This window comes from Burkholderia sp. 572 (assembly GCF_040545135.1).
Taxonomy (GTDB): domain Bacteria; phylum Pseudomonadota; class Gammaproteobacteria; order Burkholderiales; family Burkholderiaceae; genus Burkholderia; species Burkholderia cepacia.
In genome coordinates this window covers 56,351-110,610 of record NZ_JBEPLH010000009.1, presented here as the reverse complement: position 1 = coordinate 110,610, position 54,260 = coordinate 56,351, and the positions used below count along the sequence as shown (strand labels likewise).

Annotated in this window: 58 protein-coding genes and 1 pseudogene (1 of these 59 cut by a window edge); 34 read left to right on the top strand and 25 right to left on the bottom strand. The window is 68.5% G+C overall.

Annotated features, from left to right (window positions below):
* From ABIC51_RS18555 to ABIC51_RS18525, 7 genes are all read right to left on the bottom strand, one after another.
* On the bottom strand, positions 1-495 hold the 5' portion of the coding sequence (locus tag ABIC51_RS18555) for a nucleotidyltransferase family protein (protein ID WP_021158154.1). It extends 90 nt beyond the left edge of the window; the window shows 495 of its 585 coding nt (coding positions 1-495); it begins with the start codon at positions 493-495; its stop codon lies beyond the left edge, outside the window.
* A gap of 103 nt (positions 496-598) precedes the next feature.
* The gene (locus tag ABIC51_RS18550; protein ID WP_354006580.1) at positions 599-1,318 is read right to left on the bottom strand and encodes a M15 family metallopeptidase; all 720 of its coding nucleotides are present in this window, start codon (positions 1,316-1,318) and stop codon (positions 599-601) included.
* A 109-nt stretch (positions 1,319-1,427) separates the two neighbouring features.
* On the bottom strand, positions 1,428-1,823 hold the full coding sequence (locus tag ABIC51_RS18545) for a type II toxin-antitoxin system VapC family toxin (RefSeq protein WP_027789497.1): 396 nt from the start codon (positions 1,821-1,823) through the stop codon (positions 1,428-1,430).
* On the bottom strand, positions 1,820-2,059 hold the full coding sequence (locus ABIC51_RS18540) for a type II toxin-antitoxin system Phd/YefM family antitoxin (RefSeq protein ID WP_011659184.1): 240 nt from the start codon (positions 2,057-2,059) through the stop codon (positions 1,820-1,822). Before ABIC51_RS18540 ends, ABIC51_RS18545 begins: the two co-directional genes overlap by 4 nt.
* Before the next feature lie 87 nt (positions 2,060-2,146).
* Positions 2,147-2,830: a Fe2+-dependent dioxygenase gene (locus tag ABIC51_RS18535; protein ID WP_124533251.1), complete on the bottom strand. Its 684-nt coding sequence runs from the start codon at positions 2,828-2,830 to the stop codon at positions 2,147-2,149.
* Positions 2,827-3,582, bottom strand: a complete 756-nt coding sequence (locus tag ABIC51_RS18530; RefSeq protein WP_060313192.1) for a tetratricopeptide repeat protein — start codon at positions 3,580-3,582, stop codon at positions 2,827-2,829. Before ABIC51_RS18530 ends, ABIC51_RS18535 begins: the two co-directional genes overlap by 4 nt.
* A 3-nt stretch (positions 3,583-3,585) precedes the next feature.
* On the bottom strand, positions 3,586-5,832 hold the full coding sequence (locus tag ABIC51_RS18525; protein ID WP_226128001.1) for a TonB-dependent receptor: 2,247 nt from the start codon (positions 5,830-5,832) through the stop codon (positions 3,586-3,588).
* A 310-nt stretch (positions 5,833-6,142) separates the two neighbouring features.
* On the opposite strand from ABIC51_RS18525, the gene ABIC51_RS18520 reads away from it, so the two are divergent.
* Positions 6,143-6,382 (top strand): FitA-like ribbon-helix-helix domain-containing protein, encoded by a 240-nt coding sequence (locus tag ABIC51_RS18520; protein ID WP_021158161.1) that lies wholly within the window; start codon positions 6,143-6,145, stop codon positions 6,380-6,382.
* Positions 6,379-6,798 carry a type II toxin-antitoxin system VapC family toxin gene (locus tag ABIC51_RS18515; protein WP_021158162.1) on the top strand — a complete coding sequence of 140 codons (420 nt, stop codon included), beginning with the start codon at positions 6,379-6,381 and terminating at the stop codon, positions 6,796-6,798. Before ABIC51_RS18520 ends, ABIC51_RS18515 begins: the two co-directional genes overlap by 4 nt.
* A 135-nt stretch (positions 6,799-6,933) precedes the next feature.
* Here the strand turns inward: ABIC51_RS18515 and ABIC51_RS18510 are convergent, their stop codons facing one another.
* Positions 6,934-8,229: an aspartate carbamoyltransferase gene (locus tag ABIC51_RS18510; RefSeq protein WP_059525726.1), complete on the bottom strand. Its 1,296-nt coding sequence runs from the start codon at positions 8,227-8,229 to the stop codon at positions 6,934-6,936.
* Between the two features lie 233 nt (positions 8,230-8,462).
* Here ABIC51_RS18510 and ABIC51_RS18505 point away from each other — a divergent pair, with 233 nt between their 5' ends.
* Positions 8,463-8,597, top strand: a complete 135-nt coding sequence (locus ABIC51_RS18505) for an entericidin A/B family lipoprotein (RefSeq protein WP_021158165.1) — start codon at positions 8,463-8,465, stop codon at positions 8,595-8,597.
* A 103-nt stretch (positions 8,598-8,700) separates the two neighbouring features.
* Here the strand turns inward: ABIC51_RS18505 and ABIC51_RS18500 are convergent, their stop codons facing one another.
* The 3 genes from ABIC51_RS18500 to ABIC51_RS18490 form a co-directional block, all read right to left on the bottom strand.
* Entirely contained in the window at positions 8,701-9,249 is a 549-nt protein-coding gene (locus tag ABIC51_RS18500; RefSeq protein ID WP_059698680.1) for a hypothetical protein, read from the bottom strand.
* Positions 9,250-9,433: 184 nt separating this feature from the next.
* The gene (locus ABIC51_RS18495; protein ID WP_146255076.1) at positions 9,434-10,387 is read right to left on the bottom strand and encodes a DMT family transporter; all 954 of its coding nucleotides are present in this window, start codon (positions 10,385-10,387) and stop codon (positions 9,434-9,436) included.
* A 301-nt stretch (positions 10,388-10,688) separates the two neighbouring features.
* Entirely contained in the window at positions 10,689-11,483 is a 795-nt protein-coding gene (locus tag ABIC51_RS18490; protein ID WP_175854395.1) for an AraC family transcriptional regulator, read from the bottom strand.
* A gap of 170 nt (positions 11,484-11,653) precedes the next feature.
* Between ABIC51_RS18490 and ABIC51_RS18485 the strand changes: the two genes are divergently transcribed.
* Complete coding sequence (locus tag ABIC51_RS18485) at positions 11,654-12,487, top strand: molybdenum cofactor biosynthesis F family protein (protein WP_226128103.1); 834 nt, start codon at positions 11,654-11,656, stop codon at positions 12,485-12,487.
* The gene (locus ABIC51_RS18480) at positions 12,484-13,293 is read left to right on the top strand and encodes an SDR family oxidoreductase (RefSeq protein ID WP_059698684.1); all 810 of its coding nucleotides are present in this window, start codon (positions 12,484-12,486) and stop codon (positions 13,291-13,293) included. The genes ABIC51_RS18485 and ABIC51_RS18480 overlap by 4 nt, the downstream gene beginning before the upstream one ends.
* Positions 13,294-13,396: 103 nt before the next feature.
* Here ABIC51_RS18480 and ABIC51_RS18475 read toward each other — a convergent pair whose 3' ends face one another.
* From ABIC51_RS18475 to ABIC51_RS18465, 3 genes are all read right to left on the bottom strand, one after another.
* Complete coding sequence (locus ABIC51_RS18475; protein ID WP_021158171.1) at positions 13,397-13,879, bottom strand: cupin domain-containing protein; 483 nt, start codon at positions 13,877-13,879, stop codon at positions 13,397-13,399.
* 277 nt (positions 13,880-14,156) lie between these two features.
* Entirely contained in the window at positions 14,157-14,864 is a 708-nt protein-coding gene (locus ABIC51_RS18470; protein WP_175861265.1) for a dihydrodipicolinate reductase, read from the bottom strand.
* Positions 14,865-15,036: 172 nt separating this feature from the next.
* The gene (locus ABIC51_RS18465) at positions 15,037-15,216 is read right to left on the bottom strand and encodes a hypothetical protein (RefSeq protein WP_124533262.1); all 180 of its coding nucleotides are present in this window, start codon (positions 15,214-15,216) and stop codon (positions 15,037-15,039) included.
* A 24-nt stretch (positions 15,217-15,240) separates the two neighbouring features.
* On the opposite strand from ABIC51_RS18465, the pseudogene ABIC51_RS18460 reads away from it, so the two are divergent.
* The 5 genes and pseudogenes from ABIC51_RS18460 to creD all read left to right on the top strand — a co-directional run.
* Positions 15,241-15,579: pseudogene (locus ABIC51_RS18460) on the top strand (sterol desaturase family protein); the annotation flags it as partial.
* A 105-nt stretch (positions 15,580-15,684) separates the two neighbouring features.
* Positions 15,685-16,398 (top strand): SDR family NAD(P)-dependent oxidoreductase, encoded by a 714-nt coding sequence (locus tag ABIC51_RS18455; protein ID WP_059698688.1) that lies wholly within the window; start codon positions 15,685-15,687, stop codon positions 16,396-16,398.
* 85 nt (positions 16,399-16,483) lie between these two features.
* Positions 16,484-17,194, top strand: a complete 711-nt coding sequence (creB, locus tag ABIC51_RS18450) for a two-component system response regulator CreB (protein WP_027789482.1) — start codon at positions 16,484-16,486, stop codon at positions 17,192-17,194.
* Positions 17,195-17,209: 15 nt separating this feature from the next.
* Positions 17,210-18,661 (top strand): two-component system sensor histidine kinase CreC, encoded by a 1,452-nt coding sequence (gene creC / locus ABIC51_RS18445; RefSeq protein WP_146255071.1) that lies wholly within the window; start codon positions 17,210-17,212, stop codon positions 18,659-18,661.
* Positions 18,662-18,775: 114 nt separating this feature from the next.
* A complete protein-coding gene (gene creD, locus ABIC51_RS18440; RefSeq protein WP_060086303.1) occupies positions 18,776-20,173 on the top strand; it encodes a cell envelope integrity protein CreD in 1,398 nt (465 codons plus the stop codon).
* Between the two features lie 72 nt (positions 20,174-20,245).
* Here the strand turns inward: creD and ABIC51_RS18435 are convergent, their stop codons facing one another.
* On the bottom strand, positions 20,246-20,668 hold the full coding sequence (locus ABIC51_RS18435) for a RidA family protein (RefSeq protein ID WP_027789479.1): 423 nt from the start codon (positions 20,666-20,668) through the stop codon (positions 20,246-20,248).
* 160 nt (positions 20,669-20,828) lie between these two features.
* On the opposite strand from ABIC51_RS18435, the gene ABIC51_RS18430 reads away from it, so the two are divergent.
* A complete protein-coding gene (locus tag ABIC51_RS18430) occupies positions 20,829-21,266 on the top strand; it encodes a hypothetical protein (RefSeq protein WP_226127996.1) in 438 nt (145 codons plus the stop codon).
* Positions 21,267-21,348: 82 nt separating this feature from the next.
* Positions 21,349-21,540 (top strand): oxidoreductase-like domain-containing protein, encoded by a 192-nt coding sequence (locus ABIC51_RS18425; RefSeq protein WP_091919022.1) that lies wholly within the window; start codon positions 21,349-21,351, stop codon positions 21,538-21,540.
* 78 nt (positions 21,541-21,618) lie between these two features.
* Here ABIC51_RS18425 and ABIC51_RS18420 read toward each other — a convergent pair whose 3' ends face one another.
* The gene (locus tag ABIC51_RS18420; protein WP_226127994.1) at positions 21,619-23,079 is read right to left on the bottom strand and encodes an MFS transporter; all 1,461 of its coding nucleotides are present in this window, start codon (positions 23,077-23,079) and stop codon (positions 21,619-21,621) included.
* Between the two features lie 170 nt (positions 23,080-23,249).
* Here ABIC51_RS18420 and ABIC51_RS18415 point away from each other — a divergent pair, with 170 nt between their 5' ends.
* Positions 23,250-24,122 (top strand): LysR family transcriptional regulator, encoded by an 873-nt coding sequence (locus ABIC51_RS18415; protein ID WP_027789476.1) that lies wholly within the window; start codon positions 23,250-23,252, stop codon positions 24,120-24,122.
* Between the two features lie 65 nt (positions 24,123-24,187).
* A complete protein-coding gene (locus ABIC51_RS18410) occupies positions 24,188-24,508 on the top strand; it encodes a DUF7660 family protein (RefSeq protein ID WP_034195962.1) in 321 nt (106 codons plus the stop codon).
* Positions 24,509-24,635: 127 nt separating this feature from the next.
* On the opposite strand, the gene ABIC51_RS18405 is transcribed toward ABIC51_RS18410, so the two are convergent.
* The gene (locus ABIC51_RS18405) at positions 24,636-25,538 is read right to left on the bottom strand and encodes a LysR family transcriptional regulator (protein ID WP_175897614.1); all 903 of its coding nucleotides are present in this window, start codon (positions 25,536-25,538) and stop codon (positions 24,636-24,638) included.
* Positions 25,539-25,636: 98 nt separating this feature from the next.
* Between ABIC51_RS18405 and ABIC51_RS18400 the strand changes: the two genes are divergently transcribed.
* Both ABIC51_RS18400 and ABIC51_RS18395 read left to right on the top strand, forming a co-directional pair.
* Positions 25,637-26,620: an NAD-dependent epimerase/dehydratase family protein gene (locus ABIC51_RS18400; RefSeq protein WP_175897613.1), complete on the top strand. Its 984-nt coding sequence runs from the start codon at positions 25,637-25,639 to the stop codon at positions 26,618-26,620.
* Between the two features lie 132 nt (positions 26,621-26,752).
* Positions 26,753-28,144, top strand: coding sequence for an RtcB family protein (locus tag ABIC51_RS18395; protein WP_027789472.1), 1,392 nt, complete (start codon positions 26,753-26,755; stop codon positions 28,142-28,144).
* Positions 28,145-28,536: 392 nt separating this feature from the next.
* On the opposite strand, the gene ABIC51_RS18390 is transcribed toward ABIC51_RS18395, so the two are convergent.
* The 5 genes from ABIC51_RS18390 to ABIC51_RS18370 form a co-directional block, all read right to left on the bottom strand.
* Complete coding sequence (locus ABIC51_RS18390; protein ID WP_175897612.1) at positions 28,537-29,238, bottom strand: DUF2848 domain-containing protein; 702 nt, start codon at positions 29,236-29,238, stop codon at positions 28,537-28,539.
* A gap of 49 nt (positions 29,239-29,287) precedes the next feature.
* Complete coding sequence (locus tag ABIC51_RS18385; protein WP_370672073.1) at positions 29,288-30,523, bottom strand: MFS transporter; 1,236 nt, start codon at positions 30,521-30,523, stop codon at positions 29,288-29,290.
* A gap of 162 nt (positions 30,524-30,685) precedes the next feature.
* Positions 30,686-31,375, bottom strand: coding sequence for a DUF4286 family protein (locus tag ABIC51_RS18380; RefSeq protein WP_027789469.1), 690 nt, complete (start codon positions 31,373-31,375; stop codon positions 30,686-30,688).
* A gap of 100 nt (positions 31,376-31,475) precedes the next feature.
* On the bottom strand, positions 31,476-32,534 hold the full coding sequence (locus ABIC51_RS18375) for a LysR family transcriptional regulator (RefSeq protein WP_175854414.1): 1,059 nt from the start codon (positions 32,532-32,534) through the stop codon (positions 31,476-31,478).
* Positions 32,535-32,724: 190 nt separating this feature from the next.
* Entirely contained in the window at positions 32,725-33,516 is a 792-nt protein-coding gene (locus tag ABIC51_RS18370) for an SDR family NAD(P)-dependent oxidoreductase (RefSeq protein ID WP_091919032.1), read from the bottom strand.
* 394 nt (positions 33,517-33,910) lie between these two features.
* Here ABIC51_RS18370 and ypfJ point away from each other — a divergent pair, with 394 nt between their 5' ends.
* The 12 genes from ypfJ (at position 33,911) to ABIC51_RS18310 (ending at position 47,032) form a co-directional block, all read left to right on the top strand.
* The gene (ypfJ, locus tag ABIC51_RS18365; protein ID WP_027789466.1) at positions 33,911-34,792 is read left to right on the top strand and encodes a KPN_02809 family neutral zinc metallopeptidase; all 882 of its coding nucleotides are present in this window, start codon (positions 33,911-33,913) and stop codon (positions 34,790-34,792) included.
* A gap of 174 nt (positions 34,793-34,966) precedes the next feature.
* Positions 34,967-35,707 (top strand): helix-turn-helix transcriptional regulator, encoded by a 741-nt coding sequence (locus tag ABIC51_RS18360; RefSeq protein ID WP_175897611.1) that lies wholly within the window; start codon positions 34,967-34,969, stop codon positions 35,705-35,707.
* Between the two features lie 121 nt (positions 35,708-35,828).
* Positions 35,829-36,026 (top strand): hypothetical protein, encoded by a 198-nt coding sequence (locus ABIC51_RS18355; RefSeq protein WP_027789464.1) that lies wholly within the window; start codon positions 35,829-35,831, stop codon positions 36,024-36,026.
* A gap of 196 nt (positions 36,027-36,222) precedes the next feature.
* Positions 36,223-37,725, top strand: a complete 1,503-nt coding sequence (locus tag ABIC51_RS18350; RefSeq protein WP_124817271.1) for an aldehyde dehydrogenase family protein — start codon at positions 36,223-36,225, stop codon at positions 37,723-37,725.
* A 70-nt stretch (positions 37,726-37,795) separates the two neighbouring features.
* Positions 37,796-39,136 carry an aspartate aminotransferase family protein gene (locus ABIC51_RS18345; RefSeq protein ID WP_059525778.1) on the top strand — a complete coding sequence of 447 codons (1,341 nt, stop codon included), beginning with the start codon at positions 37,796-37,798 and terminating at the stop codon, positions 39,134-39,136.
* Positions 39,137-39,372: 236 nt separating this feature from the next.
* Positions 39,373-40,875 (top strand): APC family permease, encoded by a 1,503-nt coding sequence (locus tag ABIC51_RS18340; RefSeq protein ID WP_027789461.1) that lies wholly within the window; start codon positions 39,373-39,375, stop codon positions 40,873-40,875.
* A complete protein-coding gene (locus ABIC51_RS18335; protein WP_124533280.1) occupies positions 40,872-41,459 on the top strand; it encodes a DUF3156 family protein in 588 nt (195 codons plus the stop codon). The genes ABIC51_RS18340 and ABIC51_RS18335 overlap by 4 nt, the downstream gene beginning before the upstream one ends.
* Positions 41,460-41,522: 63 nt before the next feature.
* Positions 41,523-42,461, top strand: a complete 939-nt coding sequence (locus ABIC51_RS18330; protein ID WP_175897609.1) for a helix-turn-helix domain-containing protein — start codon at positions 41,523-41,525, stop codon at positions 42,459-42,461.
* Between the two features lie 167 nt (positions 42,462-42,628).
* A complete protein-coding gene (locus ABIC51_RS18325; protein WP_027789458.1) occupies positions 42,629-43,837 on the top strand; it encodes a porin in 1,209 nt (402 codons plus the stop codon).
* A 195-nt stretch (positions 43,838-44,032) separates the two neighbouring features.
* Complete coding sequence (locus tag ABIC51_RS18320; RefSeq protein WP_048022011.1) at positions 44,033-45,271, top strand: ABC transporter substrate-binding protein; 1,239 nt, start codon at positions 44,033-44,035, stop codon at positions 45,269-45,271.
* Between the two features lie 34 nt (positions 45,272-45,305).
* Positions 45,306-46,175 (top strand): carbohydrate ABC transporter permease, encoded by an 870-nt coding sequence (locus tag ABIC51_RS18315; RefSeq protein ID WP_124545483.1) that lies wholly within the window; start codon positions 45,306-45,308, stop codon positions 46,173-46,175.
* Complete coding sequence (locus ABIC51_RS18310; protein ID WP_060173352.1) at positions 46,172-47,032, top strand: carbohydrate ABC transporter permease; 861 nt, start codon at positions 46,172-46,174, stop codon at positions 47,030-47,032. The genes ABIC51_RS18315 and ABIC51_RS18310 overlap by 4 nt, the downstream gene beginning before the upstream one ends.
* Before the next feature lie 97 nt (positions 47,033-47,129).
* Here the strand turns inward: ABIC51_RS18310 and ABIC51_RS18305 are convergent, their stop codons facing one another.
* Positions 47,130-48,167, bottom strand: a complete 1,038-nt coding sequence (locus tag ABIC51_RS18305; protein ID WP_175897608.1) for a LacI family DNA-binding transcriptional regulator — start codon at positions 48,165-48,167, stop codon at positions 47,130-47,132.
* A gap of 6 nt (positions 48,168-48,173) precedes the next feature.
* Between ABIC51_RS18305 and ABIC51_RS18300 the strand changes: the two genes are divergently transcribed.
* On the top strand, positions 48,174-49,094 hold the full coding sequence (locus tag ABIC51_RS18300) for a phosphatidylinositol-specific phospholipase C (RefSeq protein WP_152754305.1): 921 nt from the start codon (positions 48,174-48,176) through the stop codon (positions 49,092-49,094).
* Here the strand turns inward: ABIC51_RS18300 and ABIC51_RS18295 are convergent.
* Positions 49,091-50,047, bottom strand: coding sequence for an alpha/beta hydrolase family protein (locus ABIC51_RS18295; protein ID WP_146253839.1), 957 nt, complete (start codon positions 50,045-50,047; stop codon positions 49,091-49,093). The two genes, ABIC51_RS18300 and ABIC51_RS18295, sit on opposite strands and share 4 nt — an antisense overlap.
* Positions 50,048-50,379: 332 nt before the next feature.
* Here ABIC51_RS18295 and ABIC51_RS18290 point away from each other — a divergent pair, with 332 nt between their 5' ends.
* The 4 genes from ABIC51_RS18290 (at position 50,380) to ABIC51_RS18275 (ending at position 51,967) form a co-directional block, all read left to right on the top strand.
* Positions 50,380-50,841 (top strand): hypothetical protein, encoded by a 462-nt coding sequence (locus ABIC51_RS18290; protein ID WP_027789451.1) that lies wholly within the window; start codon positions 50,380-50,382, stop codon positions 50,839-50,841.
* Positions 50,838-51,038 (top strand): hypothetical protein, encoded by a 201-nt coding sequence (locus ABIC51_RS18285; RefSeq protein WP_175897607.1) that lies wholly within the window; start codon positions 50,838-50,840, stop codon positions 51,036-51,038. The genes ABIC51_RS18290 and ABIC51_RS18285 overlap by 4 nt, the downstream gene beginning before the upstream one ends.
* A gap of 99 nt (positions 51,039-51,137) precedes the next feature.
* A complete protein-coding gene (locus ABIC51_RS18280; protein WP_370448694.1) occupies positions 51,138-51,443 on the top strand; it encodes a hypothetical protein in 306 nt (101 codons plus the stop codon).
* Positions 51,440-51,967 carry a GNAT family N-acetyltransferase gene (locus tag ABIC51_RS18275; RefSeq protein ID WP_175861290.1) on the top strand — a complete coding sequence of 176 codons (528 nt, stop codon included), beginning with the start codon at positions 51,440-51,442 and terminating at the stop codon, positions 51,965-51,967. The genes ABIC51_RS18280 and ABIC51_RS18275 overlap by 4 nt, the downstream gene beginning before the upstream one ends.
* Before the next feature lie 42 nt (positions 51,968-52,009).
* On the opposite strand, the gene ABIC51_RS18270 is transcribed toward ABIC51_RS18275, so the two are convergent.
* Positions 52,010-52,927 (bottom strand): LysR family transcriptional regulator, encoded by a 918-nt coding sequence (locus ABIC51_RS18270; RefSeq protein WP_027789447.1) that lies wholly within the window; start codon positions 52,925-52,927, stop codon positions 52,010-52,012.
* Between the two features lie 118 nt (positions 52,928-53,045).
* Between ABIC51_RS18270 and ABIC51_RS18265 the strand changes: the two genes are divergently transcribed.
* Entirely contained in the window at positions 53,046-54,233 is a 1,188-nt protein-coding gene (locus tag ABIC51_RS18265; protein ID WP_175897605.1) for a M20 aminoacylase family protein, read from the top strand.
* The last annotated feature ends 27 nt before the right edge of the window (positions 54,234-54,260 follow it).

Here is a 54,260-nt window from a genome sequence, read left to right as displayed (position 1 = left end):
GCGGGCGCCGGTGTCGCCGTCGAGGGCGGCGAGCGCATCGAAGTGGTGCGCGGCGAACCCGACCGGATGGCCGCGCGCGCCGCGATGCGCGGGTGCGACGATCGACGCGTCGTCGGCGTCGAGTGCGCGTGTGACGCTTTCGTAGGTGGACGCCGCGATCCACGGCATGTCGCCGAGCGCGACGAGCCAGCCGTTCGCGTCGGGCGTCGCGCGTACGCCGGCCGCGAGGCTCGCGCCCATGCCGCGCACCGCGTCGGGTGCGTAGACGACATGGCAGCCGGCTTCGTTCAGCAGCATTGCGAGTTTTTCGGCACCGGGACGCACGACGGCGATCACGTCGGCCGTGGCCGCCGCGAGACGGCGGGCGGCCGCGACCGCAACCGGCGTGCCGTCGGGAAGCAGCGCGAGCAGCTTGCTGTGCAGGCCGCTCGGGTCGAAGCGTTGACCGAGGCCGCCGGCGAGGAGGACGCCGGTGGCGAGTGACGCATAGGACATCGGCGCGGGGGAGAGTGATGCAGGTGCTGCGATTGTGCGGGAGCGGGCAGGGATCGACAAGTGAGGATGTTACCGGGGCGGGTTCGTTTCGTCGGAAAGAACGTCAGCGCGCGGCTTCGTCGAGCATGCTTTCCTCGACGGGACCGTAAATTGCGTGCGACTGGCTGTGCATGACGGCCCAATAGCGGTCGCCGAATGACCAATGCCACCATTCCGACGGGTAATTGGTGAAGCCGGCGCCCGTCAGCGCGGCGATCAGCACCTGGCGGTGGCGGGCGGCGGCCCGGCTGATGAACGGGTTGTGCGTATAACACGCGCCGGACGATTCCTGGTCGGTTGCGTCGAGCACGCAGCCCATGTCGAGCTCGACGCCATCCGTCGAGATCAGTGTCAGGTCGACGGCCGCGCCCGTCGGATGGGCGGCGACTTCCGGCGGCGCGACGTAGTGGCTCGTCAGCGCGACCAATGTGTCTTCGTCCGGCAGCGGGTTCAGCGTCCGGCGCAGGTGCGCGAGATGCCGGGTGAAATAGTGGCGCTGCAGCGCCAGCGGACGATAGCCTTCCTTGACGTACAGGCGCAGGCCGTCGGGCAGCGCATGCGCGGCGGCGATCAGCCGTTGCGCCACACCGTGGCGCACTTTCAGGAAATGCCGGCTCGGGTGTGCGGTGTCGTCGCGGCCGGGATCGACGGCGATGCGGTCATGAAAACCGGCGAGATCGACAAACCCTTCGTGCGACTCCAGCAGGGCGATCGACCGGACAGCGGGATCGGAGAGCGATATCACGATAGCGGACGGAATGGCGCGATGACGGTTGCGGGCCATGAGCCGGCGCCGAGGCTGGCCGGCCGAGGTCGTTTTTGTCAGACGATTCGCCAATATGCCGGAGTCCGGCGGAGGATGCGCGGCGGTTCGGCCCGCGGGCAGGCGACGCTCACCAGAGCGTCTTGACGTGCGCGTAAGCGCGGATTTTTTCGTCGCGCGTGACGAGCGGCGCGCCGAGCCGTCGAGCGGTCGCGACGATCATGCGATCGGCCGGATCCTTGTGGAACGTGCCGGGGAGGTTGGTGGATTTCGCGGCGATGTCGGCGTCGACGGGCACGAAGCGCATCCCGTCGATTTGCGCGACGGTGGCGAGCCATGCTTCGACATCCATCGTCAGTGCGAGGCGGTCGTTGCGCACCAGCATCGCAATCTCCCACGCGGAGATCGCGGACGCGGCGAGCGCGCCTTCGCTGCGGGCGCGATCGATCGCGCTTCTCGCCTTCTTGCTGAGCGACGGGTCGCCCGCCACCCACCATACCAATGCATGTGTATCCAGCACGATCACCGCGACGCCTCCCAATCATCTTCCGCAATCGGATCGAGAGGATTGTCATAGCGCATGACCGAGCCGCGCAATATGTCCAACGGCTGAGCTTCGCGTGCGTGATACGGCCGGATCTCGAGCGTCGGCTTGCCGTGATCGGTGACGATCAGGCTTTCGCCCGACGCCTCGACGAGCCGGAAGTACTCGAGTGCGCGAGCCTTGAATTCGGATTTCGATACGGGAGCGTGCGGCATCATGATATGAGCATGGTCATTTGACGATGGTCATTTTAGTCATGGAGTCTGACGCAGCGCAAGCGCCGGGGGCAGCATTACCCGTTCGCGTTACGCATCCGCCCACTTCCTCAACAGGTTGTGATAAATCCCCGTCAACGCAATGACCATCGGGTCCTTCGCGCCTTTCTCGGCGGACAGCGCCTGAATCTGCGTATCGAGCTGGAACAGCAGCGTGCGGTCGCCGTCGTCGCGCACCATGCTCTGGATCCAGAAGAACGACGCGACGCGCTCGCCTCGCGTGACGGGCGTCACATGATGCAGGCTCGACGCGGGATACAGCACGAGATCGCCTGCCGGCAGCTTCGCGCGATGGGTGCCGTACGTATCCTCGACACACAGCTCGCCGCCGTCGTACGCATCGGGTTCCTCGAGAAACAGTGTCGCCGACAGGTCGCTGCGCACGCGGAAATCCGTGCCGCGCAGCAGCCGGATCGCGTTGTCGACGTGCGTGCCGAACGTCTCGCCGCCTTCGTAGCGATTGAACAGCGGCGGAAACACCTTGAGCGGCAGCGCTGCCGAAAAGAACAGCGGGTGGCGCGCGAGCGCGTCCTGGATCGCGTCGCCCACCGCACGTGCGGCGGGCGAGCCTTCCGGTAATTGCCGGTTGCGTTTCGCGAGCGCCGACTGCGTGCCGGACGTCGCGTTCCCGTCGATCCATTCGGCCGCATCGAGGTGGTCGCGGCATTGCGCGACCTGCGCCTTGGTCAACACACTGGGGATATGAAGCATCATGTTGCGGATTCCATGACGTGCGGCGCCAGTTGCATTGCCGCCGCACGAAATGCGTCGATCGGCGACGACGCGAGATACGCGCGCATCTTCGCGACGAACGCGGGGGTAGCGGTGGCCGGCACGTGCGCGAGCCAGCCGAGCGCCTCGTCGACGCGCCCGCGCTCGGCAAGCAGCCGCGCATAGTTGAACTGACCGCGGAAGTCGCCGGCGACGGCGGCGCGGCGATAGTGGTCGAACGCGGCGTCGGGGTCGGCCGGTACGACCCAGCCGTCCTCGTAGAAGCCGCCGATCAGGTTGATCGATTTCGCATGGCCGAGCGCGGCCGCGCGGCGGAACCAGTCGAGTGCGTCGGCGCGGTTCTCGTCGACGCCGTTGCCGAGCGCGAGCGCCGTCGCGTAGTTGTACATGCCCCAGTCGAGCCCCGCCTGAGCGGCGAGCCGGTACCAGTACACGGCGACCGGCGCGCACGCGGCCGTGCCCCAGCCGAACTCGTAACAGCGGCCGAGCATGTTCATCGCCATCGCGTGGCCGGCCCGCGCCGCGTGCCGGAACCAGTTGAACGCGGCCGCCGGGTCGCGCGCGACGCCATGCCCGTCGAGCAGATACTGCCCGTAGACGGCCTGCGCATCGACGATGCCGTTGTCGGCCGCCGCCGCGACCCACGCGGCGGCGCGCTCGGGCGGCCCGGCCAGGATGTCGGCGAACTCGCGCGGCGATACCGACGCGAGCGCCTTCAGCGACACGGCCTCCATCGATCAGTAGCGCGCGTTCAGCGTGACGAACGCCGAGCGGCCCGGGGCGATCGACGCGTAGTGTGCCGGGTACGCCTGGTCGAAGTAGGTGCGGTTGAACAGGTTGTTCACGTTCAGCTGCAGGTCGAGCTTCTTGTTGATCCGGTACTGCGCCATTGCATCGAAGCGCCAGTACGACGGCACCGCTCGCAGGTTCGCGGGATCGCCGAACACTTCCGACATGTAGAACGCGCCGCCGCCGACCGTGAACTTCGGCGTCACGTCGTAGTTCGACCACATCGTGAGGCTGTGCTTCGGCGTGTTCGGGAAGCGGTTGCCGTTGTTCGCCGCGTCCTTGCCGTTGTCGCGCAGCGCGCTCTTCATGTACGTATAGCCGCCGAACACCTGCCACTGTTTCGTGATCTGGCCGGCGACGCCGAGTTCGAGGCCCTGAACGCGCTTGTTGCCGACCATCGCGTACTGGTTGTTCGGCAGCGTCACGCGTGCGTTCGTCGTGTCGATCTGGAACAGCGCGGCGGTGAGTGACAGCTTGTCGTTCAGCACGTTCCACTTGGTGCCGAGCTCGATGCTGCGGTTCTTCTCGGGCGCCATCTGGTCGGCGTTCGGGCCGACGCCGCCGCGGCCCGGCGTGAGCGACTGCGTTTCGCTGCCTTCGCCGAGCAGCATGCCGGCCGGCGTCGACGACGTCGCGTACGACGCGTAGATGCTGCCGTTCTGCGCGGGCTTGAACACGAGGCCGGCCTGCCAGTTCACGAGCGTGTCGTCGCGCGTATAGGTTTTGCCGCCGTTGGCCTTGGTGTCGGTGAAGCGGGTCGAGTAGTCGTCGACGCGCACGCCGGCGTTGACCTGCCAGCGCGGCGTGATCTCGATCGTGTCGAAGCCGTAGATCGACTTCGTCGTGGTGCGTGCATGCGCGTAGTCGTTGTTGCGCGTGATCGAACCGGCCCACGGGTCGTTCGGGTTCGGCGACCACAGGCTCGTGCAGTTGTAGCCCGATGCGGCGCCGATGCCGTTCTGGCAGACCTTGCCGGTGTCGGTCGCGACCTTGTATGAATCGCGCTTGCCCCATTCGCGCGTCAGCTCGATGCCGGTCGTGAAGCTGTGCTTGAACGGACCGGTGCGGAACTCGCCGAACAGCTCGGTCAGGTTCGCCAGGCTGTTGATCGAGCTGTCGCGGTTGTTGTTGCGGCGCCAGACCTTGCCGTTCACCACGTTGCCCTGGCTGTCGTCCGGCTGGGTCCAGATGTAGTCCTGCGTCGATTCCGTGTAACGCGTGGTGTTGCGGATCGTCAGCGCCGACGTGATGTCGTGCTCGATCTTGATCGTGCTGATGTCCGACGTGGTCTTGCGGAAGTCGCGGTCGATCAGCCCGTAGAAGTTGTGGCGGTCGACGGGGGTCGGATAGATCGTGCCGACGTTTGCCGGTTTGTTCGACGCCGTATAGAAATACGGGATGCCGCCGTCGGGCATGTCGTCGGTCGACAGGTGGTAGTAGCTCGCGGTTACGCGCGTCGGCGTGCCGAGGCCGAACGCGATCGACGGCGCGACGCCCCAGCGCTCGTTGTTGACCGCGTCGCGGCCGGCGACGTCGTTGTTGTGGCTCATCAGGTTCAGGCGGAACGCGGCGTGATCGGCGAACTGCCAGTTGCCGTCGGCCGTGAAGCGGCGATAGCGGTCGGTGCCGAGGCCCGCGCTCGCGGCGGCGGTGGTGCCGAGGTGCGGGGCCTTCGTGATCAGGTTGATGCTGCCGCCCGCGCCGCCGCGGCCGCCGTATGCGCCGTCGGAACCCTTGGTGATCTCGATGCGCTCGGTATTGAAGATCTCGCGCGTCGTGGCGCCCGTGTCGCGCATGCCGTCGACGAACATGCTGCCCTGCGTGTCGTAGCCGCGGATGAACGGACGGTCGCCGAGCGGGTTGCCGCCTTCGCCGGCGCCGAACGTGATGCCGGGCACGGTGCGCAGCGCTTCCGTCAGCGTCGACGCGCCGCTGTTCTGGATCAGCTCCTGCGGGATCACGGTGACGGATTTCGGCGTGTCGACGAGCGGCGCGGTGAATTTCACGGAAGCCGAGAAATCGGCCTTGTAGCTGTGCTCGGCCTTGCCCTGCACCTCGATCGGCGCGAGATGGCCTTCGGTGCCGGCCGGGGCGGGCGGCGGCGTGCCGTCCGCCGCGAATGCCGGGCTGGCGGCGAGCACGCTGCACAGGGTGGTGAATTTGCCGAGCTTCAGCTCGTCGGGACGTGACTTCATGGTGCGCTTCGACCTCGCGGTGTGGCCCCGGGGCGGTGCGCTGCGGAAATGTGCACGCCGCCGGGAATTATTACGATTTGTTTTCAGGCGGCATTCTATGTAATTTCATCGCGAATGAGAAGCGTTCTTGTTCTCGTTTGTTAGGGAATTGTTGACGAATGTGACGGGGTCGTTGCGGAGGGAAGATTGGCCGAATGACCAGATAGGAAGGGCTTGTCGGGCCGGTTAGAGTCGCAGTGTCGCGATTCACTTGGTATGACAGCAAAATGCTAATATGACTGCATTGAAAGCAATCTTGATGAGGCGCACCATGCCGGTGATCACCGTCCGAAATCTGTCCGATGAAGTGCATCGAGCACTTCGCATTCGCGCGGCCCAACATGGGCGCAGCACCGAAGCCGAGGTGCGCGACATTCTCGAACAGGCCGTTCTTCCGGGCGGGCGGCTCAAGCTGGGAACGATGCTGGCGGCAATCGGGCAGGAGGCCGGCGGATTCGATTTCGACGCCCAGCGCGACAAGACGCCTGCCGATCCGATGAGCTTCGAATGATCCTTGTTGATACGAATGTCATTTCCGAACCGCTACGACGCGAGCCGAACGCGGCCGTGATCGAGTGGCTCGATGCCCAGAATGTCGAAACCTTGTTTCTGGCTGCGATCAGTCTCGCGGAAATACGATTGGGCGTGGCTGTATTGCCGGAAGGACGCCGGCGAGAGTGGCTGCATCAGAGCATCGAGCAGCGCGTGCTGCCGTTGTTTCGCGGACGAATCCTGCCATTCGACGATGCTGCGAGCAAAGCGTATGCGAGCCTTCGCGCACGCGCTCGTGCCGCAGGTGTCGCAATTGCACCTTCCGATGGTTTTATCGCCGGCACGGCCGAAGCGAACGGCCTGATCGTCGCCACGCGCGACGTCACGCCGTTCGAGGCAATGGGAATTCGCGTAATCGACCCGTGGGCGCGCTAGCGAGCCCACGGCTGCCGGCCCCGCAGGCTGCCCCGCAATTGAAAAACGCGCCGTGCGATGCGGCGCGTTCTGCTTCAGGCGGGCGCGCCGCCAACCCGAAACGACGGCAGGCGGGCGTGAGACCCTGGATACGGTTCAATCGACACCGTGAAACACCGCGTCCTCCGGCCCGAGGTATGCCGGCGGGCGCCACGTCGCGTCGCGCATCGAATGCTGGACGAGGTTCTCGACGCCGAGCAGCACCGCGAAGATCGCCATCCGCACCGGAATGCCATTGTCGGTCTGACGGAAGATCGCGAGGCGCGGGTCGCGGTTCAGGTCGACCGACAGGTCGTTCGCGCCGGGCCGGCTGTCGCGCGGCAGCGGGTGCATGATCAGCGTGTCGGGCTTGCACACCGTATCGACGAGCGCCTGGTTGATCTGGAAATCCGGCGTGTAGCCTTCGAACGACTCGTCGGTGAAGCGCTCCTTCTGGATCCGCGTCGCGTAGACGACGTCCGCGCCGCGCAGCCCGGCCGCGAGGTCGGTCGTCTGCTCGATCACGTGGCCGTTCGTCGCGATCTGGTCGACGATGTAGGCCGGCATCTCGAGCGTCGGCGGCGACACGAGCGTGAACTTCAGCCCGCGGTACAGCGCGAGCAGCTTGACGAGCGAGTGCACGGTGCGGCCGTACTTGAGGTCGCCGACCAGCGCGATGTGCGCGCCGTCGACGATCTTGCCGAGCCGCGAGAACTCGCGCTGGATCGTATAGAGATCGAGCAGCGCCTGACTCGGGTGCTCGCCGGGGCCGTCGCCGCCGTTGATCACGGGCAGGTTGGTCGCGCGCGCGAACTCGGCCACCGAGCCTTTCTCCGGGTGGCGGATCACGAGCGCATCGACGTAGCCGGCCATCACGCGGCTCGTGTCGTAGATCGATTCACCCTTGGCCATCGACGAGAACGTGAAACCCGTCGTGTCGCACACCGAGCCGCCGAGCCGGCAGAAGGCGGCGCCGAACGACACGCGCGTACGCGTGCTGGCTTCGAAGAACAGGTTGCCGAGCACGGCGCCTTCCAGGACGCGCGAAATCTTGTGGCGGCGTGCGATCGGCTGCATCACGTCGGCCACGCGAAACAGCGCCTCGACCGATTCCCGCGAGAACTGGTCGACCGACAGCAGCTGCGGCTTGCCTTCGAAAAAGAACTGCTTGGCGAGCCCTTGATTATCTACGCTTTGCGTATAGCCGCCGCCTTCCGGTGCCGAGCGCTCGACGATTTCCGACACGAAGCGCTCGACGATCTCGGGCATCCCGCGCGATTCCTGCGAATCGTCGGGCAGCAGCCAGGTGTCCAGCGCGCGCCGGCTGACGCCGATGCGATTGGCGAACGCTTCGCGGGTCATGTTGAGGCGGCGCATCGCGTCGCGGAGGAAGGCTTGCTGGGGAACGGTCATCGGCGGCTCCTGGCGGAAAATATACGCGGTGCGTATATTAGTTCCTGGCGCGTTGAAGTCAAGGAAAATCTGCGCGAACCGGCTGTGTGGCCCATGTGACATGCGGCGGGTTCGTAGTGGCGCGTCGCGGCCGTCTCCGTATAATCAGGTCAGGCCCCGTGCCCGGCGTCTTGCCGGGCACGGGGCCGCATACGATTCGCCCGTCGGGCTTGTTGATTCGAAGGAGAATGAGAATGACGCGTACGATTGCTGCAATGCTGCTGGTGGTGACCGCCGCGCTCGCCGGTTGCAACACGGTCGCCGGCGTGGGCCAGGATATTTCGAAGGGCGGCCAGGCGATCAGCGATACGGCTGAAAAGGCCAAGTAAGCCGGCCGGTTTCGGAATGCAGAAAGCGCCGGGCCGTCCCGCGATTGCGGGGCGGCCCGGCGCTTTTTTTCGGCCCGTGACGACGCCGGCGACGCCGGCGGCGTCACGCGTGTTCGACGAACGCGTAGCGGCCTTCGACCTTGCGCGGCGTGAACCAGCCGTAGTCGGGGAACATCCGGTTGCGTACGTACCAGACGTAGCCCACCAGCAACGCGGTGATCACGAGACTCGGCAGCGCGGTCGACGGATCGCGTCCGAGCTCGGCGATGGTCTTCGGCAACTGCAGCAGCGACAGCAGGATGAACGCGTGATAGGCGCCGACGCGATGGGTCGCGAAGCCCCAGATGAACAGCAGCGACAGCGGCACGGTCAACGTCAGGAACACGGCCACGAGGCCGGTGCCGGCGCCGCTTGCGAAGAAGTAATACGCGAGCACGAGGCTGATCGCCAGCTGGGCGATACCGAGCGCGACCAGGATCCGGACGTGCACCTTGTTCTTGCGGCAGCGCTCGGGGTCGGGGCGCGATGCGATCAGGTGCGCGAGCACGCGATCCTTGAGCCCCTGTCCGGACAGTTCGGCCAGTGCGTCGGCCTTCCTCGTTCCCGCGGAGAGCAGCACCGCGATTCTTGTTTTGGCTTCCTTCCTGTTCATTGCGTGTCGGATTGTTGTTCGATGGTTGTCAAAGGGGCCGGCCACGCGAATATTGCATCTTGCGGGGTGGTGCGCAATCGATTTGCGGCACGCGGACACATTCCTACAGTGGCCGGGGGCGCGGGCCACGACGATGTGACGGGAGGAAGTGGCCGCCGCTGCCGCAATCCCGCGATGACCGCCGTCAGTCGGCGGCGGTTTGAGCGGGGGTGGGCGCGGGGCTGGCTGGCCGGGCATCGTGCGTGTCGGCGAGCCGCTCGCGCCGCCGCGTCGCGCCGACGAGCATGCCCGCGACGACGAGCGCGATGCCGGCGACCCGCGTGACGTTCAACGTTTCACCGAACAGCGCGACCGCGAACAGCACGGCCGAGACCGGCGCGACCGCCGTGAACAGCGCGGCCTCGGTTCCGCTGGTGCGCGCCGAACCCGCGTACCAGCACAGGTAGCCGAGCACGGTCGGCACCAGCGCGTAGTAGGCGATTGCCGACACGGCGCCGACAGTCCAGCCGTCTGCGACCGCGTGCCATTCGAATACAGCCGGCACGAGCGCGAGGACGAAGCCGAGGCCCGACATCGCGGTGGACAGCGCGAGCGGCGGCAGCGGCGCGGCAAGGCGCCGGTTGAGCAGGATGAATACGGCTTCGCATGCGACGGCGGCCAGCACCAGTGCATCGCCGGCAAGCGTCCGGAGCGACGGCAGCGCGTGGCCGGGGGCGAACGTGACGAACAGCACGCCGGCCGTGGCGAGCGCGGCGGCCGCCCAGTCGCGCGGCGTCTGCCGCTCGCGCAGCACGACGGCCGCGATCAGCGTCGACATCGCGGGCAGCGTGCCGAGCATCACGCCAGCGTCGAGCGGCGACGACAGCTTCGTGCCGCTGATCAGCAGCACCGTATAACCGACGCCGCCCGCCGCAGCCTGGATGACGAGCAACACGGCGTCGCGGGTGGAAATGCGTGGCCAGCGCATTCGCTGCGCGCGCATCAGCGCGAGCAGCAGCGGTGTCGCGATCAGGAAGCGCAGCGCGGTGGCCGTGAACGGCGGCAGGCCGCCTGCCGCGAGACGGCTCGCGATGACGGTGCTGCCGACGCCCGCCATCGCGGCGGCGAGATAGAGATAGCCGATCAGTCGTGTCTTCATGCGCCGCATCGTCGCGTGTGGCGGCGTCGCGCGTCTTGAACGAAATTGCAGCGGGTGCGGGAGTGTCGAGGGCCGTGCGTAGGGCGTTGCGCGCGTGCGTTCGCGCAGACTGCTGCCGAAGCCGAAGCCGAAGCCGAAGCCGAAGCCGAAGCCGAAGCCGAAGCCGAAGTCGAAGTCGAAGTCGAAGTCGAAGTCGAAGTCGAAGCCCAAGCCCAAGCCCAAGCCGCGTCAGCCGTCGTCGACGTCGGGGCCCGCCTTCGATCGCCTTGCGACCGATCGCGTTGCGCGGGGACGCAGGGCATCAACCGGCCTGCGTAAACCTCCCCGGCGTGATCCCGAACTGGCGCGCGAACGCACGCGTCAGGTGGCTCTGATCGGCAAAGCCGGCTTCGGCCGCGGCATCGGCGATCGGCAGGCCGCTGGCGAGCAGCGCGCGTGCCAGCCGCGCACGCGACTGGATCAGGTAGGCGTGCGGTGTGATGCCGAGTTCGCGGGCAAACCCGCGCAGCAGCTGGAAGCGGCTCACGCCGCTCAGGCCGGCCAGCTCGGCGAGCGAAACGGGGGTGGCCGGTGCCGCGTCGAGCCGCTCCCGCGCGATGCGGATCGCCGGTGCAACGCCCGCCGTCGGCAGCGTGCGGTTCGCGTGCCGGGCGAGCAGCCCGGCGACGAGCATCACGAGTGCCTCGTCGCGGGCAAGCGGCCGGGATTCCCCCGCGACGATGCGCGCATGGAGCCGGCCGACGGCGGCCGTGAGCCGCGCGTCGCGCACCGCCGGATGCGCCAGCTCGATGCCGCCGAGGCCTTCTTCCGCCGCGACGCCCGCGACCAGCGCGGGCGCGAGGTACAGCATCCGCCAGCGCCGGCCCGTGCCGGCCTCGATCGGCGAACCGTCATGCATCTCGCCCGGGTTGACCATGATCGCGTCGCCGGCCAGGGCGTCGACCTGCCCGCGGCCGCTCCACGACCGGTGCGCGCCGCTGACGATCACGCCGACCCCGAATTCGTCGTGCGCGTGGCGCGGAAACGCGCGGTCGGATTCGAGGCTGATTGCCTCGATGCCTTCGCCGGTCCGTCGGTAGTGGGTGACGCGGTGCATGTGCGCTCCTCGCGCCGGTCGCGGCGCGGATTTCGTGCACTTTAGCGCGTTCCGGCGCCGCGCGCCCTTCATCCTTTTGGCCGATACCGCGCATCGCGCGCAGCCCGCACCATGTGCACATGAGCAGCGTACACGGCCCGCCGGGCCTGAAGCTGCGCGGGAGACGGCAGGTGGAACGACAGGATCCGGTATTCATTCAGGTTGGCGCGCTCGCGGACGGCTTCGCGCCGGAAGCGAACATCCTCGCATCCTCCGATGCGCTCGCCGGGCATACGCTGACGCTCGGCGACGCGTCGGGGGCATGGCGGGTCTATATGTTCGAGCCGGGCGCGCTGCAGTGGCGCGACGCGGCGACCGACACGGGCGGCCGAGAGCCGTGCCGCGTGACGCGGTTGCGCAACGGGCTGTACTTCGTCGACTACATCGATTCGGCCGCCCGCGCGACGTCGGTCAGTCTCGTGATCGATCTCGACAACGGTGTATGGACGTCGGTTGTCGGCACGCTGCCGACCGAAGCCGACACGCGTATCGATGCATTCACGCGGGTTGCGCGCGGGCTGCCGCTGACGGGCGTCGAGGCCGGTTTCCGGCACGGCACGCTCGGCGGCCATACGCAGCCGGGGCCGCTGCACGGGCCCACGCGCGAGCTGATCGGCAAGCGGACGATGTACCGCTACAGCCCGACCGAATGCTACGAGCACATCTACCTGAACGAGAACTTCTACGCGTGGCAGTGCCTGAAGGGTGTCGAAGGCGGGCTGGCCGATGTCGACCGCTGCCATTACTTCAGGATTGCAGAGGAGCTGTATCTGTTCGTGTGGCGCGAAAAGGTGGTGCCGACGCTCGGCGTCGTGCTGATCGACCTCGCGCAGCGCAAGACAGACGGCAAGATCTTCGGCTACCAGGGCGGCGATTTCGGCACGCTGTCGAACTTCCCGATCGGCGCGCATGCGCAGGTGCTGAACGACACCGTGCATCCGCTCGACGGCGGGGCGCAGCGATGAACGCCGTGCCCGGCAGCGGCCGCCTGCGGGCGGATTTCAGCGGGCGCGTCGTGCTCGTCACGGGCGCCGCGCAGGGGATCGGCGCGGCGATCGCGCGCCGTTTCGCGGAGTCCGACGCATTCGTCGCGCTCGCCGACCTGAACGGCGAGGCCGCCGCCGCGCAGGCCGACGCGCTCGCGAGCACGGGCGGCGAGGCGCGCGCCTATCGGGTGGATGCGGCCAGCCGCGACCAACTGGGTGCGCTGGTCGCGGCAGTCGAGCGCGATGGCGGCCGGCTCGATGTCGTCGTCCACAATGCCGCGTATTTTCCGCTGACGCCGTTCACGCAGATCGACGAGCCGACGCTCGACCGGACGCTGTCGGTCAACCTGTCGGCGCTGTTCTGGCTCGCACAGGCCGCGTTGCCGGCCTTCGGGCGCGCGGGGGCGGGGCGGCTGCTCGTCACGTCGTCGGTGACGGGGCCGCGCGTCGTGTATCCGGGGCTCGCGCATTACGCGGCGTCGAAGGCCGGCGTGAACGGCTTCATTCGCGCGGCGGCGCTGGAGCTCGCACGCCACAACGTGACGGTGAATGGTGTCGAACCGGGAATGATCCGCACGCCGGCGGCAGGCAATCTTGGCGATGCGTCGGTTGCCGCGCAGATCGCGCGCGACATTCCGCTTGCGCGGATGGGCGAGCCGGAAGATGTCGCGAACGCGATGCTGTTTCTCGCGTCGGCCGATGCCGCGTACATCACGGGGCAGACGATCGTCGTCGATGGTGGTGCGACTTTGCCCGAGAGCGGAGCGGTGCTGGGCGGCGAGTGACGGCTGGCCGGGTAACGCGCCGCGCAACGGGGCGGCTCCGGCGGCCTGCCGCGCGTTCACGCAGCAGGCTCGGCATGTTCCGTCGGGGGCATCTTCGCGAGCGTCAGTCCGGCATGCCGTCATGGTCCCCGAGCGGCCTGGCGGGCCAGTCCACCCAGCGGTCCGCGCGGGTAAGCTCGTACGCCTCGTTCTTCGGGTAGCGGATGCGGTTGTCGTCGCGCGGGCGTTCGCCGATCACCATCAGCCTGACCTCGTCCTTCGTGTTGTTGATGAAGGTGTGACAGATGCCGGTGCCCGCCGGAAACGCGACGGAATCACCTTCGGCAACGGGGTGTAGCACGCCGTCGATCCAGACATCGGGCTTGCCCTCGAGCACGTACACAAACTCCTGCTCGGTGCTTTCGGCATGCGGATATGACGTCCGCCGACCCGGCAGGAGCCTCACGTGATGAATGCCGATACGGGTGATGCCGAGTTCGGCGGAAAGCGGTGCGTCCAGCGCCATCGGCTCGGTGTCGCCGCGATAGCAATGCGCTTCCGGTTCTTCGAGCTCGGTCCAGTGCTTGATGAAATCGGGGCGGGTCATTGGGTGCTCTCCTTTCGGGGGATGTCGACTGCGGCGATTCACGCGCCGGCGTCGGCAGCGGTTTGCGCTTCATCTCGGCGAATGGACCTCCGCCGATAACTTGCCGGCCGATGCGAAACGACGGTTGCGCGTCGCGGCTGCCGGGCGGCGGGATGTGTGGCCCGGATGTCGCCGGCGAAGCGATCGGCGACATCCACGGTATTTTGCGACGAACCTGTTTGCATTGTGGAAATGACGTGCGAGACGCGCGCATGCCTCCCGCCGCGTACCGCCGCGACTATAGCCAGCCGTCGCGGATGAACTCGACGATCGAATAGCGGCGGTGCTCGAGATCGTGCTGCCGGACGGCATCGACGATGCGCGATACGCCATCCGCGTAGGGCGTATCGCCCACCACGCGCGATTCGAACTGCAGGCTGCACGCACCGTCGTCGATGCGTATCCGGTGAATCGCGTGGCGGCCGAGCTGATCGTCGGCGACGGCGAATTCGCTGCGCTGCACGTCCGGGTCGCGCACGGAGCGGATGTCTTCCGGCGGCACGCAGAGCGACTGGCCGATCCCGACGGCCGTGCCCGGGACGGACGTCTTGCCGGCCTGGTGCGACTCCGTCAGGCTGATCCGGCAGTCGTGAAACAGGTGACCGCTGGTTTCCAGCATGCTCATGAACTTGAGCATCAGGATGTTCGTGTTCGGACACAGCACGACCGGGAAAGCGTACGCGCCGGTTTCGAGCACGGAGCCGGTGGACAGCTCGACGAGCGGCGACGCGGTGGCCTCGCAGAACGCGATGACGTCAGGGAGTTCGCGGCCGGAACCGGCATGCACGACGATCGAGCGGGCGTCGACATGCCGGGCGTCGCTACGCTGCGCATCGTTGTGCGTGCTGTCCGACCACGCGATCACGCGACAGGTTGCGGGGTCGAGCCGGTGCGCGCCGAGCAGTTCGCTGGCCAGCTTGCCGGTTCCTACGACGAGTACTTGCATGGCATTGACGGGTTGAGGTTCGGAATTCGTTCAGGGTGGGAAATGGCGCCGGCCGTCGGGTGGCCCGGCACGGTCGCGGCGCGTGCCGCAGCAGCGGCCTCGCGCATTATGCCCGGCCGTCTGCGTGCGCGCCCGCCGGGCCGCGCAGGCCGCGCACGCGGCGTGCGGTGCGTCAGCTCGCCGACACCGTCGGCAGCCACGCGTTCGCCGCATTCTGCGTGGCGAGCTGTTTCGCGATCGAGCGCGCGAGTCGATCCGTATCGGACGCCACCGTGTCGTGCTTCGCTTCCGACACGCCATGCAGGCCGGCGCCGACCGCTGCCTGCGTGCGGGCCGCCGGCGCGGCGGTCATGGCGGTAGTCGCGGTCGATGCGCAGCCGCTCATCGCGTGCACCATGCGTCGAACCTCGACTACCTGGATGCGAACTACGGCGGCGTGCTGATCGTGTTCGACCGGCTGTTCGGTACCTATGTCGCCGAGCGCGTTGACGAGCCGTGCCGTTTCGGCCTCGTCACGCCGACCCGTTCGCGCAATCCGTTCGTCGTCGAACTCGAACACTGGGCGAGCCTCGCCCGCGACGTCGCGACGGCCCGCGACGTGTGGACGGCGATCCGCTTCGTGCTGCTGCCGCCGGGCTGGCGCCCGGACAACCAGGGCGAAACGACGGAGGAACTGCGCCGCCGCAGCCTCGTCGCCGTGCGCACGGATGCGTGAACGCGCTACGCTGTGTCGAATTGCCGGCCGCGCATGCGTGCCGCGGCCGGCATGACCCATGCAATACGCATCATCAAGCAACCCTCGATCCAGGAGAAAACATCGATGGAACACGATTTCAAAGGCAAGGCAGTCGCGATCACCGGCGGATTCGGCCATCTGGGCATCGCGACGGCCGCGTGGCTCGGCGCGCGCGGCGCACGCGTCGCGCTGATCGGCCGCGGCGCGGCCCCGGCGGCAGAGGCACTGCCCGGCGTGCCGGCCGACGCGCTGCGCATCGGCGGCATCGATCTGGTCGATCCGCAGGCCGCCGCGCGGGCGCTCGATACCGTGCAGCGCGAATTCGGCCGGGTCGACGCGCTGCTGAACATCGCGGGCGCGTTCGTGTGGCAGACGATCGCCGACGGCGACGCCGCGACGTGGGACCGCATGTACGAACTGAACGTGAAGACCGCGCTGAACGCATCGAAGGCCGCGCTGCCGCACCTGCTGGCGAGCCCGGCCGGGCGCATCGTCAACATCGGCGCGGGCGCGGCGTTCAAGGCCGGCGCGGGAATGGGCGCCTATGCGGCCGCGAAGGCCGGCGTCGCGCGGCTCACCGAGGCGCTGGCGGCCGAACTGCTCGACCGTGGCGTGACGGTGAACGCGATCCTGCCGAGCATCATCGATACGCCGCCGAACCGCGCGGACATGCCGGACGCGGATTTCACGCGCTGGGTGCGGCCGGAACAGATCGCGGCGACGATCGGGTTCCTGCTGTCGGCCGACGCGCAGGCGATCACCGGCGCGTCGATCCCGGTGACCGGCCGCGTCGCGTAGTCCGGCGGGCACGGGCTCGGGCTCGCGCGGCGGCCGGCCGTGCGTACAATGGCGCACCGGACACACGCGAGCCCAGCCCGAGACCATGCATCAGCCCCATATCCTGATCGTCGAAGATGAAGTGGCGATCGCGGACACGATCGTCTACGCCCTCGGCACCGACGGCATGCAGACCGTCCACTGCACCCTCGGGCAGGCGGCGCTCGACCGCCTGCGCGATGCGCGCTTCGACCTCGTCGTGCTCGACGTCGGCCTGCCGGACCTCAGCGGCTTCGAGGTATGCCGGCGGCTGCGCACGTTCTCCGACGTGCCGGTGATCTTCCTCACGGCGCGGCACGACGAAATCGACCGGATCGTCGGGCTCGAGATCGGTGCCGACGATTACGTGGTCAAGCCGTTTTCGCCACGCGAGCTGGCGGCCCGGGTGCGCGTGATCCTGCGGCGTTTCCACCGGGCGGCCGCCCCCGAATCGATACCCGCGCCCGCGCCGGCACCCGCCGCGACGACCGCGCCGGGCTTCACGGTCGATACCGATGGCGCGCGCGTGTCGTGGCTCGGCCACGCACTGGATCTCACGCGCTACGAATTCGGGCTGCTGGCGCTGCTGGTCCGGCATCCCGGGCGCATCTATTCGCGCGAGCAGCTGATGGATCTCGTGTGGCACGAGGCCTTCGATTCGGCCGACCGCACGGTCGACACGCACATCAAGACGCTGCGCGCCAAGCTGCGCGCGATCGACCCCGAGCGCGACCCGATCCGCACCCATCGCGGGATGGGTTATTCGCTGCAACCGTAACGACCGGCACCGCCCATGCATATCGGCCTGCGCATCTTCTTCGGCTTTTTCCTGATCGTCGGGCTGGCCGCGCTGATCACGCTGCGCGTGTTCGTGCAGGAGGTGAAGCCCGGCGTGCGCGAGGCGATGGAGGACACCCTCGTCGATACCGCGCAAGTGTTCGCGACGCTGGCCGCCGACGACATGGCCAGCGGCCATATCGCCGACGGCGCTTTCGCGCGGCAGCTCGCGCAACTTCACGAACGCCCGGTCAGCGCGAACGTGTGGGGCGTGCAGAAGAACGTGATCGGCTACCGCCTCTACATCACCGACGCGCACGGCATCGTGCGCTACGACTCGACCGGCCGCGCGCTCGGGCAGGACTATTCGCGCTGGAACGACGTCTACCGGACGCTGCGCGGCGAATACGGCGCGCGCAGCACGCGCAGCGATCCGAACGACGACAGCAGCACCGTGATGCACGTGGCGGCACCGATCCGGCGCGGCAACGAGATCATCGGCGTGCTGACGATCGCGAAGCCGAACCAGACGGTCGCGCCGTTCATCGCGCGCAGCCAGCGCAAGATCATGCTGTACGGCGCGCTGCTGATGGGCGGCGCGATCCTGATCGGCGCCGCGTGCACCTGGTGGCTGGTGGTCGGGCTGCGTCGCCTGCAGCGCTATGCGCGCGCGATTGCGGCGGGCGAGCGGGCCGACATGCCGCTGCAGGGCGCGAGCGAGCTGGCCGAGCTCGGGCGCGCGGTGGAAAGCATGCATCAGCGGCTCGAGGACCGGCAGTACGTCGAGACCTACATCCACACGCTCACGCACGAGATGAAAAGCCCGCTGGCGGCGATCAGCGGTGCAGCCGAACTGTTGCAGGAAGACATGCCGGTTGCGAACCGCCGGCGCTTCACCGAGAACATCCGCCGCCAGGCCGGCCGCCTCGAACAGATGATCCGCAAGCTGCTCGCGCTCGCCGAAGTCGAACAGAAGCAGCGGCTGTCGGTGCGCGAACCGGTCGCGCTGCGGCCGGTGCTCGAACAGCTCGTCGACGATATCGAGCCGCGCGCGCGGCAGCGCGGCGTGAACCTGGCGATCGACGCGAACGACGCGGCCGACCCGGCGGTCGTCGAAGGCGATCCGTTCCTGCTGCGCCAGGCGCTCGGCAACCTGCTCGACAACGCGCTGGATTTCGCGCCGCGGGGCAGCACGATCCGCATCGCGCTCGAACGGCAGCCGGCGGGCAGGGCGCACGTCGCGATCGTGCGCGTCGCCGATGACGGCCCCGGTGTGCCCGACTACGCACTGGCGCGCGTGTTCGAGCGCTTCTATTCGCTGCCGCGCCCCGACGGGCAAGATCGCAGCACGGGCCTCGGGCTGTGTTTCGTCCGCGAGGTCGCGATGCTGCACCGCGGCCAGGTCGCGCTCGCGAACCGCGACGAAGGCGGCGCGTGCGCGACGCTCACGCTGCCGTCGTCGGCCTGACCGCGCTTCACGTTCGCCCCACATTCGGCCCACATTCGCTTCACACCGGCTTCAATCGCCCTTCACCGGGCCGGCGCATGCTGGCGGTACCTTTTACTCCGGTACCTGTCGGCCATGAATCGAGTCCTGTTGTTCAAATTCGCGATCACCGCGTTGCTTGCGCTGCTGATCCTGATCCCGCTGCAGATGGTGCAAAGCATCGTGCACGAACGCTCCGCGTATCGCATGGATGCGCTGCAGAGCATCTGGTCGAGCTATGCGGGGCCGCAGACGGTGTCGGGGCCGGTGCTCGTCGTGCCTTACACGGAAGTCACGCGCGTGCGCGACGAGACGCCCGCCGGCGGCGCGACGAAGACGAGCCTGAGAAGCGAGACGAAGCGCCTGCTCGTGTTTCCGAAGACGCTGAACGTCGACGGCACGCTGACGACCAGCGTCCGCTATCGAGGTATCCACAAGGCGCTGGTGTACGAACTGACGAGCCGGCTGACCGGCACGCTGGCGTTGCCGGACCTGAAGAAGCTGCCGCAGGCGGACGGCCACGTGAGCTTCAAGGTCGACAACGCCTATGTCGCGATCGGCATCGGCGACATTCGCGGGCTGACCGCGCAACCCGACCTGCGCATCGGCGGCGCGCGTTTCGACGTGGAGCAGGGCACGCGGTTGGACAGCCTGCGCCAGGGTGTGCACGCGAACGTCGATCTCGCGGCGCTGGCTGAAGCAGGCGCGGGGGCGGGGGCAGTTGTGCCGTTCAGCATCGACCTGCCGCTGCGGGGCGCGGAGTCCGTCGCGTTCGCGCCGGTGGGCGACCAGAACGATTTCTCGCTGAAGTCGACGTGGCCGCACCCGAGTTTCGACGGCGCGTTCCTGCCGAACAACCGCACGGTCGATGCGCGCGGCTTCACCGGCAACTGGCGCGTGACGTCGTTCAACACGAAGGCGCGCGAGCAGATCGCGACCGGCAACGGGGACAGCGCGATCGAAACGGCGTCGGTGTCGATGATCGAACCCGTGAACGTCTATCTGCAGGCCGAACGCGCAACGAAGTACGGCGCGCTGTTCGTGATGCTCACGTTCGCGAGCTTCTTCATGTACGAGCTCGTGAAGCGGCTGCGCATTCACCCGATCCAGTACACGCTGGTCGGCCTGTCGCTCGCGTTGTTCTTCCTGCTGCTGCTGAGCCTCTCCGAACACATCGCGTTCGCGTATGCGTATCTCGCGGCGAGCGGCGCATGCATCGGGCTGCTCGGCTTCTACCTGTCGTTCGTGCTGCACAGCGTGAAGCGCGGCGCGGTGTTCTCGGCGCTGCTCGCGGTGCTGTACGCGGCGCTCTACGGGCTGCTGCTGTCGGAAGACAACGCGCTGATGCTCGGTTCGCTGCTGCTGTTCGCGATCCTCGCCGGCATCATGACGCTCACGCGCCGCGTCGACTGGTATTCGCTCGGCGCCGCGTGGCAACCGCTGGCCGACAAGGCGGCCGCGGGCGCCGTGAAGCCGGGCGCGCAGGCGAAGTAGGCACGCGGGTGGCGAGCGCGCCGGTCGGCAATGCGATGGCCGGCGCGTCATCCGGCGCGGGACAGCCGCGCTTCACGCGCGTGGTGCGGGCCGGCGAAAACGCGCGAGCGGAATTTCGGCGACGGCGGTGATCTCGATCAGCAGGTCGGGATGGTAGAGACGTTCGACCTGGACGGTCGTCGTCACCGGATAGGGCGCGGCGAAATACGTGTTGCGGATGTCGCCGGCCTGCATGAAGGCATCGATGTCGGTCGCGTAGTGGACGAGCGAAATCACGTCCTGCATCTGCCCGCCCATCGCGGCGAGCACGGCGCGAATGTTGTCGAGCGTCTGCCGTAGCTGCATGCGCATGTCGCCGTGGCCGACCACCTGGCCGTCGCGGTCGAGCGCCACTTGCCCCTTCAGATGCACGATCCGGCCGTCGCCCTCGATCACGGCCATCGAGAACGCGCCGAACGGCGCCCAGACTTCCGGCGGATTCACTGCTTCGGCCATCACGCGGCTCCTGTGAGGCGGCGGCTGCACGGCTTGCGGCGAGCGGCCGCGCAACGGAGGCGCGCCGTCGACAGCACCGCCCGCTTCGTCGACAATCGCGCCATTATGGATGAACGCGCGGCGACGCATGGGGCGTTGTTCCGCGATCACGACGACACACATGAACGATATCCGCGTCATCAAGGATCGTGCGGCGCTCGACGGCACCGCGTACGTCGAACTCATGGGCGGGCCGTATGCGCGCACCTGCTGGAATGCCGGGTCGCTGTTCTTCGACGAGGAAGTGTTCGGGCTGCTCGAGGCGGCAATCGCGCGGCAGATCCCCGACTACGACCATTACACGTTCAACGCCGTCGGCATGGCCGACTGGCTTGCGATCGTCGCCGAACTGGCCGACACGGGCAGGAGGCTCGGCAACGCCGCGCAGCGCACCGACGCGCTCGACCGGCTCGGTTTCATTTTCAGCGGATCGCGGCAGGCTTTCGTCGCGCGTCTCGACGCAAGCTGCGCCGCGCTGGCCGGCGTGATCGCGGAAGTCGACGCGTGGACGCGCGATGTTCGGCTTCGCCACGACCAGGTGACGATCCTCGGGATGTGACGTGGCGCGTGCCGGGTGTCACCGCCGACAGGCCGGGCGGCATCCACTTATACTCGAGCTTTTCCGCCATTCGATTGTCGCCGTGCCCACGCCTGCCCCCACCGATCCGTCCATCGACGATCCGCGTCCGACCCCGCCCGTACAACCCGAACTGGAAGACTGCTGCAACAGCGGTTGTTCGCCGTGCGTTTTCGACCTGTACGACGAAGCACTGGCGCGCTATCGCGTCGAACTGGCGGAGTGGGAAGCGCGGCACGCGCAGCACAAGCCATGACGACAAGCCCGATGCCGGCGAGCGGTGCGCATTTGCCGCGCGTCTCGAGCCGCGCCGGCAGTGGGCGCCGATCCCGCGTCACGCGCCCGCATGCAGCCGCCGATGCAGCGGCCCGAGCATGGCCGACAGCGCGATGCACGCGAGCAGCACGGCCGTCAGCGCGAACATCGACGTTCTGAAGCCCTGCACATAATCGAGCGCGGCCGGATGCGTGCCGAGCCGGGCGAAGAACACGCCGCCGAGCGTCGCCGCGCCGACGGCCGCGCCGATCTGCAGCATCGCGGTGACCATGCCGGATGCCACGCCCGCGCGGGCGGTATCGACTTCCGCGAGCACGATCCGCACGACCGACGGCAGCACGAGGCCCTGTCCGACACCGATCGCCGCGATCCCCACGTAGAAGCCGGGGCCTGGCGCGGCCGCACCGGCGAGCGCGGCGGCCGTCGCGACGCCGGCCGCGAGCATCGCGAAACCGAGCGTGAGCACGCGATAGCCGCCGAACCGGCCGACGAGCTGCGGCATCAGCAGCGGGCTCGACAGGAAGCCGAGCCCGAGCGGCAGGATCGCGAGCCCCGATGCGAGCGGCGACCAGTTCAGGCAGCCCTGCAGATAGATCCCGTAGCTCAGGAAGAACGCGCTCAGCGTATAGAACAGGAACGCCAGCACGAGCCCGAGTGCGACGACCGGGTTCCGGAACAGGCGCACGTCGAGCAGCGGATCGTGGCCGCCCGCGAGACGGCGCGCCTCGACCGCCAGCAGCGCGCCGAGCATCGGCAGCGCGCCGACGAGGCACGCGACCATCCACAGCGGCCAGCCGGCCTCGCGCCCGTGCGTGAGCGGGTAGACGAGCATCAGCAGGAACAGCGACAGCAGGGCCATGCCGGGCACGTCGATGCGCTGGCCGCGCGGCGGCCGGCTTTCCGGGATGAAGCGCCAGCTGCCGACCAGCGCCAGGATGCCGATCGGCAGATTGACGAGGAAGATCGCGCGCCAGCCGAGCCCGAACGGATGCAGGCTGATCAGCGCACCGCCGCCGAGCTGGCCGATCACGGCCGCGAGGCCGAACACGAAACCGTAGAAGCCCATCACGCGCACCTGCTCCTGCGGGCTGAACACGCTGCGGATCGTCGCGAGCACCTGCGGCGCGAGGATCGCGGCGAACAGGCCCTGCAGCACGCGGCCGCCGACCAGCACCGCGCCGCTGCCGGCGAGCCCGCACAGCGTCGACGCGACGACGAAGCCGGCCATCCCGATCATGAACATGCGCTTGCGGCCGTACAGGTCGCCGAGCCGGCCGCCGGTGATTTGCACGACGGCGTTCGCGCATGCGTACGCCGACACGACGAGCTGCAGCTCGGCCGGGCGCGCGCCGATGCCGTCGCGGATGGCCGGTAGCGCCAGATTCACAATGAAGTAGTCGAGCGGCGGCAAAATCGCGCCAACCAGCAGGACCACCAGCGCCCAGCCGTGGTGGCTGCGCGGTGTCGCCGCGGCTGCCGTGCCGGCCGGGCCGCAGGGGGCAAGGGTGTCGTGGGTCATGGAAACCAGTCCGAAGGAACGAGGGCCGTATCCAGGCCGGACGCGGTGCCGGGGGCGCCGGTTCGGCCGGGGGCGGGCGATTGACCCCCATTCTGGGTGGTGGCAATGAATCGGAAAAGCGGGAATTGGTGGTAGCATCCATCGGGTTATTCGATGGATGGAGAAGGGCGATGCGCGGTTTCGACCTGGATCAGTTGCGTACTTTCGCGGCGGTCGCGGATGCCGGCAGCCTGACGGCCGCCGCGCCGCTGCTGCACCTGTCGCAGTCGACGGTCAGCGAGCAGGTGCGCAAGCTCGAATCGCGTGCCGGCGTGCCGCTGTTCGTGCGCAGCAAGCGCGGCGTCGAGCCGACCCCGGCCGGCTCGCGGCTGCTGCAGCACGCGCGGCGCATCGTCGCGCTGAACGAGGCCGCGTTCGACGAAGTGCGCGGGCAGGCGATCAAGGGCGAGCTGCGCGTCGCGATCACCGATTACTACCGGACGAACGAAGTCGCGGGCCTGCTGGCCCGGCTGCGGGAGTGCTACCCGCAACTGAGCCTGCACGTCAGCGCGATGAAGAGCGCGGACATCGAGGCGGCGCATGCGCGGGGGCAGGTCGATCTCGGCGTGGTGATGAACCTGTCGAGCGGGCCGTTCCGGCCGGCGTCGGCCGATACGCGTTGGGTGCTGCGGCGTGAGCCGCTGTCGTGGGTCGCGTCGCCCGCGCTCGCCGAGCAACTGCCCGAGCCGTTGCCGCTCGTGCTGCTGCCGGACGACTGCATGATGCATCAGGTCGCGGTGCGCGCGCTCGACGAGCGGCATACGCCGTACCGGCTCGTGCACAGCGCGTCGGGGGTCGCGGGGCTGCAGTCGATGCTGGCGGCGGGGCTCGGTGTGGGCTGTCTGTGCGCGTCGGCGATCGGCGAGGGCATGATGCGGCTCGGCGCGAAATACCGTCTGCCGCCGCTGCCTGACGCGGTGTTTTCGCTGACGCCGCCGATGCCGGGCGAACGCGAAACCGTCACGCAGGCGCGCGAGGTGCTGTCGCGGCAATTGCTGATGTAGAACCGTGGAACCGGGCCGCGCGATGCGCGGCGGCGCGTACCTGAGAGGCGCGCCAGGAGAAAAAAATGAACGACGAACTGCAACGCCAGATGGCCGCGAAGCTGCAGGATGCGCTGGAGCGCGTGGTCGACGAACGCTCGCTGATCCACTTCCTGCGCGTGCTCGGCCACGACTGGAACAAGGAGCGGCAGCTCGAGGCCGACCTGCCTGCGTCACCGTATGCGCGCGCCGCGCTCGGCTGGGAGAACCACTCGATCGGCGAGTACCTGGATGCGATGGTCGACTGGGCCGAGGCATCGGAGGAAGGGCTGCGCTACTACGACGTGCCCGACAATCCGTGGCGGCGCATGGCGGATATCCTGTTCGCCGGGAAAAGCTACGAATAGCGCCGGTCGGGCGATTCGTTCGCTTCACGTTCGCTGCTGCGAATCGCTCAACCGCTCAACCGCTCAACCGCTCAACCGCCCAGCCGCCCAGCCGCCCAGCCGCCCAGCCGTCCAGCCGTCCAATCGCCTATTCGGCCGGTTCGCCGTTCACGTACGCACGCAGCCCGTCGGCCAGCGCATCGAACACCGCGCGGCAGCGCGGGCTCGTGCGCAGGTCCTCGTGCATCACGACCCAGGTTTCCAGCTGCATCGCGGGCCCGTCCGGCAGCACGCGCACGAGCCGCGCGTCGCGTTTCGCGAGCCCGGTCTGGCAGAAGCCGATCCCGTAGCCGGCGCGGATCATCGCGAGCTGCGCCAGGTTGCTGTCGGTGCGCAGCGAGAACGCGTCGCGCTTCCACATCGGCATGCCGCGGCCCGCCGAGCGGACGAACGGCGTGACCGTGTCGAAGCCGATCAGCGCGTGATGCGCGAGTTCGTCGATCGTCGCGGGCGCCCCGTTGCGCGCCAGGTAGTCGTCGCGCGCATGCAGCGCGACATCGATTTCGCCGATGCGCCGCGCCACGAGCGCCTCCTGCGCGGGCGGCGCCATCCGGACCGCGATGTCGGCCTCGCGCTTGAGCACGTCCTGGATGCGGTCGGTCGGCACCAGCTCGATGACGAGCCCCGGATGGTTGCGCCGCAATTGCGCGAGAACCGGCGGGAGCACTTCGACGGCGATCACGTCGCTGGCCGAGATCCGCACGATGCCGCGCACGCCGGCGCCGTGGCTCGCGGCCGCCCGCTCGAACGCGGCGGCCGCGCTGCGCAGCGCCTCCGCATGTCCGCGCAGCGCGAGCGCCGCCTCGGTCGGCAGCAGGCCCGACGGCGAGCGCGTGAACAGCGTCTGGCCGAACGCGGCTTCGAGTGCCGCGACGTGGCGGCCGGCCGTCGGCTGCGTGATGCCGAGCGCCCGCGCCGCGCCGGACAGCGAGCCTTCCGTCAGCACGGCCAGGAAGGTGCGGTAGCGTTCCCAGTTCAGATCGGTGGTCATGCATAAATGTATAGCCGATCCATTGGGTTCGGCAATTCCTTGATAGCCTCCGGCGCGCCAGAATGCGTGTCATGACGGTTCATTCAAGGAGAGCGGCAATGACGAACCACGCAGGCGGGACGCAACGGCAGGCACTCGTGCTCGGTGCAAGCGGCGGGATTGGCGGGGAAGTCGCGCGGCAGCTGCGCGATGCGGGCTGGCAGGTGCGCGCGCTGAAGCGCGGGCTCGACGCCGAGGCCGTGGAGCGCGACGGCATCGCATGGATGCGCGGCGACGCGATGGACCGAGACGCGGTCGTCCGGGCCGCGCGCGGGTGCAGCGTGATCGTGCACGCGGTGAATCCGCCCGGCTACCGGAACTGGGCCGGGCAGGTGCTGCCGATGATCGACAACACGATCGCGGCGGCGCGGGCGGAGCAGGCTACCGTCGTGCTGCCGGGCACGGTGTACAACTACGGCGCCGACGCGTTTCCGGTGCTGCACGAAGATGCGCCGCAGCACCCGTCGACGCGCAAGGGCGCGATCCGCGTCGAGCTGGAGCGCCGGCTGCAGGGTGCGGCCGCGCATGGCGTTCGCACGATCATCGTGCGAGCAGGCGATTTCTTCGGGCCGAAGCTCACCGGCAACAGCTGGTTTGCAGCGGGGCTCGTCAAGGCCGGGCAGCCGGTTGCGGCCATCAGCGTGCCGGGGCGGGACGGCGTCGGGCATCAGTGGTCGTATGTACCGGATGCCGCGCGCACGATGGTCGAGCTGATCGAGCGGCGCGACACGCTCGAACCGTTCGCGCGCTTTCACCTCGGCGGGCACTGGGACGCGGACGGCACGCAGATGGCGGAGGCCGTGCGCCGCGTCGCGCAGCGGCACGGGCTGCGTCCGACGATGCGCAAGTTCCCGTGGTGGTTCGTGTGGGTCGCGGCGCCGTTCGTCACGACGCTGCGCGAATTGCTCGAGATGCGCTACCTGTGGCGCGAGCCGATCCGGCTGGACAACACGCGGGTGACCGCGGTGCTCGGCCGCGAGCCGGTCACGCCGCTCGATACCGCGATCGAGGCGACGCTGGCGGGGCTCGGGTGTCTCAAGTGAGCAACGGGGGGGCGCGAACGCAATCGCGTTCTGCTATGATCCGCGCTCCCTTCCTCGACGCTGCTGCAGGAAGGTACCCACGACCGCCGGAATGCCGGAGGTCGCGTCGTACCTTTTTCATTTTCAGCAGCGATGTCTACCTTTCCTCGCTTAAAAAAGGCCTTGCAACGGCAAGGCATCCGTGTCGACCATCACGCCGGCATCTATCACCTGCGCAATGAACTGGCGCAGGCGTCCGTCCTGTTGCCCGCTTCGCTCCCGCTCGAGGAGAAGGCCGTCCAGCAGTTGCTCGCGTTCGCGGCCGTCCGTTCGCCGGATGGCCATCAGCGCGTATGCAAGGCCTGCGCGACGCCGGACTTTCATCCGGGCGGGGTCGCGCCCGTCGGCTCGATCGTCGCGACCGACGACGCGTTCGTGATTCCCGCCGCGATCGGCACCGATATCAACTGCGGGATGCGTCTCGTCACCACGGGCCTCAAGCGCTCGGCGCTCGCGCCGTTCGAGACGGCGCTCGTCGAGCGGCTGACGCGCGCGATTCTCGCGGACCGGCGCGACGTGCCGGTCGGCAGCGATGCCTTCCGCGCGCTGTTCGACGCGGGCCCGGCGGCATTCGTCGATCGTGTCGCGCCGCAGGGGCTCTGGGCGCACGTCGACCGCGACCGGCTCATCGACGAACTGTCGTCGTGCATCGGCCTCGACCGGTTCGACGGCAGCGCGAAATACGCGCCCGACGCGCACGTCGGGTCGCGCGAGGTATTCCGCGACCCTTGCCTCGGCACCCCGGGCTCGGGCAATCATTTCGTCGAACTGCAGGTGGTCGACGCCGTGTTCGACCGGCATGCGGCCTACCGGGCGGGACTCGCGAAGGACGACGTCGTCGTGATGATCCACAGCGGTTCGCGCGATGTCGGCTTCTACGTCGGGCGACGCTGGATGGACCGGGCGCGCGCGGCATGGCCGGCGGGCGTCAGGCATCCGGAAAGCGGCCTGTACGGCCTTTCCGGCGAGCTGGCGCGCGACTATCTCGTCGCGATGGGCACCGCCGCGCGTTATGCGTGGCTCAACCGCGTCGTGCTTGCCGAGATGGTTCGCAAGGAACTGGCGGAGCTCACCGGCGAGACCCGCTCGGCTCTCGTGGTCGACGTGCCGCACAACGTCGTGCTGCGCGAAAACGGGATGAACATCCATCGCAAGGGGGCGACCCCTGCCCGCGACGGCGATCTCGCGCTGATTCCCGGATCGATGGGCGATGCGTCGTTTCTCGCGACCGGGCTCGGCCATCCGGACTGGCTGTGGTCGTGCAGCCACGGCGCCGGCCGCAGCGTGCGCCGGCAGGCGGTGCGGCGGATGCGCGCGGAGCAGGCGCCGGGCACGTGGCGCTGTGTGACGCTGCGCGACGAGCGCCGCATCGAGGAAGCGCCGGAAGCCTACAAGCCGATCGGGCCCGTGATCGACGCGCAGGAGCAGGCCGGCCTCATTCGCAGCGCGGTCCGGTTGAAGCCGTGGGTCACGTTCAAGGCATGACGGGCGGCGGCCGCCCCCGCGGCTTGCGCCGGGGCCGGCGATACGTCGTCCGCTTTTCCGGGCCGCGGGTTTTGCCCGGGTATGAGCACGGGAAAGCGTCCCGGTGAACCGACGAACCCGCGGGACAACAATTCTCCACATACCCGGGCGCGTCCGGTGAGCATCATGGCGGCAACGTCGATAAAGCGAAACCGGGGGCACAATGCTGCATTTCGGATGGAAAGTGTCGGTTGCGGGGGCAATCATGTTCGCGTTGAGCGGGTGCACCAACCTGGTGGGTGTGCTGTATTGCGACAACTCGCAGGTCAACTTCCCGGACTATCACTGCTTTCAGCCGTACTAGCAGAGACGGGCGCGGCGACGGAGCGCCGTCGTGCCCGTGTGTCGGCCCGTCACGCGACGACCGGCAGCACCTCCACCGCATAACGGTGCCGAAGGCTGCGCCCGAGCACCGGATCGAGCAGTTCCATTTCGAACGCATCGCCGTCGCCCATCGCCGCGATCGCGCCATGCACGGCGACCGTGCCGCCATACATCGCGCAGCGCGCGGGCATCGTGCGGCGGTCGTCGAAGCGATGCCACAGCACGTCGGGTGCGAGCAGGCCGCTGACCGCGCCGTGCTGGTAGGCCGCGCGCTCGCCGTCGCGCGGGATCAGCCACGCATGCATCTCGATTGCATCCCAGTGATCGGCAACATCCGCATAAAGCCACGCGTCGCGACCGAGCGGTTTCGCGCACACCTGCTTCGACACCGCGACGCCGTAGGCCTCGACTTCGCGATCCGTATGGTCGGAGCCGACGGTCACGAGCGTGCCGGCCGGGCTGTCGACCAGCACGCATTCGATCTCGCCGCCCGAGCGCGCGCCGAGCACGCCGATCGACGGCGCCTGCGTGAGCAGCGCGGCCGACACGCGATAGAAGCAGGGCGTGGTCGACGGCGGCGCAACGCCGAGCGCCGCGAGTTCGTCGATATGCGCGCGGATCGCCGCCGGATCGCGGCCGGCCCAGCCGGCGATCACGACGCGCTCGATCTCGACGTCGACGGTGGCCGGTGCGGGTTGCCGGGAAATCACGTTGAACGACAGGGTTTGCATGCGGGTTTCCGTTTGAAGTCCGAAGGAAGGGAGCGACTCGCGGCGATGCTCAATCCGCGAGCGGCCGGTGCGCGGTTTCGCGCGCGACGAGGAGCGCGATCGACGTGACGACGAGCGCGGCGGCGACGTACAGCGACACGGCCGTCGTCGTGCCGGTCTGCCGGAACAGCGTGGCGATCACGAGCGGCGCGAAGCCGCCGCCGACGATGCCGGCGAGCGTGTACGCGAGCGACGAGCCTGCATAGCGCACGCGGGTCGGGAACTGCTCGGTCACGAACGCGCCCTGCGGGCCGTACATCACCGCGTGGATCACGAGGCCGATCGCGACGGCCGCGACGATCGCGCCCGGGCGCGCCGAATCGAGCATCGCGAAGAACACGAACGCCCACACGATCCCGGCGAGCGCGCCGGCGAGATAGACGGGCCGGCGGCCGAAGCGATCCGACAGCGCGCCGAAGAACGGCACCGCGAGCGCGTTGCAGGCCGTGCCGATCATCACGGCCGTCAGGGCGACGGGGCGCGACAGGTGCAGCACGGTCGTCACGTAGGTCAGCGTGAACACGACGATCAGCGCATACAGCACGTCCGAACCGATTCGCGAACCGCCGGCGATCAGCAGGCGCTTCCAGTGGTACTTCAGCACGTCCGCGACCGGCACCTCGGCGGTCGCGTGCGATTCGGCGAGCTGTTCGAACTGCGGCGTTTCATCGACGCCGCGGCGCAGCCAGAAACCGAACACGACGAGCAGCGCGCTGGCCGCGAACGGCACGCGCCAGCCCCACGACAGGAAGTCCCCGGACGTGGTCGACAGCGTCACGAGCGCGATGCAGCCGGTGCCGAGCAGCGTGCCGAACGACGGGCCGATCTGCGTCCACGATGCGGACAACCCGCGCCGCTTCTGGTCGCCGTGCTCGACCGACAGCAGCACCGCGCCGGCCCATTCGCCGCCGAGCGCGACGCCCTGCACGAAGCGCAGCGCGACGAGCAGGATCGGGCTCAGGATGCCGGCCTGCGCGTAAGTCGGCAGCGCCCCCATCAGCGCGGTCGTCACGCCCATCAGCACGAGCGTGAGCATCAGCACCGCGCGGCGGCCGATGCGGTCGCCGAGATTGCCGAACACGAAGCCGCCGAGCGGGCGCGACACGTAGCCGACCGCATAGGTCGAGAACGCGAGGATCGTGCCGGCGAGCGGATCGACCGAAGGGAAGAACAGGTGGTTGAAGACGAGTGCGGCGAGCGTGTTGTAGATCGTGAAGTCGTACCACTCGAGTGACGTGCCGATCATGCTCGCGGTCGCGAGTCGGCTGTTGCGGACGCGGCGGGGCGCGTGGGCGGCGGGCTGGGCGAGAGTGCTCATGGTGTCGGGCATGTCGTGAGGGGAACGGGATGGAGCGCCGGGCCGATGCGCGGGCGTGCCGCGCGCATGCGATGCGGTCGGCGCGGGCGATCAGGCCGGCAGCGCGGCGGCGGCAGCAGGGTCGGTTTCGACGTCGCCGCGTGCCGCATGCAGCGGCGCGGCGGCGCGCCACAGCAGCGCGAAGGTGCGCACGTCGTCGTGCCCGGCGAGCGTGGCGGCCACGCGGCGCGTCGCGGCCGCATCGCTGCCTTCGATCAGCACGAGCGCGTCGGCGGCCGGGCGGGCGGCCGCATCGGCGCCGATCGGCGCGGACAGGTCGGGCGCGGTGCGAAAGAGCCGTGCGGCGTGGATGCCCGGTTCGTGCAGCGCGTCGTCGAAGCGTTCGCGCAGGTGCGGTACGTCGATGCGATCCGGCGGCAGCACGAACAGCGCGAGATGCGCGCCTTCGCCGTCGCCGGCCTCGATCGTCAGTTCGCCGACGCGCCGCTGCGTACCCGTCATGCGCTCGAAGTTCGCGAGCGACCATGCGGTCTGCTGCGTGAACGCGCGCCGGTACGCGTCGCCGTGAAACACGTCGAGCGCGTCCGTCACGTACAGCGCGAGGTACTTGCGCGGGCCGCGATCGGTCGCGCGAAAGCGCCGCGCATGCGTGAAGCCCGGAATCGCGACACGTTCCTGCATGTGCTCGCGGTCGTACCACGCGTTGAAATCGGCTTCGTGCGCGGGGTCGATATCCGTCCAGACGCAAAGCTGGCCGTGCGGAAGGGAAAAGCGGGTCATTGCGGGTTCCTCGTGACGGGGGCGTGTCAGGAACCGCAGTGTCCCGAAGACGGGCCGTGCCCGTCCAACAAGAAAACAAATTCGCGGTGAACAGGTTTTCTTATGAGCGGCGCGGGCGGCGTTTGGCGGGGGACGTGGCGGGCGGTGCGGATGGCGTCGTGCGTTTCGCTTTCGCCGGTGTCTTGGCTTTTGACTTCGTCGCGGAGCGGGCGGGTGTGGTGTCCGCGCGATCGGCCGTGGTCGGTGTCGGTGTCACCGTCGCCGGCTTGGCGTGGCTTGCGGCGGCCGGCATCGCGCGCGCGACTTCGCTGGCCAGTTCCGCGATACGCGCGGCCACCGGCAGGCCCTGGCTGCGGTACGACGCGACGAGCGGCAGCGCGGGGAATTCGGGTTCGACGTCGAGCAGCTCCAGCGCACCTTCGTGCAGCTCGCGCCCGATGATCGCGGGCGGCAACGCGGCCACGCCGAAGCCGTCGGCGACGAGGCGGATCATCGCGGCGACCGACGTGATGCAGTTGATGCTGGCCGGCCGCTCGACGGCCGCGAACAGCCGTTCGATCGTCGCGTGCGGCCCGGAGTGGCGCGAGAAGCTGATGATCGGGAATTCGGCCAGGCGCGCGACGTCGAGCGGCTGGCCGCCGAGCCCGAGGCGCGGGCTGGCCGCCCAGCGCACCGGGAATTCGCACAGCGGCAGGTTCGTGAAGTCGGGGCCCGGCACCGGGTCGGTCTGCAGGATCAGGTCGACGCCGTCGGTGCTGAGCAGGCGGATCAGGTGCAGCGTCGTGTCGCTCGTGATCTCGACGTCGAGGCGCGGATAGCGCTCGCGCAGTTGCGCCATCAGCGCGGGAAACCAGCTGTGCACGATCGATTCGATCACGCCGATCCGGATCAGGCCCGCGTCGCTCGCCGCGTCGATGTCGCGCCGCATTTCGCCGTCGAGCCGCACGATCCGCTCCGCGTACGCGAGCATGCGGCGCCCGGCGGGCGTGAGCGTGGCCGAGCGCGTGTTGCGGTCGAACAGGCGCACGTCGAACGCTTCCTCGAGCGACGCGATGCGGCTCGACACGGCGGCCTGCGTCGTGTGGAGTTTTTCGGCCGTGAGCCGGAAATTTTCCAGCTTCGCGAGCCAGACGAAGGTTTCAAGAAACCGGATGTTCATCGAAGTCCGAAACGTGAGGCGGTGCCGGGCGGGGCGGCGGGACCGGTCGATGGTAGCGGATTTTCGGCGCCGGGAAACGAGCGGGCGGCGCGGTGCGCGTCGTGGGGGCGGATGGGCGGCGGCGTGCCGGCAAGCCCGCACGACGCGCCCGGTGCAACGAAGGGTGACGCGGGCGGCGCGCCCGCGCGCATCAGAGCTTGTCGAATGCGAGCGTCGGCACGTCGACGACCATCGCGCCGCCGTCCGCGACGAGCGTCGCACCGGTCACGAACGACGCGTCCGGCGACGCGAGGAACGCGCACACGGCCGCGATCTCGTCCGGGTCGGCCGCGCGGCGCAGCGGCACGTCGGCGCTGACGCGCGCATACGCGCCGTCGAGCGTGTCGCCGTGCGCCGACATCAGCGGTTCCATCTCCGCATCGGCCATCGGCGTGCGGACCCAGCCGGGGCACACCGCGTTCGCCCGCACGCCGTGCGGCCCGTAGTCGCGCGCGAGCGACCGCGCGAGCCCGAGCAGCGCATGCTTGCCGACCGTGTAGCCGCACACGCCCGGCCCGGCCGCGAGCGCGGCGATCGACGCGACCAGCACGATGCTGCCGCGCTGCGCGATCAGGTCGGGCAGGCACGCGCGAGCGCTCACGAACGCGGTGTCGAGGTTCGCGTGCATCGCGTCGCGCCACTGCGCGTCGTCGGTTTCGTCCGCGCGGCCGAGCCCGTGGCCGCCCGCGCATGCGACGAGCGCGTCGACGCGGCCGACGCGTTCGGCGATATGCGGCAGGAAGCGGGCCCAGTCGGTGGCGCTCGCGGCATCGCCGGCAAGCGCGAGGCCGCCCGTTTCGGCGGCCAGCGCGTCGAGCGGCGCCTGACGCCGGCCGATCAGCACGACGCGGTCGCCGCCGCGTGCGAAGCGGCGCGCGCACGCGGCGCCGATGCCGGTGCCGGCGCCTGTGATTGCGATCGTGCGGGGGGGCGGGTGTGTCATGTCGTGCTCCGGAAAGGGGTGGTTTCCGGTCACTTTAGGCGGGGCCGGCGAGCGCCGGTATCAGCCGAAGGGATGAACGCGGGCGGCATCCGGAGCGGGCGACCGGAGGCGGGTACAGGCCATTTTGCAAAGGCTGACGATGTCCTGCGCCGAATCGCACTATCCTCCACATTTTTGCGATAAGTCACGAAAGCCCGGCAGAATAGCGCGGGCGAGCCGCGTATCGACGCGCGGCGCATCGGCCGGCCGATTCCGTCGTGCGAGCGGAGCGGCGGGCCGGCGATCCCGGCACGCAGGCGTTGCCTCTGCCGAACGATCGTGCCGCGACCACACAACATATCGCCCGGTTGCGCGCCCGCGCGCCGGCCATCGACAGGAACAGGGAGGGCCGGCAATGAGGCTGGACGACGAAAGGGAAAGCACGAACGTCGAGGATCGCCGTGGCGCCGGCGGGTTCGGCGGCGGGCGGGGCGCGACGATCGGCATCGGCACGATCGTGATCGCGTTCGCCGCGTCGTATTTCTTCGGGATCGACCCGCGCGTGGTGCTCGAAGGCGCATCGGCGCTGCAGGGCCGCCAGCAGCAGGCGCAGCCCGCGCCCACGCAGCGGCAGGGCGTGCCGGCGAACGATCCGGGCGCGGTGTTCACGCGCAAGGTGCTCGGCAATATCGAGCGCACGTGGACGGGCGTGTTCAATACCCAACTGCATGCGCAATACCAGCCGCCGACGCTCGTGATGTTCACGAACTCGACCCCGACAGCATGCGGCACGGGCCAGACGGCGATGGGGCCGTTCTATTGCCCGGCCGACCGCAAGGTGTATATCGATCTCGGTTTCTACGACGAGCTGCGCCGGCGTTTCGGCGCGGGCGGCGATTTCGCGCAGGCTTACGTGGTCGCGCACGAAGTCGGCCATCACGTGCAGAACCTGCTCGGCATTTCCGACAAGGTCGACGCCGCGCGCCGGCGGGCGAGCCAGGCGCACTCGAACGCGCTGTCGGTACGGATGGAGCTGCAGGCCGACTGCTTTGCCGGCGTGTGGGCGAACAACGCGCAGCGCGCGAACCAGCGGCTGATGGAACCCGGCGATTTCGAGCAGGGGCTGAAGGCGGCCGCCGCGATCGGCGACGACCGGCTGCAGCAGCAAGGGCAGGGTTACGTCGTGCCGGAGAGCTTTACGCACGGCACCAGCGACCAACGCGTGTACTGGCTGCGGCGCGGGATGGAATCGGGCGAGCTGAGCGCCTGCGACACGTTCGCGTCGAACGCGCGCTGACACGCGGCGCGCGCGTCGTCGCGCGCCTGTGTCGTCCTGGCTGCATCGGCCACACCAGCCACCGCCGCCAAACCGGGACGATTTGCCGATTTGTGCTCACCGGCGCTTTTCGGCGCCGATAGGCTGGCCCGAACTTCGATTTTCGAGACGTTCGCGCCGCCAGCCGATTCCACCATGCCGCTCCCAACCGTTCCCGCCGATCCGGCCTCCGACGACTGGCCACGCGCGCTGCGCGCGTGCGTGGATGCGTTCGACGCGTTCGCGAGCCCGTCCGCGATCGTGTTCTACCGGCTCGATCAGAGCGGCGAGCCGGCCGATTTCGAGCTGTTCGGGATGCCGGAATCGATGCATCGCACCTATGTCGCACGCTACCGGATGCTCGATCCGCTGCATCCGTCGCGCTGCGCGGCGGGCGACCGAGCGGTCGTCACGCTCGCGTCGCAATTGCCTGACGAAAGACGCGACGCGTCCGCGTACTGGACCCGTTTCCTGCGGCGCCACGACGTGGCCGACGTCGTCGAGATCTGGCTGCGCGACGCGGGCCGGACGGTCGGCGCGTTCTCGCTATTGCGCTTCGGGGCCGGCGACTCGCGCGGCAGCGCGGCCGGCAACGCCACGGCCGGGCGGTTCGCACCCGGCGAGATCGATGCGCTCGCGCGGCTGCAGCCCGTTGCCGAAGCCGCGCTGAGCCCGCTGCTGCGCGCGCGGCGCGGGATCCACCGGATCGGCTGCGAGGAGCGGCTGACCTATCGCGAGGAGCAGATCGCGCGCCTCGTGCGCGATGGCCGCTCGAACAAGGAGATCGCGCGCGATCTCGCGCTCGGCCAGCCGACCGTCAAGACGCACCTGATGCGCATGTACCGCAAGCTCGGCGTGTCGAACCGCACCGAACTGGTGGGGGCGCTGTTCCTGTAATTCATCGGATAATTGCGGCTCGGACTTCGAACCTTCGCGATCGCCGATTCGTGAATTCCCACGCCAAGCGCTGCTGACCATGTACGCTCGTCGCTTCGATAACAATCAAAGGGCCGCGAACATGGACGTCGCAATCATTGCCGCTTCGCTGGTGGTCATCGCCTTGAGCATTGCGCTACCGATTTTCATCATCAGAACCGTGCGAAGCGGAACCTACGACTCGCTGTATTTCCTGATCCCGCTTGCGCTCGGCATTTACTGGCTGGATTACCAGGCATACGATTTCCTGGCGTCGATGGGGCACGGTTTCAGAAACTAGCCTTTCAGTCCGTTCCCGTACCGGCTTTTCACCTCGCCTTGCCGCGCCCGACCTCCCGCGCGGTTCGACCCCGCCGCCTTCTCCCCACGCGCTGCCAATTTGCGCTCACCGGGCGGGAACCCTCGTCGATACAGTGGTCCGACGCCCGCGTGCCTCACACGCACGCGGTCCAGCCACGACAATCCTCGAGACGCCCATGAGCACCACGACCTTCGTCGCCGTCAGCGACACCGTGCGCACTTTCGTTGCGCGCGATTTCGGCCTCTTCATCGACGGCGAAATGCAGCCCGCCCACGCGGCCGCGCGACTCGACGTGTACGACCCCGCGACGGGCGAGCGGCTCGCGACGGTCGCGGACGCCGACGAACGCGACGTCGACCGCGCGGTCGCCAGCGCGAAGCACGCGTTCGACACCCGCGTGTGGAGCGGCCTGCGCCCGGCCGACCGCGAACGCATCCTGCTGAAACTCGCCGACCTGATCGAGGCCGACGCCGAAACGCTCGCGCAGCTCGAAACGCTGAACCAGGGCAAGTCGATTCACGTGTCGCGCGCGATCGAGGTCGGCGCGAGCGTCGAATACGTGCGCTACATGGCCGGCTGGGCGACCAAGATCACCGGCCAGACGCTCGACGTGTCGATCCCGTTTCCGCCCGGCGCGCGTTATACGGCCTATACGCGCAAGGAGCCGGTCGGCGTGGTCGCCGCGATCGTGCCGTGGAATTTCCCGCTGATGATCGCGGTGTGGAAGCTGATCCCCGCGCTCGCGGCCGGCTGCACGATCGTGCTGAAGCCGTCGCCGGAAACGCCGCTCACCGCGCTGCGCCTGGCCGAGCTCGCACGCGAAGCCGGCGTGCCGCCCGGCGTGTTCAACGTCGTCACCGGCGGCCGCGTATGCGGCGCCGCGCTCGCGAGCCACCCGTCGATCGCGAAGATCTCGTTCACGGGCTCGACCGCGACCGGCAAGCTGGTCGGCGCGGCAGCCGTGCAGAACATGACGCGCTTCTCGCTCGAGCTCGGCGGCAAGAACCCGATCGTGATGCTCGACGACGTCGACGTCGCACAGGCGCTCGACGGCGTCGCCGCCGGCGCGTTCTTCAACCAGGGGCAGGTGTGCGCGGCCGCGTCGCGCATCTATGTGCACCGCAGCAAGTTCGCGCAGCTTGCCGACGGCCTCGCAGGCGTCGCGCAGTCGATGAAGCTCGGCGCGGGACTCGACACGACCGCGCAGATCAACCCGCTGGTCTCCGCGCACCATCGCGACAAGGTCGTCCAGCACATCGAGGGCGCGCGCCGCGCGGGCCTGACGTTCCTCGCGGGCGGCACGCCGGCCGACGACCTGCCCGGCTACTACGTGAAGCCGGCCGTGATCGCCGATCCGCATCCGGACAGCGCGATCGTGCGCGACGAAGTGTTCGGCCCGGTGATCGTCGTCGTGCCGTTCGACGATGCGGCCGACGCGGTGCGTCTCGCGAACGCGTCGCCGTACGGCCTCGCCGCGAGCATCTGGAGCAACGACCTGAAGCGCGTGATGAACCTCGTGCCGCAGATCGAGGCCGGCACCGTGTGGGTGAACTGCCATATCCCGCTCGATCCGTCGATGCCGTTCGGCGGCTACAAGCAATCGGGCATCGGCCGGGAGTTCGGCCAGTACGCGATCGAAGGCTTCACCGAAACCAAATCCGTCTGCATCGCGCACTGACGCGCGGCATCAACCTCGAACCCTGAACCCGGACGACCCAGGTTCAAACGATCCGACCGTGGAGACTGCAATGAGCTACAACGAAGCAAAATTCTGGCACCCGATGCTGCACCCGAACGAGATGAAGCAGCGCAAGCCAATCCGCATCGTGCGCGGCGACGGCTGCTACGTGTTCGACGAACAGGGACGCAAGCTCGTCGACGGCGTCGCGGGCCTGTGGAACGTGAACGTCGGCCACAACCGCCAGGAAGTGAAGGACGCGATCGTGCGCCAGCTCGACGAGCTCGAATACTTCCAGCTGTTCGACGGGATCTCGCATCCGCGCGCGGAAGAGCTGTCGAAGAAGGTGATCGACCTGCTCGAACCGGAAGGGATGCGCCGCGTGCTGTACAGCTCGGGCGGCTCCGATTCGATCGAGACCGCGCTGAAGATCGCGCGCCAGTACTGGAAGGTGCGCGGCCAGGCCGACCGCACGAAGTTCATCTCGCTGAAGCAGGGTTATCACGGCACGCACTTCGGCGGCGCGTCGGTGAACGGCAACACGGTGTTCCGCCGCAACTACGAGCCGAACCTGCCGGGCTGCTTTCACGTCGAGACGCCGTGGCTGTACCGCAACCCGTTCACGCAGGACCCCGAAGAACTCGGCCGGATCTGCGCGGAAATGCTCGAGCGCGAGATCCAGTTCCAGAGCCCGGACACGGTGGCCGCATTCATCGCGGAGCCGATCCAGGGCGCGGGCGGCGTGATCGTGCCGCCGGCCAACTACTGGCCGCTCGTGCGCGAGGTGTGCGACCGTTACGGCGTCCTGCTGATCGCCGATGAAGTCGTGACGGGCTTCGGCCGCAGCGGCAGCCTGTTCGGCAGCCGCGGCTGGGGCGTGCGCCCGGACATCATGTGTCTCGCGAAGGGGATCTCGTCGGGCTACGTGCCGCTCGGCGCGACGGTCGTGAACGCGCGGATCGAGGACGCGTTCGCCGCGAACGCCGATTTCGGCGGCGCGATCATGCACGGCTACACGTATGCGGGCCACCCGGTCGCATGCGCGGCCGCGATCGCGAGCCTCGACATCGTCGTGAAGGAAGACCTGCCGGCGAATGCGGCGAAGCAGGGCGCGTATCTGCTCGAAGCGCTGCAGCCGTTCGCGGAACGCTTCGCGGCGGTCGGCGAGGTGCGCGGCAAGGGGCTGATGCTCGCGCTCGACCTCGTCGCGAACAAGGACACGCGTGAGCCGATCGACCCGCTGTCCGGCTACGCGAATGCTGTCGCGGAAGTCGCGCGCGAGAACGGCGTGCTGGTGCGTCCGGTCGGCACGAAGATCATCCTGTCGCCGCCGCTCGTGATCCAGCGCGAGCAGCTCGACCGGATCGTCGACGCGCTCGCGGCGGGCTTCGAGGCCGTGCCGTTCGCGTAACGGCGCGATCGCGTGACGGCACACCGGCGGCGGGCAGCGCGGCCGCCGCCGGTTTGCCGATTTGCGCTATGACCGGATTATTTTGCCTGCGTATTTTTTCGACATCGGATCAAGGTGTGATCGACAGGGGGCCCGGGAATCGAAGCGCTGAAGCGCCGCCCCGGGCCGACCGCAAAGCATGGGGCCCCGATAGCTGCCGGAGCGCAGGTTCGGGCCCGTTCAGGAAGGAGACGAAGATGTCGGGATGGTCAGGTATTACCGGCGCCGCGGGCGGCGCGCCCGCCGGCACGCCGGCCGAGGCAGGCGGCGGCACGGCGCTGAAGGCGGGCGCGGTCGGCTTTCCGACCGCGCTGGCGAGCGCCGTCGGCCTCATCATGGCAAGCCCGGTGATTCTCACCGCGACATCGGGCTTCGGGATGGGCGGCTGGGCGTTCGCGGTCGCGATGATCATCGCGTTCGTGATGATGCAGGCGCAGGCGACCACGTTCTCGGAAGCCGCCGCGATGCTGCCGACGGCCGGCTCGGTTTACGATTACCTGTCGTGCGGGCTCGGCCGCTTCTGGGCGATCACCGGCACGATCTCCGCGTATTTCCTCGTGCACGTGTTCGCCGGCACGGCGGAAACGATCCTGAGCGGCATCATGGCGCTCGTCAATTTCGAATCGCTGAATGCCGCGTTCGAGAAGCACAACAGCTCGTGGCTCGTCGGCGTCGGTCTCGTGGTCACGTTCGCGATCACCAACATCATCGGCATCAAGGTGTTCAGCAAGCTCGAGATCGTGCTGACGGCCGGCATGTGGCTGTCGCTGATGATCTTCGGCATCCTCGGGCTCGCGGCCGCGCCGGCCGTGCATCTCGACGGCTGGTTCGGCGGCTCGGAAGTCGGCACGTCGGTGCCGGCCGTGCTGTCGCTCGTCGGGATGGCGATGTTCATGTTCGTCGGCTGCGAGTTCGTCACGCCGCTCGCGCCGGAAATGAAGACGCCGGGCAAGACGATTCCGCGCGCGATGGCGCTCGGCCTCGTCGGCGTCGCGATCTGCATGTTCCTGTACGGCGCGGCGATCCGCCGCCAGGTCGCGAACGTGCCCGTGAGCCCCGACGGCCTCACGCACCTGCTCGACACGCCGGGCGCGATTCCCGCGTTCGCGCTGCAGGTGCTTGGGCCCTTCGGCCGCATCTGGTTCGGCATCGCATTCCTGTGCGCGGGCGCCGCGACGATCAACACGCTGATGGCCGGGCTGCCGCGCATCCTGTACGGGATGGCGATCGACGGTGCGCTGCCGCGCTGCTTCGCGTACCTGCATCCGCGCTTCAAGACGCCGGTGGTCGGCATCGTCGCGGCGGCGATCGTGCCGATCTTCCACGCGTGGCTGATCAACGGCAATCTCGACAGCATCCTGCACCTCGTGCTCGCGGCGACCTGCGCGTGGGGCACCGCGTACCTGCTCGTCACCGCGTCGGTCGTGATGCTGCGGATTCGCCGCCCGGACCTGCCGCGCCCGTACCGTTCGCCGCTGTTCCCGCTGCCGCAGATCGTGTCGAGCGTCGGCATCGTGCTCGCGATCTGGTACATCACGCCGCCGGGCATGAACGCGCGCGACATCTACGTGCCGTTCGGCGCGATGCTCGGGCTCACCGCGCTGTACGCGCTGTTCTGGACGCTCGTCGTGCAGCGCCGTCATCCGTTCAAGCCGGTGCCGGTGGAAGAAGTGCTGCGCAACGAGCACGTCGCGTCGTGAAGGCTGCGCTCGCCCGCTGGCGCGCGGCGCCCGATGCGCCGCCGCCCGGCCATCGGCCCGGCGCGATCGCCGCGCGCGTGCTCGCCGATCTGGGCGCCGCGCGCGATGCCGACGGGGGCGGCGGTCTGACGGCCCGGTTGCCGAACGGCGTGCGCGTGGGCATCGACGAGCGTGTCGATCGCCAGTTCCTGATGCATACGGTCAGCGTGAAGGTGGCGGCCACCGCATGCGGCCCGGCCGTGCAGGGCCGCGCGCGGGTGACGCAGACCGGCTGGCTGCGCCGCACGGGCATCGACGCGGTGGCCGAGCCGGGATGCGACCCCGGATTCGTCGACACGGTGGCCGCGCTGGTCGCCGAGCCGTCGCTGGCCGACGCGCTGCGGCCGCTGCACCTGACCGACTGCGCGATCGACGCGCGCGACGGCCGCTGGACGCTCGCGATCGTGCCGTTCGGCGGCAGCGAGGTCGTGAACCGGATGCCGTCGTTCCGCCGCTACGTCCGCCTGACGGGCGAGCAGGCCGCCGCGCTGTCGGCGGCCTGTCTTGCGTTCGAAACCGCACTACGCAGGATTTTGCACGGGTAAGCTGTGGCGTTGCGCGCCGGGGGAACCCGGCGGCCGCGTTTAGGGGTTTTACCGGAGATGCCGATGCTGTTCCAGTCACGCTCACACGAAGACGTGCACGATCACGGGCTCGCGATCGCGGGCTGGCATCAGGTCTACCGCCAGATGACGCCGGGCCGCTTCAAGGGCACCGTCACGCAGGTGCTGTACGACGATTTCCACTTCTTCCGCGAGACGACCAACCGGCGCGTCGCGCAAACCGGGCTCGCGCCGGCCGGGCGCACGTCGCTCGCGGTGCCGCTGTCGGTGCCGCTCGCGGGCACGTTCCAGGGCCAGCCCGTCGACGGCTATGCGCTGCTCGCGCTGCGCGCCGGCGAGGATTTCGAATTCCACACGCCGGAAGGCATGGGGCTCGTCGGGATCAGCGCGGCGTCCGACATGGTCGACGAGCTGTGCGAAGCCGAATTCGGTGCATCCGGCGCGCGCAAGCTGCGCCACGTGACGCGGCTGTCCGACGAGCAGGGCGTCGCGCTCGGCGTGCGGCTGTCGTCGTTGATCGACGATGCGCAGCGCAACCCCGGCCACCTCGAATACGCGGCCACCCGCAAGATGTTTCGCGACGCGATGCTCGGCATGTTCCTCGACGCGCTCGAGCAGGGCATCGGCGTCGAGCGCCGCGACATCACGCACGCCACCTACAGCGACATCGTGAGCCGTTGCGAGAAGCATCTGCGCGACCGCCCCGAGGAACCCGTCACCGTGCTCGAACTGTGCCGCGCGCTGCGTTGCAGCCGCCGCACGCTGCAGACGAGCTTTCAACGCGTGGCCGACGTCACGCCGGTCGGCTATCTGCGCACGATCCGGCTGAACGCGGTGCGCCGCATGCTGCGCACGACATCCGTGCAGCAGCTCGGCGTCGGCGAGGCCGCCGCGAGCTGGGGGTTCACGCACCTCGGTTATTTCGCGCGCGAGTATCGCGACCTGTTCGGCGAGCTGCCTTCCCAGACGATGCGTCCCGAATGACGCACGCGCACCGCGACGGCGCCGCCGGGCAACGTCGCGGGCCATGCGCGCCACGGTTTGCCGATTTGCGATAGAGGTCCTGAATTTTCGCTGGATAGAGTCCTGTCACCCATATCGACAACCCCATCGATCTGCACTGCGTATCGATGACAACAGAGGGGCGGGACATGAGAATCGGAAGACGACTGGCCGCGGCCGCGGCCACGCTCGGGTGCATGCACGCACACGCGCAGACCTCCGGCAGCGTGACGCTGTACGGCACCGTGGACACCGGCATCATCTACTCGACGAACCAGCAGTTCACGCGCGCCGACGGCAGCACGGGCGGCGGCCATGCGTGGCAGATGGGCGGCGGCAACCTCGTGCCGTCGCGCTTCGGTTTCCAGGGGGCCGAGCCGCTCGGCGGCGGGCTCGACGCGGTATTCACGCTCGAGCAGCAGTTCCTGTCCGCGAACGGGCAGGCGCTGCAGGGCGGCACCGCGTTCAGCCGGCAGGCGTGGGTCGGGCTGCGCCAGGACGGGATCGGCACGCTCGGCCTCGGCCGCCAATACGACTCGTACACGGACATGCTCGGCGCGTATGTGTCGAGCAACAACTGGGCGACGCCGTACGGCTCGCACCTCGGCGACGTCGACAACCTGAACGCCGCATTCAACTTCAACAACGCGGTGAAGTTCACCAGCGCCGATTTCAACGGCTTCACGTTCGGCGGCACGTTCAGCTTCGGCGGGCAGGCCGGCGATTTCTCCGCGAAGCGCGGCTATGCGGTGGCCGCGACGTACACGCGCGCGCCGGTGGCGTTCTCGGTCGGCTACCTCGACCTGCACCAGCCGCTCGACGCGGCGCTCGGCGGCGCGAGCGGCTATATCGGCGATTTCGCGTGCAGCAACCCGGGCGCGATGTACTGCCTGCTGCAGGATGCCGGCTCGATGCGCGCGTTCGGTGCGGGCGGGTCGGTCACGTTCGGCGCGGCGACGATCGCGCTCACCTACACGCATACGCGCCTCGGCGACAGCCGCTACTTCTCGACCGCCGCGCAGCCGCGCACGCAGGCGTTCACGTTCGACATCGGCGAACTGAACGCCACGTACCTGTTCACGCCGGCGCTGCAGGGCGGCATCGCGTACATCTTCAACGCCGCGCATACCGACGGGCGCGGCACGACGCGGTTCCACCAGGTGAACGTCGGCACGAACTACAGCCTGTCGAAGCGCACGGCGCTGTACGCGGTCGCGATCGGCCAGATCGCGAGCGGGACGGGGCTCGGCACCGACGCGAACGGCAACGCGGTGAACTACGCGCAGATTCCGGTGCTCGCGAACAGCAACTCGAGCCGGCAGCTGGCGGTGATGGCCGGGATCCGCGTGAATTTCTGACCGGGGCGGAGGCACGGAGCGGCAGGCGGGGCGGGGCAGCCGGGCACGGTGGCGGCCGTTCCCGCCGCGTGCCATAAATTCGTAACGATCGGCGTGAACAATGGCGTTCGCTTCAGGCGGCCAGAAGCGTCGCCCGCGTTGCACACGTGTGCAACGCCTGGCCGTCCCGCCACCACGCCGAACGAGAGAGACCTCATGACCTTGCTGAGCCGCCTGCGCGCGCTGTCCGCCGCCGTTGCGCTGTCCCTTGCCGCCTCGCACGCCTTCGCGGCGGATCTCGTCATCGCGGGCCGCGACGACATCTACGGCAAGGGCCTGGCCGACGCCGTCGCCGGCTTCAACAAGCTGCACCCGGGCACCGAGATCGAATTGCTCAAGCTGCCGAACGCGAACCTGTACCAGAAGCTCAAGCTGTCGATGCGCGAAGGCACCGGCGCGTACGACCTCGTGATGATGGACGACACGTGGGCGCCCGAATTCATCGGCAACGGCTGGCTGAAGCCGCTGCCGGCATCGCTCGCGGACGCCGACCTCGTGCCGTCCGCCGTCGCGCTCGGCCGCAACGCGGCCGGTGCGCTGTATGCGCTGCCGATCGTCGGCAACGTCGAGATGTTCGCGTACCGCAAGGACCTGCTCGCGAAATACAAGCTGCAGCCGCCGCGCAACTGGGACGACGTGCTGAAGATCGCGCAGACCGTCGGCGGCGCGGACAAGAGCGTGTCGGGTGTCGTGTTCCGCGGGACCAAGGGCAATCCCGTCGTCACAGGCTTCCTGCCGATCCTGTGGGCCTACGGCGGCGACGTGTTCGACCGTGCCGGCAACGTGACGATCGATTCGCGCGAGGCGCAGGCCGCGCTGAAGACCTTCCTCGCGCTGAAGGCGTCCGCGCCAAAGGACGTCGACGTCTACGGCGCGGCGGAAGTGCGCGACGCGCTGCAGCGCGGCACGGCCGCGCAGTCGATCGAAGTGTGGCCGGCGTGGGTGCCGGCGCTCGACGATCCGAAGCAGTCGCGCGTGGTCGGGCAGATCGCGCTGCAGCCGCCGCCCGGGCAGACTGCGGGCCCGGCGCCGATGCTCGGCATCTGGCAGATGGGCATTCCGAAGGACGCGCCGCACGCGAAGCTCGCGCAGGACTTCCTCGCGTACCTGACCAACCGCGACACGCAGACGCGCCTCGCCGGCATCGGCATTCCGCCGACCCGCCGCAGCGTGTTCAACGATCCGGCGCTGGTGCGCCAGTATCGCTGGTATCCGGATCAGCTGAAGGCGCTCGAGGCCGGCCGTGCGCGGCCGCGCGTGAAGGACTGGCAGCAGGTCGAGAGCATTCTCGGCGACCAGCTTCAACTCGCGCTGACGGGGCAGGCCGCACCCGACGCCGCGCTGCGCCAGGCGCAGCAGAAGATCGCGCAGGCGACGGCCGCGGCCGGCAAGTGACGGCGCACTTCGCGATGTCGTCCGGAACCCGCGCATGAAAGCCTTCGGCCGCGGCCTGCCGTTCGTCGCGCTGCTCGGGCCCGCGCTGCTGGTGCTCGCCGCGCTCGCGCTGTATCCGGTCGCGCAGGTGCTGATCGATTCGTTCTGCCACGTCGACTACTCGGCCGGCCGCCGCGCGTTCGCGGGGCTCGCGAACTATCGCGCGGTGCTCGGCGACGACGCGTTCACGGCCGGCTTCGGCAACACGCTGCGCTTCACGATCGTCGCGTCGCTCGCCGAAGTCGCGCTGGGTTTCGGTCTTGCGCTGCTGTTCGTGCGCGCGTTTCCGGGGCGGCGCATCGCGCTGCCGCTCGCGATCCTGCCGATGATGCTGTCCACGCTCGTGTGCTCGGCGATCTGGCGCAACTGGCTCAACTTCGACGGCTTCCTGAACGCGCTCCTCGCGGCGTTCGGCGTCGAAGGCGTGCGCTGGCTGTCCGATCCGCATCTCGCGTTGTGGTCGCTCGCGCTCGTCGACGTGTGGCAGTGGACGCCGATGGCCTTCCTGATCGTGCTGGCCGGGTTGCAGTCGATCCCGCAGGAACTGTACGAAGCCGCGCGCACCGACGGCGCGAGCGAGTGGCAGTGCCTGCGCGACATCACGCTGCCGCTCGCGGCGCCGCAGATCGGCCTCGCGCTGCTGCTGCGCTCGATCGACACGTTCAAGCTGTTCGACAAGGTCTATGCGCTGACGGGCGGCGGCCCCGGCAACGCGACGCAGACGCTGTCGACCTATATCTACGACACGGGCTTCCGCTTCTTCAACGTCGGGCCGGCGAGCGCCGCGTCGGTGCTGATGCTCGCGGCGTCCGCGCTGCTGGTCTCGGGGTACGTATGGCAGACGGTTCGCAAGCGGCGCGCATGACGGCGCAATCCGCAGGCATTTCGCGCGCGCGAACGGGCGCCGCATTCGGTCGCGCGCTGCCGTGGGCGTTGCGCATCACCGCGCTCGCGCTGTTGCTGCTGCCGTGCCTGTGGATGGCCGGCGCGGCCTTCATGCCGACGCTCGAACGTCTCGATCATCCGCTGCGGATCTGGCCGGCCGCGCCGACCTTCGCGCATTTCGCATCGGTTTGGTCCAACGGCATCGGCGCGCCGCTCTTCAATTCATTGCTGGTCGGCTTCGGCACGACGCTGCTCGCGCTGGCGCTCGCGTTTCCGGCCGCATACGCGCTCGTGCGGCTGCGGTTTCCGGCGCGGCTCGACCTGCTGTTCCTGATGCTCGTGCTTGCGTTGAAGCTGATGCCGCCGATCACGATCGCGGTGCCGCTGTTCGCGCTCGCGAAACGGCTGCACCTGCTCGATTCGACGCCCGGCCTGATGCTCGCATATCAGATCTATGCGCTGCCGATGGCGATCTGGATGCTGCTCGCGTTCGTGCGCGACGTGCCGATCGAATACGAGGAAGCGGCCTGCATCGACGGCGCGGGGCTGGCTCGACGGCTCGTGCAGATCGTGCTGCCGCTGTGCGCGCCGGGCCTGATCGCGACCGCGATCTTCGTGTTCATCGCCGCTTGGAACGAATTCCTGATCGCGCTGCTGTTCGTGTCGACGCCGAGCCGCTTCACGCTGCCGCTCGCGATTGCCGGCTACGTGACGGAGAACGGGATCGACTGGGGCGACCTGATGAGCGCGGGGCTGATGGCGTCGCTGCCCACGCTGGCCGTGGCCGGCTATGTGCAGCGCTACCTGCTGCGCGGGTTCGCGGGCGGGTTGAAGTGACGCCGATGCAGGGCGGCGGTGCGCCGCGCGGCAGGCACCGCTGCGCGCTCGCGCCTGTCATGCAACCCGTTGGCGCGCGCGTGCGCATCGCACGTCGCTACGCCGGACGGCCGGCGCAGCTGTGACGAACGACGCAGGTCACCGGCACGACCCGCGTGCGCGATGCGCCGGCGAACGCCTGCATCCGCTCGGCGAGCATGTCGACGGCCGCGTTCGCGAGGCCTTGCGTATCCTGACGGAGCGTCGTCAGCGCATAGCCGTCGAATGCGGCGGCAGGAATGTCGTCGAAGCCGATGACGCGCAAGTCTTCCGGCACGCGCAGCCCGAACTGCTGGCGCGCGGTGTCGATCAAGCCCAACGCGAGCAGGTCGGACGAGCAGAACACGCCGTCCGGAACGGTGTCGCCGGACAGCAGATCCCGTGCCGCTTCGACACCGCATGCGTATGTGTCGGACGGCGTGTCTTGAATCCGTACGCTTGCAGCGCGAGCGGTATCGCCGTGACGACGCAGCGCTTCGACGAACGCAGCGGCACGCGCGTTCGCACTGTAGCTCGCGTTGCGCGGCCCGACGAACGCGACCCGGCGCGCGCCCGCCTGCGCGAGCATTCGCGCGGCATGCGCGGCGCCCGCGGCGTTGTCGCTCACGACGATATCCGCGCCCGGCAGGTTCGCGTCGCGGTTGATCATCACGACCGGGATCCGGTGTTCGAGATACTGCTGCGCGACCGACAGCGGCGGCGACGCGGACGTCATCACGAGGCCCGCGATCCGGTAGCTGAGCAGTTGCTCGAGCGATTGCCGGACCTGGCGCGGGTCTTCCGCATTGGTCACGAGCGGCGTGAGCGCGCGCTGCCCGAGCGCGGCCATCAGGTCCGACAGCAGCCGCGCGCGAAACGGATTCTCGAACCCGGCCGTCACGACACCGATCATGCTGCTGCGCTGCGTGATCATGTCGCGCGCGATCAGGTTGACCTGGTAGCCGAGCGCGTGCGCGGCGGCCATCACGCGCTCACGCGTTTGCGGTGCGATGCTCGCCGTCGGCGAGAATGCACGCGACACCGCGGAGCGCGAGACGCCGGCGCGCGCCGCGACATCCGACGCCGTCACCCACGGTTTTCTTTCCTTGTCATTCATCGATTCATGATTCCTTCGAGCCACGATACGTGCACGCCGCCTGCCGACTGGATGTCGGCGCTCGACGACGCGCGGCCGCTGCATACGCTGACCCTACCGGGCAGCCATGACACCTGTGCGTATACGGTCGACGATGCGCTCGTGCGCACCCAGCGTGCGCCGCTCGATGCGCAGCTCGCGCATGGCGTGCGGCTGCTCGATATCCGCTGCCGGCACGTGCGCGACGCGTTCGACATTCATCACGGCGGTATCGCGCTCGGCATGACGTTCGACGACGTGCTGGCCGATTGCATGCGTTTTCTCGACGAACATCCGCGCGAATGCATCGTGATGTCGGTGAAGGACGAATGGCCGGCGCACGCGTGCACACGCAGTTTCGATGCGACGTTCGATGCGCATCGCGCGCGGCATCCGCGGCTGCGCTGGCATGCCGGCGGCACGCTGCCCGCGCTCGGCGACGTGCGCGGCGCGATCGTGCTGCTGCGGCGCTTTCGCAGCAGCCGGCCGCTCGGCATCGACCTGACCGCGTGGCCCGACAACGCGACGTTCACGATCGATCATCCCGACGGCGCGTTCGTGATCCAGGACGAATATCGCGTGCCGGTGGCGGCGTCGATCGGCTGGAAGTGGCGTGCGATCGACGCGCTGCTGACGGACCTGCCGTCGCCGGACAGTGGCCGCTGGGCGATCAACTTCTGCAGCGGGACCGGCATGGGCGCGAATCCGTCGGTCGTTGCCCACGGCGACGGCAGGGTGCAGGGCATTCATGCGCGGCTGGCCGCACGGCTGCGCGAGCAGCGCGGCCCGTGCGGCGCGATGCTGCTCGATTTCTGCGATGACGACGATTGGGCGCTGGTGCGCGCGCTGATCGCGTGCAACGATCACGCGCCGGTGCCGGGTGGGTGGCGCAAGGCGTTTCGCTGTTAGCGAAGATGGGCGGTGAAGAATGCGAGCGCCTTGGCATCGAGCATCGCGTGGAATGCCGCGCGGTCGAATCCCTTCGCATCGGTGCAGACTTCAGGCGAGTCGTGCGTCAGTTGTTCGGGGCACGGCGCGAGAAACGCGAAGTGCGCGGAATTCGGCACGACGTGGAATTCCGGCCGTCGCGGCAGCAGGCCGGCCAGCGCGGGGGCCGAATCCGGCTCCACGCCGTCGCCGCCCGCTTCGGACGCCCAGAGCTGGATCGGCGCGTGCACGTCCTTCAGCGTTTCGGCGGTCGGGAATTCGTCGAGCGGGTCGGCGAGCACGTAGGCCTTGATCCTCGGATCGTGCGTCAGCGGTTGGCGCGGCAGGTCGTGGTCGCGGATCTGCTTGCAGATCGGCCAGGTCGGGTCCGGGCAGGCCACGTGCGCATGCACGAAATCCGGATTCGCGCCGGCCAGCACGAGGCCCGTATAACCGCCGCGCGAGAAGCCGAAGAAGCCGATCCGCGCGGGATCGACATGCGCGGCATCGGGCGCGTTGGCCAGCATGTAGTCGATCAGGCGCTTGATGTCCGCCGGCCGCTCGGCAAATTCCCGCAGGTCGGCCGCGTGGCTCATGTCGGCATGCGTGTCGCCGGGATGATTGATCGCCGCGACGACGAAGCCGGCGTCGGCGAGCGTTTCGGCGAGGTCGTGATGGCCGAAGTACGTGCCGGCGTGACCGTGCGAGATCACGACGAGCGGCAGCTTGTCGCCGACGGTCGGGCAGTCGCGTTGCCCTTTCAATTCGAAAGGCCCGATCGTGAGCGTCCGGGCGGCGTCCGCGCAGGGTGTCCATACGACTGCCTTCAGTGCGGGGCCGCCGGCGTCGGCCGGAATCCGGACGAACTTGATGCCGGCCGCGTGCGCGAGCGTGGCGGCCAGGCAGAGGAGGACAGCCGAAAGCCAGGTTCGCATGTAGATTCCCGGGGCGTGCGCGAGGCGGGCCGCCATCGCGACTCGCCGTATCCTGACGAAAATTGGCGGTCGTGTACAGCGGTGTCGATCGGCGAGCGGATACCGGTCTGCGTACCGGCGCAGGCGAATGACGATAAATTGTCCAGGGTTCGTTCGCGACACTTCGTAACGAACTCGACGATGCAAGCGTACATGCGTCGGGGCTGCGCTCGGCCGTGGTGTGGAGGCGTTGAACCGCCTGAATGAGGATGCGTTGCGACCGGATGAGTCCGGTGAGGGCGTCAGCGTGGGTCGTCATTGCTAGAATCACCGCGCTTTCACGGGGATTTCTCATGACGCAATGCAAGACTTTTTACGCGGCATTCAGGGACAACATGGATGCCCTCGGGTTACCCGCACCGGCAAGCTTGTTCGCTGCGCAGCAAACCGCAACGGGCACGCTCGTAACTATTCTCGGTACGCTCAAAACGCTCGGCCCGACTGCCACCGTCGGCGAACTGATCGGAGCGACGACCGGACTGGAACTGCTGGCAGCCGCGTCCGCACTCGGCGCGAGCTTTTACGTCGGAGCAGCGATCGGCAGCTTGATCGTTGCTGCGAACGCATCGATGGTGTGCAGCAGGCATGACATGGCCGCCGTCGACGGGGTTCGTATCTGGGCGGGCCGTCGTGGCCTGGCGGTTCCGCAAGATGTCTGTCGCGTGATCGAACGGTATCCGGAGGTGCTTCGACCCACGCAAAACAGCGTGACGTTTGCGATCCGTGCGCGCGCAATCGGGAGGGTGGCCGCATGAGCAGGATTGCCGACAGGATTGGATTGATCGCCGCGGCCGTTGTCGTCGCTGCTGTTGCGTGGGCGTTGCTTCACTATTCGGGGAACTGGTTTTTCCCCGTTGCGGCGCTCTTCGCATTGGTTGCATTGCTCGCCGACAATCAACGCTTGAGGAAGCGCTTGCGTGACTTGGGGGAGGACCCACGCTCACGGAAGTAACGTGTCCTGCACGTCAGGCGGCGCAGGATAGGCACGTAACGCAATGAACGTTCATTCGAGATCCGGACTGAGGCCGATTACGATGCCGCTTTGAAGGCGGTGTCCGCGCTTGTCGATACCGATCCGGTGCCTGGCTCGCCGGATGGTGACGAACTGGAGATTCCAGGGATCCCGATCGAGCGCTACGAAAGCGAACACTTTTCGGTTGAAGGCGCCGAATCCGAGCGCGCGACGAGCGCGGCGACGCTCGGCCCCGGTGTGCCGGCGGTGACGAGCAGGGCGACGGCGACGACGGCGAGTGCGGACAACGTCATGACGGGCCTCGTGGGTGGGACGTTCGAAACGTATGAAGTTTCGATTATAGTGACGGCCGTTCCGGACTGCCTGCCTGAATTGCCGTCATGACTGCATCGATTCTGATCCGCCCCGCCACGCGGGAAGACGCGGCCGCGATGGCCGCCGTGGAAGTTGCCGCCGCGCAGCGGTTTCGCGCCATCGGCATGACCCACATCGCCGAAGCCGAGCCGACCGATACGGCTGCCGTGCTCGCGCGCATCGATGGCGGCCGCGCGTATGTGGCGGTCGATATGCAAGGGGCGTGCGTCGGGTTCGCGTTCTACCGGCTGCTGGATGCGCGGCGGCTCTATCTGGAGGAACTGGATGTCGCGCCGTCGCATGCCGGACAGCGGATCGGCGCGCGCCTGATCGAACAGGTGAGCGCGCGCGCCGCGCAGGAAGGCATCGCGGATGTCGTGCTGTCGACGTTTCGCGATGCGCCGTGGAATGCACCGTATTACGCGCGCCTGGGTTTCAGCATCGTCGACGACGCCACGCTCGACGACACGCTGCGGGCGATCCGCGCGCACCACGTCGCGCTCGGGCTCGACGAGACGCAGCGCGTGTTCATGCGGATGCGCGTCCCGGGCTGACGCAGTCGCGGCGCGTTGCGGTGCGGGCAGCGCGACCGGGTGTCAGCGCAATGCCCGGCTTCCGGTCACCGGCAGCGACGCGAACGCGGCCTCCACGTGCGCCAGAAAATCGGACGCGGGCCGCGTCAGTTGCAGGCCGGGCGGCGTGAGCCGGTACAACTGAAGCGGTGGCGGCGACATCGGCAATGGCAGCGGCGTCAGCTTCTGGCCGAACACGGTTTCCGCGAGCGACAGCCGGGTCCACGAGAAAATCGCATCGTTGGTCATGAGCAGGCTGTAGAACAGCGCATACGACGTGCAGCGCGTGATACAGCGCGGCGGGGGCAGGCCCGCGTGTTCATGCAGGTCGCGGATATAGGTGGGGAAGTTGTCGCTGGCGTCGGCGTGGATCCATTCCGCGTCGCGCAGCGCCTCGAGCGATGTCGCGCCCGCGAAGCGCCCGTTCTCGCGGGTGACGAACGCGGTGTCGAACGTGCGGATCGCCCTGATGTCGACCGACTCGGCAATGGGGCCCGTGACGGCGACGAAGGCGAGATCGAGCGTGCGATTGCGCAACTGTTCCGTGAGCAGGTTGAACGTCAGTTCCCGAAGTTCGCATTCGACGTTCGGCCAGTGGCGGCGGAAGGCGGCGTAGGCTTCCGCAAAGCCCGTCACCGCGACGATCGGCGTGAAGCCGATCACGAGCCGCCCGTCACGCAGCCCCTTCATGTGCGCCATGTCCTCGCTCGCCCGTTCGAGCTCGCGCACGACGGCCTGGGCGCGCCCGAGCAGTGCGTCGCCTTCCGGCGTCGGCACCACGCCCCACGGTTTGCGCTCGAGGAGCGTCACGCCGAACTCGTTTTCCAGTTCCTGGATCGCCTTGCTGATGGCCGGCTGCGTGACGTGCAGGGCCCTGGCCGCCGCCTTGATGCTGCCGGCCGTCGTGACCGCGACGAGTGCGCGCAATTGATGGATTTTCATGATGCGGAAGATATTACCAAAAGTTATCCGCATCAAAATTCGTGAGTTTTTTGACCCGAAACGCGTCTTTATGCTTGGCCGGGACGGTCGCGAGGCGGCCGATTCCACGGAGCCATCCATGACGCAGAACCTTGCTCACGTACTCGCGGCGATTCGCGAGTCGGAGTCCCGATTCGTTGCGATCCGCCACGACATCCACGCCCATCCCGAACTCGGTTTCGCCGAGACCCGCACCGCGCAGCTCGTCGCCGAACAACTGGCCACATGGGGCTACGACGTGACGACGGGGGTGGGAGGCACCGGCGTCGTCGGCCAGTTGCGGCGCGGCGCGTCGGTGCGCACGCTCGGCCTGCGCGCCGACATGGATGCGCTGCCGATCGAGGAGGCGACGGGGCTGCCGTATGCGAGCACGGTTGCACGCACGATGCACGCATGCGGTCACGACGGCCACACGGCGATCTTGCTCGCTGCCGCCCACTATCTTGCCGAACAGGGCCGTTTCGACGGCACGCTCAACGTGATCTTCCAGCCGGCCGAGGAAGGGCTCGGTGGCGCAAAGCGGATGATCGACGACGGCCTGTTCGAACGTTTCCCGTGTGAACGCGTGTATGCGCTGCACAACGCGCCGGGCGTGCCGGTCGGCCATTTCGCGTTGCGCTACGGGCCGATGATGGCGTCGTCCGATTCGGTGACGATCACCGTGACGGGCAAAGGCGGGCATGGTGCGATGCCGCAACTCGCGAGCGACCCGATCGTCGCGGGCGCGCAAATCGTGACCGCGCTGCAATCGATCGTCTCCCGCAACGTCGATCCGCTGAAGCCGGCCGTCGTGACCGTCGGCACGTTCCATGCGGGCACTGCCCCGAACGTGATCCCGGAAACGGCGACGTTGCAGTTGTCCGTGCGCGCGCTCGACGCGGCTACGCGCGACGAAATCGAGGCGCGGATCCACCGCATCGTCGACGCGCAGGCGCAGGCGTTCGGGATGACCGCGCAGATCGAATACCGGTCGATCTCGCGTGTCGTGGACAACGACCGTGCGGCGTCGGATCTCGCGGTGGAGACGATCGCGGCGCTGGCCGGCGAAGGCGCGCTCACGCTGTTGCCCGATGGCGTGATGGGCAGCGAGGATTTCTCGTGGATGACCGAATGCGCACCGTGTTGCTACGTGCTGGTCGGCAATGGCGTCGATTCCCGGGGCGGATGTTCGGTGCACAACCCGCATTACGACTTCAACGACTCCGCGCTGAGCTGGGGGGCAGCCTATTTCGCCGGGATTGCCGAACGCTTCCTGAAGATGGACTGACGAAGGCGCAAAGAAGACGCGCTGGCC

Bases quoted from the DNA above. Each gene is read 5' to 3' on its own strand.
- ABIC51_RS18300 (WP_152754305.1), top strand. From the start codon at position 48,174: ATGATTCCTTCGAGCCACGATACGTGCACGCCGCCTGCCGACTGGATG.
- ABIC51_RS18455 (WP_059698688.1), top strand. From the start codon at position 15,685: ATGGAACACGATTTCAAAGGCAAGGCAGTCGCGATCACCGGCGGATTC.
- ABIC51_RS18385 (WP_370672073.1), bottom strand. From the start codon at position 30,523: ATGATCGGCACGTCACTCGAGTGGTACGACTTCACGATCTACAACACG.
- ABIC51_RS18350 (WP_124817271.1), top strand. From the start codon at position 36,223: ATGAGCACCACGACCTTCGTCGCCGTCAGCGACACCGTGCGCACTTTC.
- ABIC51_RS18325 (WP_027789458.1), top strand. From the start codon at position 42,629: ATGAGAATCGGAAGACGACTGGCCGCGGCCGCGGCCACGCTCGGGTGC.
- creB (WP_027789482.1), top strand. From the start codon at position 16,484: ATGCATCAGCCCCATATCCTGATCGTCGAAGATGAAGTGGCGATCGCG.
- creC (WP_146255071.1), top strand. From the start codon at position 17,210: ATGCATATCGGCCTGCGCATCTTCTTCGGCTTTTTCCTGATCGTCGGG.
- ABIC51_RS18305 (WP_175897608.1), bottom strand. From the start codon at position 48,167: ATGAATGACAAGGAAAGAAAACCGTGGGTGACGGCGTCGGATGTCGCG.
- ABIC51_RS18515 (WP_021158162.1), top strand. From the start codon at position 6,379: ATGATCCTTGTTGATACGAATGTCATTTCCGAACCGCTACGACGCGAG.
- ABIC51_RS18505 (WP_021158165.1), top strand. From the start codon at position 8,463: ATGACGCGTACGATTGCTGCAATGCTGCTGGTGGTGACCGCCGCGCTC.
- ABIC51_RS18360 (WP_175897611.1), top strand. From the start codon at position 34,967: ATGCCGCTCCCAACCGTTCCCGCCGATCCGGCCTCCGACGACTGGCCA.
- ABIC51_RS18490 (WP_175854395.1), bottom strand. From the start codon at position 11,483: ATGCACCGCGTCACCCACTACCGACGGACCGGCGAAGGCATCGAGGCA.
- ABIC51_RS18355 (WP_027789464.1), top strand. From the start codon at position 35,829: ATGGACGTCGCAATCATTGCCGCTTCGCTGGTGGTCATCGCCTTGAGC.
- ABIC51_RS18275 (WP_175861290.1), top strand. From the start codon at position 51,440: ATGACTGCATCGATTCTGATCCGCCCCGCCACGCGGGAAGACGCGGCC.
- ABIC51_RS18535 (WP_124533251.1), bottom strand. From the start codon at position 2,830: ATGATGCTTCATATCCCCAGTGTGTTGACCAAGGCGCAGGTCGCGCAA.
- ABIC51_RS18435 (WP_027789479.1), bottom strand. From the start codon at position 20,668: ATGGCCGAAGCAGTGAATCCGCCGGAAGTCTGGGCGCCGTTCGGCGCG.
- ABIC51_RS18430 (WP_226127996.1), top strand. From the start codon at position 20,829: ATGAACGATATCCGCGTCATCAAGGATCGTGCGGCGCTCGACGGCACC.
- ABIC51_RS18470 (WP_175861265.1), bottom strand. From the start codon at position 14,864: ATGCAAGTACTCGTCGTAGGAACCGGCAAGCTGGCCAGCGAACTGCTC.
- ABIC51_RS18400 (WP_175897613.1), top strand. From the start codon at position 25,637: ATGACGAACCACGCAGGCGGGACGCAACGGCAGGCACTCGTGCTCGGT.
- ABIC51_RS18310 (WP_060173352.1), top strand. From the start codon at position 46,172: ATGACGGCGCAATCCGCAGGCATTTCGCGCGCGCGAACGGGCGCCGCA.
- ABIC51_RS18340 (WP_027789461.1), top strand. From the start codon at position 39,373: ATGTCGGGATGGTCAGGTATTACCGGCGCCGCGGGCGGCGCGCCCGCC.
- ABIC51_RS18540 (WP_011659184.1), bottom strand. From the start codon at position 2,059: ATGATGCCGCACGCTCCCGTATCGAAATCCGAATTCAAGGCTCGCGCA.
- ABIC51_RS18295 (WP_146253839.1), bottom strand. From the start codon at position 50,047: ATGCGAACCTGGCTTTCGGCTGTCCTCCTCTGCCTGGCCGCCACGCTC.
- ABIC51_RS18530 (WP_060313192.1), bottom strand. From the start codon at position 3,582: ATGGAGGCCGTGTCGCTGAAGGCGCTCGCGTCGGTATCGCCGCGCGAG.
- ABIC51_RS18525 (WP_226128001.1), bottom strand. From the start codon at position 5,832: ATGAAGTCACGTCCCGACGAGCTGAAGCTCGGCAAATTCACCACCCTG.
- ABIC51_RS18480 (WP_059698684.1), top strand. From the start codon at position 12,484: ATGAACGCCGTGCCCGGCAGCGGCCGCCTGCGGGCGGATTTCAGCGGG.
- ABIC51_RS18475 (WP_021158171.1), bottom strand. From the start codon at position 13,879: ATGACCCGCCCCGATTTCATCAAGCACTGGACCGAGCTCGAAGAACCG.
- ABIC51_RS18415 (WP_027789476.1), top strand. From the start codon at position 23,250: ATGCGCGGTTTCGACCTGGATCAGTTGCGTACTTTCGCGGCGGTCGCG.
- ABIC51_RS18315 (WP_124545483.1), top strand. From the start codon at position 45,306: ATGAAAGCCTTCGGCCGCGGCCTGCCGTTCGTCGCGCTGCTCGGGCCC.
- ABIC51_RS18290 (WP_027789451.1), top strand. From the start codon at position 50,380: ATGACGCAATGCAAGACTTTTTACGCGGCATTCAGGGACAACATGGAT.
- ABIC51_RS18375 (WP_175854414.1), bottom strand. From the start codon at position 32,534: ATGAACATCCGGTTTCTTGAAACCTTCGTCTGGCTCGCGAAGCTGGAA.
- ABIC51_RS18405 (WP_175897614.1), bottom strand. From the start codon at position 25,538: ATGACCACCGATCTGAACTGGGAACGCTACCGCACCTTCCTGGCCGTG.
- ABIC51_RS18285 (WP_175897607.1), top strand. From the start codon at position 50,838: ATGAGCAGGATTGCCGACAGGATTGGATTGATCGCCGCGGCCGTTGTC.
- ypfJ (WP_027789466.1), top strand. From the start codon at position 33,911: ATGAGGCTGGACGACGAAAGGGAAAGCACGAACGTCGAGGATCGCCGT.
- ABIC51_RS18500 (WP_059698680.1), bottom strand. From the start codon at position 9,249: ATGAACAGGAAGGAAGCCAAAACAAGAATCGCGGTGCTGCTCTCCGCG.
- ABIC51_RS18265 (WP_175897605.1), top strand. From the start codon at position 53,046: ATGACGCAGAACCTTGCTCACGTACTCGCGGCGATTCGCGAGTCGGAG.
- ABIC51_RS18510 (WP_059525726.1), bottom strand. From the start codon at position 8,229: ATGACCGTTCCCCAGCAAGCCTTCCTCCGCGACGCGATGCGCCGCCTC.
- ABIC51_RS18520 (WP_021158161.1), top strand. From the start codon at position 6,143: ATGCCGGTGATCACCGTCCGAAATCTGTCCGATGAAGTGCATCGAGCA.
- creD (WP_060086303.1), top strand. From the start codon at position 18,776: ATGAATCGAGTCCTGTTGTTCAAATTCGCGATCACCGCGTTGCTTGCG.
- ABIC51_RS18380 (WP_027789469.1), bottom strand. From the start codon at position 31,375: ATGACCCGCTTTTCCCTTCCGCACGGCCAGCTTTGCGTCTGGACGGAT.
- ABIC51_RS18320 (WP_048022011.1), top strand. From the start codon at position 44,033: ATGACCTTGCTGAGCCGCCTGCGCGCGCTGTCCGCCGCCGTTGCGCTG.
- ABIC51_RS18495 (WP_146255076.1), bottom strand. From the start codon at position 10,387: ATGAAGACACGACTGATCGGCTATCTCTATCTCGCCGCCGCGATGGCG.
- ABIC51_RS18270 (WP_027789447.1), bottom strand. From the start codon at position 52,927: ATGAAAATCCATCAATTGCGCGCACTCGTCGCGGTCACGACGGCCGGC.
- ABIC51_RS18420 (WP_226127994.1), bottom strand. From the start codon at position 23,079: ATGACCCACGACACCCTTGCCCCCTGCGGCCCGGCCGGCACGGCAGCC.
- ABIC51_RS18465 (WP_124533262.1), bottom strand. From the start codon at position 15,216: ATGACCGCCGCGCCGGCGGCCCGCACGCAGGCAGCGGTCGGCGCCGGC.
- ABIC51_RS18410 (WP_034195962.1), top strand. From the start codon at position 24,188: ATGAACGACGAACTGCAACGCCAGATGGCCGCGAAGCTGCAGGATGCG.
- ABIC51_RS18550 (WP_354006580.1), bottom strand. From the start codon at position 1,318: ATGGCCCGCAACCGTCATCGCGCCATTCCGTCCGCTATCGTGATATCG.
- ABIC51_RS18370 (WP_091919032.1), bottom strand. From the start codon at position 33,516: ATGACACACCCGCCCCCCCGCACGATCGCAATCACAGGCGCCGGCACC.
- ABIC51_RS18345 (WP_059525778.1), top strand. From the start codon at position 37,796: ATGAGCTACAACGAAGCAAAATTCTGGCACCCGATGCTGCACCCGAAC.
- ABIC51_RS18330 (WP_175897609.1), top strand. From the start codon at position 41,523: ATGCTGTTCCAGTCACGCTCACACGAAGACGTGCACGATCACGGGCTC.
- ABIC51_RS18390 (WP_175897612.1), bottom strand. From the start codon at position 29,238: ATGCAAACCCTGTCGTTCAACGTGATTTCCCGGCAACCCGCACCGGCC.
- ABIC51_RS18395 (WP_027789472.1), top strand. From the start codon at position 26,753: ATGTCTACCTTTCCTCGCTTAAAAAAGGCCTTGCAACGGCAAGGCATC.